Raw genomic sequence first — 56,489 nt, 5'->3', positions numbered from 1 at the left:
GCGGACGAAGCCGGAGATGCGGCTGACCAGGGTGGCCAATGCGATCGAGCCGCTGGCCCGCAGGACGCTCTCGTCGGAGTCCCGCGAGATGGCCTTCTCGGTGTCGGTCTCGACCGGGTCACTCGGATCGAACTCGGGGGCGTCGATCGTCGCGATGCGTCGGGTCTGCTCCGACGCGGAGGGGGGCGCGGCGACAGGCATCGGCGCCGATCGCGGAGGCGTGGTGGGCAGGGGTCGCGACACCGGGGGCGGGACGTAGCCGGGTGGGGTGTCGGCGAAGCGGCGCGCGTTCGGGCTCGGCGGTCGACGCGGGGGCATCTCGGCAGGCGGACGTCCGCGTCCTGCGGACCGTCGGTTGCGCAGGGTGTCGTCGGGTGCGCCCGGAACGGGCGGCAACCGGTCCGACGGTGCGCCGCCGGGGATGCCGCGGCCCGGTGTCGGTGGGATGCGTCGTGGTGCCGCACGTCCGCCGGTGGGCGGTCCGTCGGGGGTGTCGCGGCGGTGATCCGGGCCGCGGTCGTCGCTCGTCGGGTCGTCCGGGCGGTCAGTCATCGCCGGTCGATCCCGACCTCGGCGGCGCCGTGAGGTCCTGTTGGTGCAGGTAGCGGCTGTCGGCCATCAGGCGTTCGCGCTCGTCGGGCTCGGGCCGGTCGAGGTCGGCCGGATCGGGTTCGCCACGGAATCGGTGCCAGAGTCGTCGGCCGGCGAGCAGGACCAACGCGACGCCGGCGCAGATCGTGATGATGAACAGCGCTTTTCCATATGCGTTGGAATGTACTGACAAGTCGATCGGACTGCCCATCGCGACACCGCTGGATGTCACCAGGGCGATGTTCACGGTCATCGTGGCCGACGACTTCGCCTGCGTCGGCAGCTGGATCTGTCGGGTGCCCCGCGGTGGGATCTCGACGACCCCGATGTCGCCGATGTCGAGGTTCTGTGGCGCGGCGGTGTCGAGGCGTACCCGGATCGGCAGCGGGAGGTCGTTGCGCACCACCAGCAGGAGCGGGCTGCGTTCGGAGGCCAAGGTGTACCGACCGCCGGGGTCGAGGATGCTGACGGCGTCGCGCATCCGGTCGAGCGTCTTGTCCACGGCGCGGACCCGGGCGACGGCGGTGGCCACCACGGCGCGGCGGTCGGAGGTCGAGTCGACGGGCGCCGACCGCATGGCCCGGATGAGGTCCTCGTCGAGCGGCGCCACGTAGGTCCGCGGCGAGATCGCCAGGTCGCTGCGCGCGACCATCGACGCCTCGAGCTGGAAGATCAGCCCGGCCGAGCGGCTCAGCAGCATGGTGGTGTCGGCGTCGAGCGCGGTCAGTCCGAGGGTGGTGTCGAGCGGGACCCGCAGCGCGCCCGAGACCCCGGCCTGGTCGAGCTCGGAGTTCACGTCGCCGAGCGGCCGGGGTGCGGCCAACCCGGAGTCCAGCAGCAGCGACGTGGTCGAGAGGACCGCGCGGGCGTCGTCGGCCGAGGCCGACCACACCGCGGGCGGCATGATCAGCTCGCTGCGACCGACGGTCGGGTTGTCGGGTTCACCGCCGGTCCGCTGGGTCGTCGCGTCCCCGGTGGGTGAGATCGCGGCGTAGCTCAGCGCGGCGGTGGCCGCGGCCCGGCGACTCACCTGCGACTCGGTGTCGAGGTCGAACCGTTGGTCGTCGGCGGTGACGGCCGGTGTGCTGGGTGCGGCGCCCATGCCGGCGAGAGCCGTGGTGACGGCCGGGTCGTAGGTCTGCACGGCGAGGGTGGACGTGCGGTACTGGCCGTTGGCCGCGACCTGCTCGCGGGCTACCGCGGTGGAGGCGACGAGGGCGTGACCGATGTCGGAGTTGGTCAGCAGACGCGCCGCGGTGTCGTCGAGCGCCCCGCTGACCGGGACGGCGAGTCCCCGAGTGCTGGTGACGCCCAGGATGGTGTCGACGATGTCGGCGGGTGAGCGGACCGCGGTGCGGGTGAGCTCGGGATCGTTGACCCGGGCGACGGTGTCGAGATCGGCCTGCGCGAACGGCAACGCCACGACACACAGCCGCGATGCCGTCGTCCGCAGGCGCTGCAACCAGTCCTGGGCCGCGGCGGTGCCGGTGCCCTCCCGGGTCGCCGATCGCGGATCGGTGGGGTCGCGGGAGACCTCGTACCCCGACGTCATGGCCTGGACGGTGACGAGGAGGTCGGGGTCGATGGCGAGACAGGCGCTGCGCGTGAGCGGGGCGTCCGGGCTCGCGGTGGCGTCGTCGAGTGTGGTCAGCAGTCCGTTGAGTCGGCCGCCCGGCCGCAGCGAGGTCGCGAGGTCGTCGCTGACCAGGCGCACGGGTTCGTCACCGCCGCCGGTGATCCCGGGCGCGAGTTGACCCGGTGCGGCCAGTGGCCACATCAACGTGAGCTGCGCCGGGGACGACACCGTCGGCGCGACCGAACCGTCCGCACCCGACGGCTGCGTGCCGGGCGGCGCGGAGGCATCGGCGAGGGTGCTCGCCTGGGCTCGCGCCCGGTCGGGCGGCAACCCGAGCACGGTCAGCTGGGTGCGTGAGTCGTCGAGCCGTGCGGGCGTGCCGTAGTCGGGGGTTCCGTTGAGGTTCACCAGGATCGGGTAGACACCGGGGCTGTCGACACCGAGTCCGGGGGTGGCGGCGTTCCCGGTCAACGGCACGGTCAGCGAGAACGGCCGGCTCTGTCCGGGGTCGAGCTTCGTGCCCACCTGCGTGAACCGGGTGGCCGTCTCGTACTGCGCAGGGTCGCGGATCAGCGACGTCCGCAGCTCGGGACCCGACGCGACCCGCTCGCCGCGTTGCACGCGCATCACGAGATCGGTGACGGGCCGGTCGCCGACGTTGTTCAGGGTCCCCCGCACGGTCACGGTGGTGGGACTGCTGGTGGTGACCGCCGACGGACTCACCGAATCGATTGCGACGTTGACGAATTCGGCCGGTTCGGGAAACGGTGCGGCGGCCGCCGGTGCGAGCGCGCCCGGCAACGGCCCGGCGAGCATGGTCGTCAGCAGGAGCCCGAACACCCCGAGCACCGCAGCCCATCGGCGCAGATGGAGGCGCGGTCGCCCCGCGTCGCGTGGCCGTGTCGAGATCATCCGATCGAGGTCATTCGTCGCCGTCGTGGTCGGTCCGCACGCCACCGGCCGTGTCCGACGGTGTCCCCGACGGGCGCCGCGGACCCCGCCGGCGACGACGGGCGCGCACGGGCTTCGGGGCGTCGTTGCGGCGCTGATTGCGTGCCGCGGCGGCCTTCTCGTACTCGTTGGGCTCGGTGCGGGCGTTGTCGGCCTCCGACCGCGCCATCCGTTCGGGGTCGTCGGCCAGATCGGCGATGACCTCCTCGGCGGTGCGGGCCAGACGGCGTTCGTCGGAGTAGGTCAGTCGCTGCGGCAGTTCGGTGAGCGGCACCCAGGCGACCTCGGCCACCTCGTAGTCGGCGTCGGACAGCTCGCCGCCGGTCGACCGCATCAGATAGTGGTGCACGGTCTTGTGGATCCGCTTGCCCTCGCTGACGAACCAGTACTCGATCTTGCCGAGCGACGCGACGACGTTGCCCTCGATCCCGGTCTCCTCGGCGACCTCGCGCACGGCGGTCTGCTCCGCGGTCTCCCCGGTCTCGATGTGGCCCTTGGGCAGCGACCACATCATCCGGCCGCGACGGTCCACCCGTCCGATGAGCGCGGCGCAGCGTTCGCGGTCCGGGCCGTCGATGCCGGAGACGATGAGGCCGCCCGCCGACGTCTCCCGGACGGTGCGCAGGCGCGGGTTCGTCTTGGGGGTGCTGGCGTTCTTGGTGGGCGTCGCGCGCGCCCCGCTCCGCGCGCTGCGTCCGCCGTGGCCCGCGGTGCGGTTGATGGCGTTGAGATCGGACGGCTTGACCGCCACCGGCGACGCGTCGGCGCCCTCGGGACTGGCGACCGAGGCCGCGGCGTCGGGGTTGTCGGTGGTGGGCCTGCTCGGCTTGCGCCTGCGACCGCGTCGTCCGCGACGGCTGCCGGTCCGACCACCCTCGGTCGGGGTGGGACCGGAGGTGGGCGCCTGCGCGTCGGACGTGTCGGCGGGGGCGGGTGCGGCGTCACCGATTGCCGTGGCGGCTGCCGTCCCGGGCTGTACGGAGCCGGGCGCACCGCGGCGCTTCCCGCCTCGCCGATTGCCGCGCCGACGCCGCGGACGTCCCGCGACGTCGCGTTTCGGCTCGGAGGGTTCGGCTGACACCCCACGATGCTAGCCGTTGTCAACCCCCGGTTTCCTCAACCCCGGCGCGGGTCAGGGGCTCGATGTCGGGTGTGTACTGGGTAGGCTCTGACCCCGTGACAGCAACGCGGGAGGACTCCTCGGACGAGCGCCGCGACCGGTTGCTGGCCCACGCGGCGGTGACGTTGCGGCAGCTGTCGGGGGTTCTCGACCCCCTGGGAGCCCGGTTCGCCGAGCGGGGCTTCTCCCTCTATCTGGTCGGCGGATCGGTCCGCGACGCCGTCCTGAGCCGACTCGGCTCCGATCTCGACTTCACCACCGACGCCCGACCGGAGCAGGTCCAGGCGATCCTGCGTGGATGGGCCGAGCACACCTGGGACACCGGGATCGCCTACGGCACCGTCAGCGCGGTCCGCGACGGCCAACACATCGAGATCACCACGTTCCGCGCCGACACCTACGACCAGGTGTCGCGCAATCCCGAGGTGCGTTTCGGCGACACCCTCGACGAGGACCTGATCCGCCGCGACTTCACCATCAACGCGATGGCCGTCCGCATCGGCGCCGACGGCGCGCAGGAGTTCCTCGACCCGCTCGACGGGATGAAAGACCTGCTGGCAGGCATCATCGACACCCCGGCCGCCCCGGAGACGTCGTTCACCGACGACCCGCTGCGGATGCTGCGCGCGGTCCGCTTCGTCTCCCAGCTGGGCTTCGTCCCGGCACCCCGCGTCGTCGTGGCGATCACCGAGATGGTCGACGCCATCGGCCGGATCACCGTGGAGCGGGTCGCCGCGGAGCTGGACAAGCTCATCCTGGGCGACCACCCCGTCGACGGGGTCGATGCGCTGGTGGAGACCGGTCTCGCGGAACGGGTGCTGCCGGAGATCCCCGGGATGAAGCTGGCCATCGACGAACACCACCAGCACAAGGACGTCTACTGGCACTCCCTGACCGTGCTGCAGCAGGCCGTCGATCTCGAGGAGGCCGACCCGGATCTGATCCTGCGGTGGGCGGCCCTGCTGCACGACATCGGCAAACCGGCGACCCGTCGCCACGAGCCGGACGGCGGGGTCAGCTTCCACCACCACGAGGTGGTCGGGGCCAAGATGGTGCGCAAGCGCATGAAGGCACTCAAGTACCCGAAGTCGGTCGTCGAGGACGTGGCGAACCTGGTGTTCCTGCACCTGCGGTTCCACGGTTACGACGAGGGCCGGTGGACCGATTCGGCGGTCCGTCGATACGTCACCGACGCCGGCGAGCTGCTCCCCCGGCTGCACAAACTGGTCCGCGCGGACTGCACGACCCGCAACAAGCGCCGGGCGGCGCGGCTGCAGGGCAACTACGACGACCTCGAACGCAGGATCGCCGAGCTCGCGGCGCAGGAGGACCTGCAGCGGGTCCGGCCGGACCTCGACGGCAACGCGATCATGGAACTCCTCGACATCCCGGCCGGCCCGATCGTGGGTCGGGCGTGGCGTTTCCTCAAGGAACTGCGACTCGATCGCGGACCACTCGACCGGGACGAGGCGGAGGCCGCCCTCCTCGAGTGGTGGAGCCGCGAGAAGCCTTCGGGCTAAGCTGGGGTCTCGGTCCAGCAGCGGCCTCGGCGATCGCGTGTGCGAGCGCCTCTGCTGACCGATGCGTTCTCCCAGACGGGACAATCATGACGAGTTTCTCGGACCTGCCCTTCCGCTCTCCCAGGATGAGGTGAGGCGTATCTCCACCGAATCAAGCCCAGTTCGCACTTCCCCGGACGAGGACTCACTCGTCGGGGCGTTGGAGGTCTCCATGCAGTTCGCGCCGATCCGGCGACTCAACGACGGTGCACTGGCGGGGGCGGAGCTCCAGGTCCGCGGACCGTCGGGTTCCGCGCTCGGAACCGCCGAGTCGCTGCGGCGCGCGGCGCGGATGATGCAGCAGGAACGCGCACTCGACCGCCACAAGTTCACCTTCGCCGCCACCGGCACCGCCCAGATGATCGCCGACGTCCTGCCCCTGCTGGTGATGGTCGATCTCGCGTCGATCGACCAGTCCGACCTCGAGAACTCGCTCGAGCGTCTCGCGGTGTCGGTCCAACCCGACGAGATGCTCGCCGACCCGCAGCGCACCCTGGCGCGGATCGACGCGGCCCGTCGCGCCGGTCGGATCATCTGCGTCGACGGATTCGGGGTCAGTGAGTACGCCGTGACGATGCTGTCGCTGATCGAACCGGACATCATCGTCACCGGACCGGAACTGCTGACCCGGACCAGCGAGCCCGCCATGGCCCGACTCGCCCACGCACTCGCCGCGCACGTCGAACGCAGCCACGCCGTGGTCATCGCCGAGGGTGTGGACACCGAGGCACTGCGGTTGTCGGCCCAGACCATCGGCGCCACCTACGGGCTCGGCGCGCTGTACCCGCCGGTCGACGACCCGGCGGCGTTCGCCGACGAGATCGTCGTCCCGCTGCCGGACGCACCGGTGTGGTCGACTCCGGCTGCCGACACCACCACTCCGTACCTGATCGGGTCGGCCGGGCATCAGCCGCGACGCGGCACCAAGCATTTGCTGATCGAGATGAGCAAGGCCCTCGAGGCGCAGGCCGCCGCCGCGGGCGGAGCGGTGATCGTGCTCGGGACCTTCCAGCACGCGCGCAACTTCACCTCACAGACGTCGGTGCGGTGGAAACAACTCGCCGACACCGCCGGCCTCGCCGGCGTCTACGGCGTCGGCCTGGCGCCGATGATCGACGGCAACGTCATCCACGCGCCGCTCGACGAGACCGACGACATCGTCAACGAGTGGAACGTCGCGGTCCTGAGCCCGCACTTCTGTGCGCTGCTCGCCGCCCGCGACCTGCACGACGAGGGCCCGGACATGGAACGCACCTTCGACTTCGTGCAGAGCTACGAGCGGCTCACCGTCACCCAGGCGGTGCACTCCATCCTGAGCCGGTTCACCTTTGCGTGACGACCTGCCGGCCGACGATCCACATCGCAGGCCGGACGGGGCCACCGACGAGACGGTCAAGGCCGTCGGTGCGGTGACCGAAGCCCTCGAGTGGGTCGAGCGGGTTCGTGGTCATCTGTATGAGGCACACCAGATGTCGGGACACGCCGATCTGTTGTTCGGCGAGGCCGCCGACGCGTTGTCCGACGCCGGTCACACCGAGTTGGCCGAGCGGATGCGCACCGAGATCGTCGGGCTCAACACCTTTCCGGGTCGGTGGACGTTCCAGCTCGTGGAGGAGTTCGACGACGGCTACTACGCCACCGTCAAGGACTTCGAGAAACGAACGCGCACAGACCTTCTCGACGGACGTCGGCACGTCTTCGAGTCCGAGATGAAGGAATCGCGGCGTACGCACGGACGTCCGGGGCACGAAGCGCGTCCCTAGGCGAGCGTCATCGATCGGCGCTGAAGGCCTCATCTGCCGCGCGCTGGTGCAGCTCCTGCAGTTCCTCGGCCTGCCGCGCGGCCTGGTCGTTCAACTCCGCACACCGCGCGGCGCCGGAGCCGAAATCGACCCGGCCCTCCATCCCGAGTTCCCACATCGCCTTCTTGGCCAGGAGCAGCGATCGCATCGCCTCCAGGGCGGCGACCCTGCGGAATCGGCCACGGGTCACGTGCAGCACACCGGCGACGCCCCGTACGCCGGTACCGAGTCCGACCACGGCGCCGAGCCACCGCTCCCGGTGGCCGCTGAGCTCCTCGACGCGCGCACGGACGAAGGCCATCTCCTCCTCGAGCTCGGCCGGCAGGTGATCGATCGCGCCCGCGGTCCACGGGTCGTTCGCCACGAGTCGTGCCAACTGCAGGCCGCCGCTCGCCCCGATCAGATGTGTCCGCATGTACAACGCGGACGACTGTGAAGTCATGTTCATCCTTCGCACCCCTGATGTCGTCGCCGACCGGCGGGGGCTGCACCGGATGGCCCGAGTGTAGAACGCGATCGGTGGCGGGCGCGCGTCACTCCGTGGCACAGTGGACGGGTAACGACGGCCAGGTTGAGCTATCCAGCTGCGGTCAAGCCACGATCGATGAGCGTGGTTGTGATGGTGTCGCCGACCTCGATCGACACGAGCCGAGGCTCGTGTCCCTCAGTTCCGTCTCGGCGCAGAAACCCTGGCACAGTTGACAACTCGCTGTCCCCGTCACATCAGGCGCATCGTCGTGAACCAGGAAGGTGGTTGCTCGATGCGCGCAGTGACATGGCAGGGCAAACGAAAGGTCAGCGTCGACGAGGTGCCCGATCCGAGGATCGAGCAGCCCACGGACGCGATCATCAAGGTCACCTCGACCAACATCTGCGGGTCCGACCTGCACCTGTACGAGGTGTTGGGCGCGTTCATGACCCCGGGCGACATCCTCGGTCACGAGCCGATGGGCGTGGTCGAGGAGGTGGGTTCGGACACCGGCGATCTCGCGGTCGGTGACCGCGTGGTCATCCCCTTCCAGATCTCCTGTGGTTCCTGCTACATGTGCGACTCCTCCCTCTACACCCAGTGTGAGACAACGCAAGTGCGAGATCAGGGTATGGGTGCGGCGCTGTTCGGTTTCTCCTCGCTCTACGGTGCGGTGCCGGGTGGTCAAGCCGAGTACCTGCGGGTTCCCCAGGCGCAGTTCACCCACATCAAGGTTCCCGAGGGTCCGTCGGATTCCCGGTTCGTCTACCTGTCCGATGTCCTGCCCACCGCGTGGCAGGGCGTGGAGTACGCGTCGGTGCCCGACGGCGGTTCGCTCACCGTCCTGGGCCTCGGGCCGATCGGCGACATGGCCGCGCGTATCGCCCACGCACGCGGGATCCGGGTGATCGGCGTGGACCGGGTGCCCGAGCGTCTCGAACGGCTCCGTGCCCGCGGCATCGAGGTCATCGACCTCGACGCCGTGGACGACATCGGTGAGGAGATCCGCAGCCGGACCGACGGTCGGGGTACCGACTCGGTGCTCGACGCCGTCGGCATGGAGGCGCACGGGTCACCGACGGCCAAGGTGCTCCAGCAGGTCACGAGCGTCCTGCCGGACGCACTCGCACAACCGTTGCTGCAGACCGCGGGTGTCGATCGACTGAACGCGGTGCTCTCGGCCATCGACATCGTCCGTCGTGGTGGGACGATCGCGCTCACCGGTGTGTACGGCGGGACGGCAGACCCGCTCCCGTTGCTGACGATGTTCGACAAGCAGATCCAGCTGCGCATGGGGCAGGCCAACGTCAAGAAGTGGGTGCCGGACATCCTCCCCCTGCTCGGCGACGACGACCCGCTGGGCGTCGATTCCTTTGCGACACATGAGCTACCGCTCGAACAGGCACCGCACGCCTACGACATCTTCCAGAAGAAGCAGGACGGGGCGGTGAAGATCATCCTCAAGCCGTGAGCGGGGCTCACGTCACCGAAAAACGTTGAGCCGTAATGGTGCTACGGTGACGGCGACGGGTGGGGCACACCGCTCCCCCGTCGCACAGTCGAATATGAGGAGCAGACGTGGACGCGAGCTCTCCTCCGGCGGTCGTCCGCCACGACGTCATGGCCGCCATGGCCCGCGAACTCGCCGGCGAGACCTCGATCGACGAGAAGGATCTGTTGGTGGCGGCCACGGCCGGCGCGATCGAACAGATCCCCGGCGCCGAATCCTGCGCCATCACCCTGGTGTCGAAGAGCGGGATCGCGACGGTGGCCCCCACCGACCCGACGGCTGCGCTGATCGATCGACTGCAGACCAGCGCCGGTCAGGGGCCCTGCCTCCAGGCGGCAACGGAGTGGACGTCACACCTCGTTCGCGTCGAGGACTACGGATCCGAGGCACGCTGGCCGGCCTACATCGCCGCCGCAGTGCGTGACACCGACATCCGGTCGACCATGGCCTTTCAGCTGTACCGCAGCGACAGCAGCATGGGTGCACTCAACGTCCACAGCACACGGGTGGGAGCGTTCACCACCGACGCGGAGGAGATCGGCCTCGCGGTGGCCACCCATGCCGCCCTGGCACTGTTCAGCGCCCGCCGCGAGGTGCAGTTCGCGAGCGCGCTCGCCAGTCGCGACACGATCGGTCAGGCCAAGGGCATGATCATGGAACGCTTCGACATCGACGCCCTGCAGGCCTGGGAGCTGCTGCGCAAGTTGTCCCAGGACGCCAACGTCGCCGTGATCGACCTCGCCCGCCAGCTGATCGAGGCCGATCACCCCCTGCGTGCCCCGCGCTGAACTCGCTCAGACCTGGCCCAGCGCCTCGGTCGCCGGGCCCTCGATCACCTGACCGGAGGCGGTGAACCGCGACCCGTGCAGCGAACAGTCCCAGGACTTCTCGGCGTCGTTCCAGTCGAGGATCCCGTAGAGATGTGTGCAGATGGGCGAGACCGTGGAGGTCTGACCGTCGACCGTGCACCGACCGACCGGCCGGAGCCCGCGGCGGAAGACGACTCCCTCCCCCTCGCCGGGTTCGGATTTCCCGGACAGCACGACCCGGGTCCAGCCGCGCGTCATGTGCAGACCGACCTGTGCGTTGGTCTTCGCCGCGGTGGGCAGGGCGCGTAGTTCCGACGGACGCCAGGTGCGCAGCGTGTCGGCCCACGTGTCACCGGTGCCGAGCAGCTGCTCGGAGATGGCCAGTGCGGCGGCGACACCGTTGGTCATGCCCCACTTGGCGAACCCGGTGGCGACCTGGATGCGGCTCTCCCCCGGCAGCAGCGGGCCCACGTAGGGGAGTTCGTCGATGGAGCTGTAATCCTGGGCCGACCAACGGTTCTCGAGGACGGCATCGGGATAGTTGCGGCGCGTCCAGGCGAACAGCTCCTGGACGTGACTCCGCTCGGAGCCGCCCCGGGCGACCTCGTGTCCGAAGCCGCCGACCATGAGGACGCGACGCTCTGGTTCGTCGTCCGCGCCTGGACGTCGGACGTAGCGCAACGACACCGTCGGGGAGTCGGCCGCCAGATACATCCCGGCCGGCGCGCGGTCGCCGACGTCGAAGGTGCCGACATAGGAACGCTGGGCCCGCAGGCGACTGAAGAAGCCCCCGCGATCGAGGATGGGCGTGCCGGTGGCCAGCACGACGGTTCCCGCGATGATCTCGCCTCGATTGGTCCGTACCCCGACCGTCGACCGCAGTCCGGCCCACCCGACCCCGACCACGCGGGCGTCCTCCACCACGATCCCGCCCAGGCTGCGCAGTTCGGCGCTGAGCGCATGCAGCAGGGGCATGGGATCGAGCTGGGCCTGATCGGCCAGTGCGACCGCGGCGATCGTCGGGAACGGTAGTTTCGGACGTGGTGGTCATCTGCGCGTCGAGTCCGGCCTCGCGCGCCAGCCGGTGCTCGGAGCGCACGGTGTCCGCACCCGAATCGGTTGTGGCATAGGTGATCGCTGATTCACGATCGACGGACACCGACGCGGTCGCGCAGTAGTCGAGCAACCACTCCATGCCGATGCGGTTGGCCTCGACGTAGCGCCGCAGGGTGTCGGCGCCGTGTTTGTCGGCCAGGGTGGACAGCCGGCTGCCCTGCAGCAGCGACACCTTCGCGGTGGTGCTGCCGGTGGTCCCCCCACCGATGTGCCGTGCCTCGAGCACCGCGACGCGAGCCCCGGAGCGGGCCAGCAGTACGGCCGTGACCAGGCCGGTGATGCCGGCACCGACGATCACGTGGTCGAACCTCTCGCCGACGGGTAGAGGCGTTCGATGTTCGAAGCGGTCGTTCTCGAGCCACACACTGGTCATGGAGTCGTTCCTTCGAAGGCCGCGGGACGGCGGCGTCGGCGTGCGCGCCGCATGAATCTCGGGGGCGTCGCACCGGGAAGGACGTGTGGCGGGGCTGGCCGTGTCATCCCTCGTCCCAGTTGTACCCCACGTGGGCCGCGGGTACCCGGCGAACGGTGAGCACCACCGGCCGACGCTGCATCGATATGACTGTGTCGCAACGATATCCGCACGACCCTTTCGTTTCGGACGCAGAACGCGCTACTGTGATCGAGGCCGGTGAGTCCATTCCACCGCCGCGGTGCAGCATCCTCGCCGTGATCTCCCTCAATTCTTGTCGCACCACGCTCATCGCGTGGTCTCTGGTGTTCAACGCGGATGCACCCGGCGGGACATCTTCGATCCCCGCACGTGACAAGTTCGTCGTATCTCGTTGTGACACCGTGGATTCGTGCTGTCCGAGCATCGGTCCGTGTGATGTCACGACGGCCAACGAAAGCAGGCACCATGTTTCGTCACACCGATCACATGCAGTTCGACATCGCCCCCGAGAACCCGGACCCGGTCTTCGCGCGAAAGCTCCAGGAGTTGATCGGCGGCACCTTCGGAGAGATGACGGTGACCATGCAGTACTTCATGCAGGGCTGGAACTGCCGCATGAAGGGCAAGTACAAGGACCTGATCATGGACGTCGCGACCGAGGAGATCGGCCACGTCGAGATGATCGCGACGATGGTCGCCCGCCTGCTCGAGGGCGCACCGGCCACCGAGTCGACCAAGAACGCGATGGGTGATCCGGTCGTCGCGGCAGTCATGGGCGGGATGGACCCCCAGCAGGCCATCGTCTCCGGTGGCGGGGCATTGCTCGCCAACAGCAACGGTGTCCCCTGGAACGGCAGCTACATCGTCGCGAGCGGAAACCTGTTGGCGGACTTCCGCTCCAACGTCTCGCTCGAGTCCCAGGGCCGTCTACAGACTGCTCGACTGTTCCACATGACCGACGATCCGGGTGTGAAGGCCATGCTGCGGTTCAACCTCGCGCGCGACACGTATCACCAGAACCTCTGGCTGGCCGCGATCGAGGAACTCAAGGCCGACGGCATCGAGGACACCATCGTCCCCAACGACCTGTTCGACGAGGAGTTCGCCGAGCACGCGACCAGCCTGTGGCACCTCTCCGACGGCGCCGACGCGGACAAGGGCCGGTGGGCGCACGGCACCGCTCCGGACGGCATCCATCAGAACGGGTTCCTGGCCAACCCGGAACCGCTGGGCAACGTGCAGGCCGGCCCGCCGCCGGATCCCAAGCTGTACGCGACCTACGACGGTGCGATGGGTGAACCCCGCGCTGCCGCCTTCGGTACCGAGAAGGGTGTCGTCGGGAAGATCAAGGACGCGGTCGACCCCACCAGCTGACCGAATCCCCGCCGGAGCCGCGCACCACGCGGCTCCGGCGGGTCGGCCGGGGTCGATGTCGTGGGTCCTCGTGATACGAAGGCGTCGTACAAGAACGAACGAACCGACCAGGAGTTCATCGAGAGGGGACGGGCATTGCGCGCATCACGAGGCCGCGGATCACGAGACGCGGACGGTCGGCGGTGACCGGTTCGGCCGGGGGTGACTCCCCGTTGACGGTGCGTATCGGTCACGACGAGTTGGTGATCCGCCAGCGCTGGGAAGTCGTCAGCATCGTCAACGACATCCTGATCGCGATCTGGTTCATCGCAGGCAGCGTGCTGTTCTTCGGTGAATCGACCACCACAGCGGGTACGTGGTTGTTCCTCGTGGGCAGCATCGAACTGCTGATCCGCCCCATGATCCGGCTCGCCCGCCGCGTGCACCTGCAGCGACTGAACCCCTCCTCGGCGCCGTCCGAGGGCGACGAGTTCTAGCTCCCCGGGCCGTCACCGGCAGGTCCGGGCGACGTCGTCGACGAGTGACGAGGGTGTCCGACGGACTAGGGTTGGACAACGAGGGCCTGAAATCACCGGGTGACCGCGTTGCGCAGCTCACAGTCCGGAGGCCTCTCCATGGCGCCCACTCAGGCGATCCTTTTCGACATCGACGGCACGCTGGTCGATTCGGTGTACCTGCATGTCGACGCCTGGCGTCGCGCGTTCGCCGACCACGGCCTGGTCGCACCGGCCTGGGAGATCCACCGTCGTATCGGCAAGGACGGATCGCTCCTCGTCGAGGAACTCATGGACGTCGCGGGCGGCGACTCCGGGTCGTCGGACCTCGCGTCGGAGCTGTCGTCGGCGCACGACGAGCACTACGGAAGCCGTTCCGACGAACTCACCGTGCTGCCCGGGGCGCGGGATCTGGTGCGCCGTTGCAAGGACAGCGATTTCGTGGTCGTGCTGGCCACCTCCGCGCCCGAGCACGAACTCGAGATCCTGCGGTCGCTGCTCGACGTCGAGGATGCCGTGGACGCGGTGACGTCGGGAGCCGACGTGGAGACGGCCAAGCCCGATTCCACCGTCGTCGCGCTCGCACTCGAGCGCGCCGGGGTCACTGCCGAGAACGCCGTGATGATCGGCGACGCGACCTGGGATTTCGTCGCGGCCACCGACATCGGCGTCCATGGGCTCGGGGTGCGTAGCGGCGGAATCGCAGCGCAGGAGCTGCGCGCGGCGGGCGCCTCCGAGGTCTTCGCCGACGCATCCGAACTACTCGCTCGCTCAGACCTTTTCGCCCACTGATCACCTGACGACCTCGAACGTACGGGGTCGGAAAACGCATCGGCCCGACGGCCGCACCCTCCGCACAGGAGTTCCCATGAACGAACTCGACACAACAAGTCCGACGATCAACCGGTTCGTCGTGGTCATACCCGCCCACGACGAGGTCGACACCCTGCCCGGCGCGGTGGCCTCGGTGGCCGCGGCCGCCGCGGAGGTCACCGCCGACGTGGAGATCGTCGTCGTCCTCGACGCCTGTACCGACGGCACCGACGCTGCGGTCCCACCGGGTGTCGCCACGGTGGTCATCGACTCCCACAACGTCGGCTGCGCACGGTTGGCCGGATTCGCGGGACGGTCTGTGGGCGTGGACATCTGGTTCGCCACCACCGACGCCGACTCGCGGGTCCCCCGCAACTGGCTGTCGGCGCAGTCGATGGCGGCGGCCACCGGTGCCGACGCGTTCGTCGGCACCATCACCCCGGACGACTGGTCGGGATGGCCCGCCGACGCGGCCTCGTCGTTCGCCGAGACCTACACCAACCACGACGGCCACCGGCATGTCCACGGCGCGAACCTGGGGTTCCGCTCGACGGCGTACCTCGCGGCGGGTGGCTTCGCGCCGCTCGTCGAACACGAGGACGTCGACCTGGTGGCGCGGCTCGCGGCCGGCGGTGTCGCGATCGCGTGGTCGGCGCAGGCGCCGGTCTCGACGTCGACACGTCGGACCGGGCGCACACCCGGCGGATTCGCCGGCGCACTCCCGCATCTCACCGAACCGATGGCGCGATGACCGCGATCGACAACGCCCGCGACATCGCGGCGTCGACCGACACCCCGCCGCTGCCGGCTGCCGGGGCCACCCGCGAGCGGTTCGCGCTGCTCACCGAGCACACCCGCCGCGACATCTCCGTCGGCCGACTCCTCGAAGCCCACTGGGATGCCGACGCGATACTGCGCGACCTCGGTCGGGAGCCCGTGGGCGACGATCAGCTGTGGGGCGTATGGGCCGCCGAGTCCTCGACCGCAGTCCTGACCGCCACCGAGCACCCGACCGGCGCGTGGACGGTGACCGGCACCAAACCCTGGTGCTCCGGTGCCGACGGATGCACACACGCCCTCGTCACCGCCCGCACCGGCGACGGCCGTGCGATGTTCATCGTGGAGTTGGCGCAGGAGTCGATCACCGCCGCGGACGGCGACTGGCACAACTCCGGGATGGCGGCGACGGAGACCCACGCGGTCCAGTTCGCGGACACACCGGTCGAATTCGTCGCCGACGCCGATGCGTACCTGCACCGCCCCGGCTTCTGGCACGGTGCGGTGGGTGTCGCGGCGTGCTGGTTCGGCGGCGCCTCCCTGGTGGCCGACCGACTGTTCCGCCAACGCAAGTCCGACGACCTGACACTGGTACATCTCGGCGCCGTGGACACCGCGCTGTGGAACGGCGCCGCGGCACTGACCGCCGCCGCGGACGCCTTCGACGCCGCGCCCGACGACCTCGAGGGCGCCCAAGCCATCGCTCTCCGTGTCCGCGCGATCATCGAACAGGTGGCGACCGAGGTCATCGAACGGGTCGGTCGGTGCCTCGGCCCCGGACCGCTGGTCGCCGACGCGGCTCACGCCCAGGCGGTCGCCGACCTGACGGTGTATCTACGCCAGTCGCACGCCGAACACGACCTGCGCGCTCTGGGTGCCTTGTTGCATGCGCGGGACGAGGGCGGGGTCGGGGCATCGTGAGTCAGGACGGTCCACCGAGGCCCGCGTGGACATCGGCCGATCCGGGTGCCGCGCCGGCCGGGCAGTGGCGGGAATGGCTCGACTCCGTCGAGCTGCCATCGGCGCTCGACGGCGACTCGGAGCAGGTCCTGGTGGTCTCGGCGCACCCCGACGACGAGGTGCTGGGTGCGGGCGGGTTCCTCCACGACGCGGTCGCACAGGGCATCGGTGTCACCGTCCTGTGCCTGTCCGACGGCGCCGCGTCGCACCCCGGGTCGCCGACGGTGACGCCCGAGGCGCTCGCCGGCATCCGCCGCGCCGAGCTGACCACCGCGTTGAGCGCCCTCGGTGTGAACCGCACCATCCATCACGAGCTGCCCGACGGCGGGCTCGACCGCCACGGCGACGCGATCGCCGAGGCCATCGACACAGCGGTCGCCGCATACGGCGGTCACTCCCTGATCGTGTCGGTGTGGCGTGCGGACCGTCATCCCGACCACGAGGCCGTCGGTCACGCGGCGTCGGCGGTCGCGTCCCGACTCGGGATCGCGCTGCTGGAGTACCCCGTGTGGATGTGGCACTGGGCCCGCCCCGGCGACGAGGCCGTGCCGTGGGCTCGAGCCCGACGGCACCGGCTGAGTCCCGCCGCGGTCGAGGCGAAGAAGCGCGCCGTGCACGCCTTCGTCTCCCAGATCACCGACCTGTCCGACGACCCGGCCGACCGCGCCGTCCTCGAACCGCACGTGCTCGACCGACTGACCGGACCCACCGAGACGTTCTTCTCATGACCGATCGCGAACAGGAGCCGACCGTGCCCGCCGACGACCAGCGATCGAGTGTCGATCCGGAGTACTTCCGGTCGATGTACGCCGACAGCGACGACCCGTGGGGTTTCGCCGAGCGGTGGTACGAGACGCGCAAGTACGACATCACGATGTCGTTGCTGCCGGCCCCGCGGTACGAGCGAGCCCTCGAACTCGGGTCGTCGATCGGCGTCCTGAGTGCGCTGTTGGCGCAGCGCTGCGGGTCGCTGGTGTGTCTCGAACTGGACCCACGAGCCGCCGAACTGGCGCGCACCCGACTCGGTGCGGTCGCCGACCGGGTCGCGGTCCACGTCTCCGACATCGCCGACGGGATCGAACCCGACGGTGACCGGTTCGACCTGGTCGTCGCCAGTGAGGTCCTCTACTACCTCGACGACCCGCAACTGACCGCGATCACCGAGGCCCTCGACCGCCACCGGCACGCCGGTGCGACGGTCATCGCCGCGCACTGGCGACATCATGTGTCCGCCTACCCGTGGACCGGTGACGAGGTACACCAGCGACTACGGACGGTGCTCGGTCCCACTCAGGCGACGTACACCGACGACGACGTCGTGATCGACGTGTTCACCCCACCGGGGACGGACTGGGTCGGCAAGGCGGGCGGGCTCGCCTGACGCTCCCGGCGAAGACTGCGGCGTCGGGTCTACAGGCGCGACAACGCGAAGATGGTCGCGAGGCCGGCGCTCGCGAACAGCGCGAGGATCACCGCGGCGGCGGCGAGCGAGCCCAGTAGCGGTAGAGCGACGATGAACATGCAGGTCAGAAGGGCAAGAGTGACGACAACGCCACTCAGCCGGATTCCTTCGTGCGCAGGGGTGGGACCGTCGGGCGTGGCATCGGAATGGTTCAGGATTGCGTGCATGACGCTCCTCGTCTGATTCGTGCGGTCGTCGTGGTACATCTCGTGCCGACTGGCTTCGCACGCTGCTGACAGATGACGTTGTCACCTCCACGTCGCAGGGCCGCATCCGCGATGTCACGGATCAGTGACAGAACAGCCACAGAGCGGTCACGGCGCTCGTTACCGGATCGTTACCGTTGCCTCGGTCTGATTGCGATTCGGTGAGGCCGGTGGGCAAGAGCCGAAATGACTCGTACCGTCGAGGACATGGCTACTTTCACAACGCCCGGAATCTCCCCCGAGGACGCAGCTGCGGTGTCGAACACCCTGCAGGAGCGCCTGAGCGCCCTGAACGATCTGCACCTCACCCTCAAGCACATCCACTGGAACGTCGTCGGCACGAACTTCATCGGCGTGCACGAGATGATCGACCCGCAGGTCGACCTCGTCCGCGGATACGCCGACACCCTCGCCGAGCGCATCGCCACCTTCGGCGAGTCCCCTCGAGGCACCGCGAACGCGATCGAGAAGGACCGCTCGTGGGACGACTACACGCTGGGTCGCGACTCGGTCCAGGCCCACCTCGGAGCCCTCGACCTCGTCTACGTCGGCTTCATCACCTCGCACCGCGACGCCATCAAGTCGGTTGGCGAGATCGACCCGGTCACCGAGGACATCCTCATCGGTCAGACCGCTGAGCTGGAAAAGTTCCACTGGTTCGTCCGTGCGCACCTCGAGAACTACACCGGCCAGCTCTCCACCGCGGGCGCGACGTCCGAGGCGCAGGCTGCCGACCAGGCTCGCTGACCCACCCCGACCATCACCGGTCCGGCAACCGCCGGACCACCCCCCATCACAGGAGGAACACCATGGGAATCGTCGACAAGGCCAAGAACGCAGCGGAAGACGCCATCGGCAAGGCCAAGGAAGTTGTCGGGGACAAGACCGACAACAAGGACCTCGAAGCCGAGGGCAAGGGCGACCAGGGCAAGGCCGGCGTGAAGAAGGTCGGCGAGAACATCAAGGACACGTTCAAGTAATTCTGTAGTCCTCACAAGCGTGGGCGGTGCGACCGAGAGGTCCGCACCGCCCACGTTGTCGTTTACGAGGTGTTTGCTCGAATGTGGTTGTCGCGGGTGCAGGGTTGCCCCGCAACCGAATTCACAGGGCGGTCACAGAAAGTCGTTGCCGGGCAATCGGTGTGGATAGTTGTCCACAAGCCCCCTGTGGAGATTGGGGATAACTGGCCTGTGTCACATCCGTGACGTGACCTCGCGGGACGGCGGAACCAGGAAATCGATGGCGGCGGGGAGCACGTCGACCGTCACCGGTGTCGTGCCCATGAGGTCGCCGTCCGCCGATGCGGGTGCGGGATCGTCCGCCTCGATGACGATGTGGCGGCCGCGCATCGTGTGTACCTCGGGTCGGGACACATGGGTCCCCCGATAGATCGTCGGGAACAGCCGCAGCAGTCGCCGACGCGGCGCGTACTCGACCAGCGTCACGTCGAGCAGCCCGTCGTCGATGACCGCGTCCGGGCAGATGCGCATCCCCCCGCCGTAGCTCGGGGTGTTGCCCACCGACGCCATCACCAGATCCATCTCCCGGGTCTCACCGTCGACGGTGACGCGGAAGTGTCGAGGGGCCAGCGCCATGATCTCCGCGACGGCGGCCAGGGCGTAGCGCGACTGTCCGCGGGGGTGTCGCATACCGACGGCGCGCTTGGTCACCGCCGCGTCGAGGCCGATCGCCGCCACCGTGCCGAACACGAACTCCCCGGCCGTGCTGGTGATCAACCCCAGGTCAACGCGCCGCGAGTGGCCCGTGACGATGATGTCGACGGCGGCCTCGGGGTCGTCGGTGGGGATGTCCAGGGCGCGGGCGTGGTCGTTGCCGGTGCCCGCCGGGATCAGTCCGACCCGGGTGCCGGTCCCGCGCGCCGCGTCGAGAACCGGGCCGATCGTCCCGTCCCCGCCGATGACGACGACCGCATCCGCGTCGGACCGGACCGCCTCGATGGCCGCGATCCGGGCGTCGGATGCGTCGACGCCCATGCGGGTCACGACCTCGACCCCGCGCCGCCGCAGCGCGTCGACCGCGGCGGTCGCGGTGGCTCGGCCCGCCCCGTTGCGGGAGTTCGGGTTCACGAGCGCGATGACCGACCGCACGGGGCTGCTCATGGGATGAGCTTGCCGGGATTGAGGATCCCGGCCGGATCGAGGGCCTGCTTCACCGCGCGCAGGATCTCGACGCCCACCGACCCGATCTCCGCGTCGAGCCGTCCGCGGTGGTCGACTCCGACCGCGTGGTGGTGGGTGATGGTGGCCCCGCTCGCGACGATGGCGTCGTTGGCCGCGGACTTGGCCGCCGCCCACTGCTCGATCGGGTCGATCTCGGACGACATCTTGTAGACGACGGTGAAGTACAGCGACGCACCGGTGGGATAGGTGTGCGAGATGTGGCACAGGACCAGGGCCTGCGACCCGGACGCGGCCAGGGCGTCGGTGAGTGCGCTGGTCACGGCGGTGCGCAGGTCAGGGATCCGCGCCCAGCTGGTCGCCGTCTCCAACGTCTCGCAGCCGGCGCCGACCGCGAGCAGGGAGTCGCGCAGGTAGGGCGCGGAGAACCGCCCGTGTTCCCAGGCGTCGGCCGCTTCGGACCCCAGGGAGGTCCCGCCGGCCGCGGCCAGCACGTCGGCTGTCAGCTCACGGCGCGCGGCGCACGCGGCCGCGTCGCCCTCGTACCGCGTGATGGCCAGGGTGCCGCCGGGCGCCGTGCCGTCGGCGATGGCTCCCGGCTTCGCGAGGTTGACGCCGGTCTCCGCCTCGTCGGACAGACGCAGCACCGTGGGGCCCAGTCCGGGGCCGCGCTGTGCGACCGCACGCAGGGCGTGCGCCCCGGTCACGAAGTCGGGGAAGTGCCAGGCCTCGTTGATCGCGGCGGTCGGGGTGCGGTGCACCCGCAGCGCCACCGCGGTGACGATCCCGAGGGTGCCCTCCGAGCCGAGGATCAGCTGTCGCAGATCCGGACCGGCCGCGGACTTCGCGACGGTGCCGAGCGTCAGGGTGCCGCGCGGGGTGATGGTGGTGAGCCCCACGACCATGTCGTCGAAACGGCCGTAGCCCGCCGAGTCCTGGCCCGAGGACCGGGTGACGGCGAAGCCGCCGATCGTCGCGAACTGGTGGCTCTGCGGGAAGTGCCCCAGCGAGAAGCCCCGCTCGCCGAGCAATTCCTCGGCGCGTGGGCCGGTCAGACCGGCGCCCATCACCGCGACACCGGAGACCTCGTCGAGGTCGACGAGCCGGTCGAACCGGCGCAGATCGAGCGAGATGACCGCGCGCAGTCCCCCGTCGACGGGGTCGAGACCGCCGACCACGCTGGTGCCGCCGCCGAACGCGACCACCGCCACGTGGTGCTCGGAGCACCAGCGCAGCAGCGTCGCGACCTCGTCGTCGGTGCCGGGGAGCACCACGGCATCCGGGGCATCCTGCTCGCGTGCCGTCCGACGCAGCAGATCCGGGGTGCTCTTGCCGCCCGCACGCAGCAGACGGTCGGCGTGCGCGTCGGAGACGTACGCGTCCCCGACCACGGCGCGCAGGTCGTCGAGATCGGCAGCGGTGAGCCGGCCGGGCGACAACGCGACGTCGTCGGCCGCGACCGCCGGACGCGGATGACCGGTGACGCCCAACGCGCTGCGCAACAGATCGGTGATGTTCTGCGACAGCGGTGTCGCCGACTCGGCCGCACCCCACGCGTTCCACTGCATCGGCGGTCGGGGGAAACCGTTGTCGTCGGAACGTGCGGATGTGGTCGGTTGCTCCGACGACGGCGCTGTCATGCGTTACAGTTTTACACAACATGTCAACCAGTAACGATGTCCTCGACGCCGCCCGCACCTGCCTCCTGCGCAGCGACGGTCGCAAGATCACGCTCGCCGAGGTCGCGCGCGAGGCCGGGGTCAGCAGGCCGACGGTCTACCGCCGCTGGCCCGAGGTGTCGTCGGTCATCCGCGACCTGCTCACACGCGAGATGGCGCAGATCATCACCGAACACCGTGTGCACATCGACACCGCCGCCCGCGCGGCCGCCGAGGCGCTCAGTGTGAACGCGCGGTCCTCGGTCGACGTCCTCGACCGGGGTGCGCCCGCGGGTCTGCTGCCCGACACCACCCGCCGCGCGGTGCTCGACGCCCTCATCGACACCACCGTCGGGGTGGCCGTCGCCGTCGGTGAGGACGCCGTCTTCGAGAGCCTGGGCCGGATGCAGCCCGAGGTCATCGCGCCGTACATCTTCACCCGGCTCGGAACCAGCCAGCGCGGTGTCCTCACCGTGCTGACCGAGGCGATCGTGGCCGCCCAGTCGTTCGAGGCGATCCGGCCCGGACAGCCCGAACATCTCGCCGCGATGGTCCTGCTCATCGCGCAGTCGGCCATCCAGTCGCGGGCCATGATGGCGCCGATCCTCGGTGGCGCGTGGCCCGGCGAGCTGCGCATCGCCCTGACCGGCTATCTCGGCCCCACCGACACCGACCACCCACGGACGCACGGAGATCTGCCATGAGAACTCAACTGCTGTCGTACAGCCCAGACCTCAGCCCGCAGCGGGCGGTCGACGATCGCGCGGCGTTGAAGAACCCGCAGACATCGTGGGATGTACTCGTCATCGGCGGCGGCATCACCGGTGTCGGGGTCGCACTCGACGCCGCGTCCCGCGGACTGAGGGTCGCGCTGGTGGAATCGCGCGACCTCGCCTTCGGGACCAGCCGCTACAGCAGCAAGCTGGTGCACGGCGGTCTGCGGTACCTCGCCTCCGGGCATCTGGGCATCGCGTGGGAGAGCGCGGTCGAACGCCACCACCTGATGACCGCCATCGCGCCGCACCTGGTGTCGCCGATGGCTCAGGTCGTCCCCGCCTACGGTGCCCCCGCCGGCGTCGGACGGCTCGCATCGGTGCGCGCGAGCGCCGACGGGTTCCTCGGATCGGCCATCGTCGGCGCAGGCTTCGCGATCGGTGACCTGTTGCGTCGCGGCGCCCGCACGCCGGTCGGCGTCCTCGGCCGCCCCGAGCACGTGTCCTCCGCAGAGGTCATCGCCGCATGCCCGCAGGTCGCCCCGACCGGCCTACACGGTGGCTGGCGGTCCTTCGACGGCCAGCTCATCGACGACGCCCGTCTGGTGGTCGCGGTGGCGCGGACCGCGGCGTCGCACGGCGCGGCGATCTGCACGCGCATCCGGGCCGACGACGTGACCGGCAGCGGTGCGCAGCTCACCGACGTCGACTCCGGCGAGAGCTTCCGGGTGCAGGCGCGGACGGTCATCAACGCCACCGGCGTGTGGGCCGGGACCGTCGACGACTCGATCCACATCCGACCCAGCCGCGGCACCCATCTCGTGTTCGACGCCGCGACGTTCGGCAACCCGACCGCCGCATTGACCGTTCCGGTTCCCGGGCACCGCAGCCGCTTCGTGTTCGCGATGCCCCAGCAACTCGGGCGGGTCTACGTCGGTTTGTCCGACGAGGACGCCCCGGGGCCCATCCCGGACGAGTCGGTGCCGTCGGAGAACGAGATCGACTACATCCTCGACACCCTGAACACCGCGCTGGCCACCCCGGTCTCGCGTGCGGACGTCATCGGAACGTACTCGGGGTTGCGACCGCTGATCGAGGCCGACGGTGACACCGCGGACCTGTCCCGCGAGCACGCCGTCGGGATCAACGCGACCGGCCTGATCAGCGTCGTCGGCGGCAAGCTGACCACCTATCGCAAGATGGCCGCCGACGCGGTCGACGCGGCCGTGACGAAGGGCAATCTCGACGCGTATCCCTGTGTCACCGAGTCGATCCCCGTCATCGGTGCGCACGGCCCGCGCGATTCCAGGCTGCCTGCGTCGTTGCTCGCCCGATACGGCGGTGAGGCCCGGCGCGTCGTCGACATGGCGACCGTGTCGTCCCCGCTCGCCCCCATCGCCCGCGACATCGACGTCACCCGCGCCGAGATCGAGTTCGCCGTCACCTGTGAGGGCGCGACCGACGTCGACGACATCCTGCACCGACGCACCCGCATCGGTCTGGTCGAGGCCGACGCCGCCCGCTGCCGGCCCGCGATCACCCACATCCTCGACCAGCTCGGCGCCGCCCACAGCGCCTGACGAGCATCCGGCCGATCCACCGGGGGCACGCGTCCCCGCGGTTTACGCTGGTCTGATGACGACGTCGTCGGCCTCCGGTCCGAACAGCAGCACACAGACCACCCCTGGCGGACCCGAGGTCAGCCCGGAGGAACTCGACGAGATCCTCGCGACCACCGAGGAGTTCGTCCGCACCAAGGTGATCCCGCGCGAACAGGAGATCGCCGACGGCGACGAGATCCCGGCCGACCTGCGCCAGGCGTCGAAGGACCTCGGGTTGTTCGGTTTCGCGATCCCGCAGGAGTGGGGCGGTCTCGGCCTCGACCTCGCCCAGGAGGTCCGGCTCGCCGAGGTCCTCGGCTACACCAGCCTCGCGCTGCGGTCGATGTTCGGCACCAACAACGGCATCGCCGGGCAGGTGCTCGTGCAGTTCGGCACCGACGAACAGAAGAAGACGTGGCTCGAGCGCATCGCCTCGGGTGAGGTCGTCGCCTCGTTCGCGCTCACCGAGAGCGGCGCGGGCTCGAACCCGGCCGGTCTGCGCACGAAAGCCGTTGCCGACGGCGATGACTGGATCATCACCGGGGACAAGCGGTACATCACCAACGCCCCCACGGCTGACCTGTTCGTGGTGTTCGCCCGCTACCGTCCGGCCGACGAGTCCGGCCCGGGCATCGCGGTGTTCCTCGTCCCTGCCGACGCCGACGGCGTGACCGTGGGACCTAAGGACAAGAAGATGGGCCAGGAGGGGTCGCTGACCGCCGAGGTCTACTTCGACTCGGTCCGGGTGTCGGCCGCGGCGCTCGTCGGCGGCGAAGCCGACCTCGGCTACCGGGCGGCGATGACGATCCTGGCGCGCGGTCGCATCCACATCGCCGCGGTCTCGGTCGGCCAGGCCCAACGCGCGCTCGACGAGTCGGTGGACTCCGCCGCCATCAGCACCCAGGGCGGCAAGCCCATCGGCGACAACCAGCTGATCCAGGGAATGATCGCCGACATGGCGACGCAGGTGATGGCCGGTCGCGCCCTGGTCCGCGAGGCCGCCCGCGCCTGGGTCGACGAGACCGACCGCCGGATCTCACCGTCGGTGGCGAAGCTGTTCTGCACCGAGATGCTCGGCAAGGTCGCCGACTCGGCGGTCCAGGTCCACGGCGGCGCCGGCTACATGCGCGGCGTCGCGGTCGAGCGGATCTACCGGGACGCGCGGTTGCTCCGCCTCTACGAGGGCACCAGCGAGATCCAGCGGCTGATCATCGGCGGCGGGCTGGTCAAGCAGGCGAAGAAGCGCCTGAGCTGATTTCGGCCCGCGCTCGTCGCGCAACTACCCTGAACCGGACATGACGAGACTCCTGGCGTTCGGTACGTTCCTGGCCCTGGTCGGCCTGGTGTTGCATCTGCGGTACGTCCGGGGGACGCGGATGCCGCGTCCGTACTCCCGAGTCATCGACGTGATCCTGGTGGTCTTCTGGGTGCTGGCGCTGATCGGCATCGGCTCGGGGGAACTGTTCGACCCGGCGTGGGCGCGCGTACCCGCGTTCATCGGATTGTCCTGGCTCGCAGTGGTTCTCTATCTCGTCCTCGGTACCGCGCTGGTCGGTCTGGTGACCCTGGGTATCCGGGTGGTGATGGCGGTCCGGCACCGCGACTCCGGCGACGTCCGGCTGCGGGTCCACCGGTTCGGCTCGGCGTTCGTCGCGATCGTCTCGGTGGTCGCGGTCGGTTACGGACTGTTCGAGGCCGCGTCCCCTCGTGTCACGCGGACGACGGTGTCGTTGGACCGGCTGCCCGAGCAGTTCGACGGGACCCGGGTGGCGTTGGTCTCCGACCTGCACGTCGGTCCCGCCCGTGGACGCGGGTTCGTGCAGAAGGTGGTCGACGACGTCAACGCGCAGTCCCCCGATCTCGTCATCCTCGATGGTGACCTGACCGACGGGACCGTGGAACTCGTCGGCTCCGCCCTCGAGCCGCTGCGCGAGTTGTTCGCACCCCTGGGGGTTTTCGCGGTGAGCGGCAACCACGAGTTCTACGCAGGCGACGGCGGGAAGTGGCTCGACCGGTGGGATTCCCTCGGCGTCCGGGTGTTGCGCAACGAACGCGCCGCGGTCACCCGGTCCGGCGCCACCATCGACGTCGCGGGCATCAACGACGCCACCGCCCCGAAGCCCTACGAGCCCGACCTCGACGCCGCTCTCGCCGGCCGCGACCCGAACCGCTTCGTGCTGCTGCTCGCCCATCAACCGTTGCAGGCCTTCGACGCATCGGACGCCGGTGTCGATCTGCAGGTGTCCGGGCACACCCACGCCGGTCAGATCTGGCCGCTGCGGTACCTGGTCCCGCTTCAGCAACCGACCGTCGAGGGTCTCGACCGGGTCGGGTCGACCACGATCTACACGACCCGCGGTGCCGGTGCGTGGGGGCCGCCGGTCCGGGTCGGCGCACCACCCGAGATCGCGATGTTGGAACTGTCCTCGCGCTGACCGCGATCGGACGTCCAGCCGTCCGAGGACATCGACCGGGGTCGTACAGGGGATGCTGATCCGATGGCCTTCGTGACGACGTTCGGGTTCGCCCTGCTGGCGGCGGTGCTGCTGTCCAATCTCTCGGCGCGAAGTCCGCTGTCGACCTCCGGCATCTTCTTGTTCGCCGGGCTGCTCGCGGGGCCGCTGGTCCTCGATGCCGAACGACTGGGCAACGACACGGTTCGCGAGGTGGCGTCGGTGACGCTGTTCGCCGTTCTGTTCGCGGACGGACAACGGGCCCCGCTCTCCCGATTGCGGCACGAGTGGGCCGATCCGACACGCGCGCTGCTCATCGGGATGCCACTGACCTTCGGCGTCGTCGCCGTTCTGGCGCACCTCGTCGTCGGTCTGGACTGGACGACGTCGATGTTGATCGGCGCGATCCTGGCACCGACCGACCCGGTGTTCGCCGCGGCACTCGTCGGCCGTGACGACGTACCCGCTCGCCTCCGCAGCCTTCTCAACATCGAGAGCGGACTCAATGACGGTCTGGCCCTCCCGGTCGTGCTGATCCTCATCGGCACGTTGGGTGGGCGGGTCGACGAGAGCACCTCGCTGGGGGCGGTGTTGATCGAGGTCGTCCTGGGCCTCGTTCTCGGTGTCGCGGCGCCGATCGTCGGTGCGCTGCTGGTGCGCCTGCCGGTGCTCGGCGTCACCACGCGTGCCCAGGCTGCCGGTCCTCTCGCCGTGGCGATCCTCCTGTTCGTTCTCACCGACACGGTGGGGGCCAACCCCTACATCGCCGCCTTCACCGCCGGGATCACCCTGGCGAGCGTGAGCCCACGTGCCTCGGAGTCATTCGCCCCGGTGGGTGAACTCACCAGCGAGTTGGCCAAGAACGCCGCCCTGCTCGCATTCGGCGCGCTGGTGACGCCCGCCCTGCTCGGTGACGTCGGGATCAGCGGGTGGATCTTCGCCGTTCTCGTCCTCGTGATCGGACGACCGATACCGGTGTTGATCTCCTTGGTCGGCAGCCACCGGCTCGCCCGTAACGAGCGGTTGTCGGCGGCGTGGTTCGGTCCGAAGGGCTTCGCGAGTGTGGTCTACGGCCTGCTGGTGTTGACGTCCGGCATCGACTCCGCCGAGAAGGTCTTCGCCCTCGTCGCGGGCACGGTGATCGTGTCGATTGCGTTGCACAGCGCAACGGACACACCGGTTGCGGCAATGCTGCACGAGGAACCGACGGAGGAACCGATCACCGGCGCCCGCTGAGGTTCGTCGTCATCATGCATCGGTGATCGCCCCACGGGCAGCTGCGATCTCACCGCAGCAGAAGTCGACGGTGACCGGATCACCGGCGGAAGCGCGCTCGGCGGCCTCGATGAGTGCGAGGTGACGCAGCACAGCTTCGCGGACATCTGGCTCGACGGCGGCGACGCCGATGCGTCGGGCCAGCAGGATGGCGGCGGTCATCGCCACCGGTGCCGCGAGCGCATAGATGCGGACGGCATCGAAGATGTCGTCGATCAGTTCCGTCACCGGCACACGGGTGACGATGAGCCGCACGGTGTCGTCACCGTCGGTGCGTCCGAGCCAGGGTGTCGGACGCCGGACCATCGGCACCATCCCGGTGGCCAGCTCACTGAACGCGTTGTGCGCGGTGTACGGGTCGTTCGTGCTTGGCGACAACGCACGAACCGCCATCTCCACGAGCTGCTGGACGGCGAACTGGACGTCGTGCATCGGGGTGCGCGTGTTGCCGAGATCGATTGCCCTGCAGACGGCGGCACGTATCTCGTCGTCCTCCGCCCCCGGCGTCACCCGCACCAGGGGCTCCCCGGCGACGACGTGGTCACCCGGTCGGACCAGGACCTCGATGAGACACGAATGCCGTTCGGCCACGGCCAGGAGCGCGTGCTCGTCGATGTCGATGACGAACCCGGACGTCTCGGCGAGAACGCGCTCGTGCTCGGCGGCGGGGAACGTCGCGGGGCGCGAGTTGTCCGGCCGCTGCTGCGGATAAAGACTGTCGACGACGTCGACCAGTTCGGATCGGACACGAGCCGAGAGGGTGGAGACCTGGATGGACCCGGCGATGTGATTGATGAAGTACACGAGCACCGCGACATCGACCACGGCGAGTATGACCGCCACGTTCACCGCGATGTCGGGAACGAACTGCCCGCCGGTGATGGACTGGTCCTGGATGGATCGCAGCACCATCAGCGAATACAGAAAGGTCGCCCCGAAGATCCCGAGGACGAACTGGTTGCCACGGTCGTTCATGAAGTTCCGTACGAGGCGCGGGCCGTAGGTCGAACTCGCGGTCGCCAGAACCGAGACGGTGATGGAGAACGACGTGGACGCCACCGCGAGCATCGAGCCACCGATGGCACCGAGGATGTCGCGGCTTCCGCTGGCACCCACCCGGTACAGCAGCGAACCCCAGATCCCCAGATCGGCGTCGCCGATCGCACGGTCGGCCGTGATCAGTATCTGCGCCAGTATCAACGCGCCGATCCCGAGGGACATCGGCAGGAACCAGAACGCGTCGGTGAGTCTCGACAGTTTGTTGCGCACGGTCCCGCCCCCACTCTCGCGCCCCGCAGCGCCCGATCGGCCCGCGCGCTCCGGAGCAACGGTAGTGGCGACGGCGACACGACCGTCGATCCACCCTCGCCGGGCTGCGGATGTCGGTGCTGACGTCGACGGCTGATGGACCCGTCACGACTGTTGCATCGGCGCACCGATACGTTCGGATGATGAGTCACGGCCATCGCACAATCGGCAAACCCGTTGCTCTGTCCGATTTGTCGACAATCGCATGACGGCGCTCCCGATGTCGCCGACCCGCTGGATTCGAACGAGTCGGACCGCACTCGTTCCGCTGGCGGTCGCCATCGGACTGGGAACCGGCCTGGGAGCCGTCGCTTTCCGGTGGCTGATCACCTCGATCACCTGGCTGTTCACCGGGACCGATGACTTCTCCGACGCCGGTCGGGTGGGCAGTTCGCATTTTCCCGGTCTCGGGATCTGGTTTCTCCTCGTCGCGCCCATGATCGCCGGCGCGATCTATGGACCGCTGGTCTACCGCTTCGCGCCCGAGGCGAAGGGGCACGGCGTCCCCGAGGTGATGTACGCGGTCGCGCAGCGCGGCGGTCGGATCGCTCCCCGGGTGGCGTTGGTCAAGGCGTTGGCCTCGGCGCTGTGCATCGGTGGTGGCGGGTCGGTGGGCCGAGAGGGGCCGATCGTCCAGATCGGATCGGCGCTCGGCTCCACCCTCGGCCAGTGGACCCGTGTCGACGCCGGTCGTCTCAAGGTGTTGGTGGCCTGCGGCGCTGCGGGTGGCATCTCGGCGACGTTCAACGCCCCGCTGGCCGGGCCGTTCTTCGCCCTTGAGCTCATCCTGCGCGACTTCGCCGCCGAGTCGTTCGGCGCGGTGGTGCTCTCCAGCGTCACCGCGAGCCTGCTCGCCCGCGCGATCATCGGCGACGACCCGTTCCTGTCGTTGCCGGTGTTCACCGTGCACAACCCGGCTGAGTACGCGTTGTACCTCGTCCTGGGCGTGGTCGTCGGCACCGTCGGGGTGCTGTTCTCCAAGGTGCTCTACCTCGTCGAGGACATCTGCGACTGGGCGTGGCGGTGGCCCGACTGGGCGCGGCCGGCCGTCGGTGGGCTGTTGCTCGGCGCGGTGCTGCTGGCGGTACCGCAGATGTACGGAGTCGGCTACCCGATCCTGCAGAACGCGGTCGAGGGCAAGTACGTCATCGGGTTCCTGCTGTTGCTCCTCGTTGCCAAGATGATCGCCACGAGCCTCACCATCGGTATCGGCGGATCCGGCGGCGTGTTCGCTCCGACGTTGTTCATCGGGGCCATGGCGGGCAGCGCTTTCGGCGCCATCGGACACGACCTCGCCCCGGGCATCGTGGTCAGCGCGGGTGCGTACGGGTTGATCGCGATGGGGGCCGCTCTGGGCGGGGCGACGCGCGCACCCATCACCGCGGTGATCATCCTGTTCGAACTCACCGGGGAGTACAGCATCATCCTGCCGCTCATGCTCGCGGTGGCGATGGCGGCCGGGACCAGCCAACTCATCTCGAAGGACACCATCTATACGCGAAAGCTGTTGCGCCGCGGCATCGACATCGACAAACCGGTGGAGCCGGACCCCTTTGGCGGCCAGACCGTCGGCCGCGCGGTCGGACCGGCCCCGGAACCGATGGCGGGTGACACCGAGCTGTCCGCCGCGACCGGTCTGCTCGCCGAGTCGCAGTGGCCCATGTTGCCGGTGGTCGACCCGACGAGCGGTCGCTACCGCGGCTGCGTGAGCGCACGAGGAGTCGCGGAGGCCCTCCAGGTTCCCGCCGCGCACTCGATATCGGTGGACCAGATCGCCGAGTTACCAGCTGCTCTAACGGTGCTCAGTACCGTCGACGAAGCGCTCGAGGCCATGGCCGACCACGCGGGCACCGGTGTGCCGGTGCTCGACGACGACCACGAGCGGGTCGTCGGGTGGATCACCCACCGCGACCTGTTGACGACCCTGCGTCAGGGCGAGAGCGCCTGAGCGGTCTCGGACCCCGTCACGTCCAGGGAACGGTGGCCTGCAGGACTGCCTCGGTGAGCGCGCCGGTCCGCAGCCCGGTCACCGTCTGATACTCCGGGTCGGCCACCATCTCGCTGAACGCACTGCGAGACGGGTACCGCACCAACAGGACTGCGTCCCAGTCCTGCCCCTCCTCGGCGACCAGCGGCGTCGAGCCGTCACCCGCGTACAGCACTTCGCCGCCGTACCGGGGGAGGAAGGTCTCGTTCAACGCCGCCGCGTACTGGGCGTAGGCCTCGCGTCCGCCCTCGGCGAAGCGGAGCAGGTTGAGCATCACCACCGGTCCGCCCGGGTCGTCTGCGAGGTAACGCTTGAGATCTCGTCCGCGTGGGTCGATCGCCATGCCGCCAGTATGGACGACGGGGTCGGTCGATCGGGGCTACCCGGCGAAACCTCAGTAACCCATCCCGCGCAGTTCGGTGGCGAGCTGGTCGAGGTGTCCGCGTCGGAGGTCGAGGTGTGGGCTGATCCGCAACACCGACTGCTCGGTGTACAGCGGGGCGCGCCACGATTCGGCGCAGGTGACCAGGATGCCGATGGAGCGCAACCGATCTCGTGCGGCGACGACGTCCGACGGGCCCCACCCCGGCGGCGGGGCGAGGGTCGCGATCGCCGACTGCTCGCCGACCGGTTCCATGAGTTCCCAGCTGCCGACGCCGAACAGACGCTCGCGGGTGTACTTGCCGATGGCCGCGAGCTCCCGGTGGATCTTCTCGACGCCGAAGCTCTGCAGCTCCTGCACCGCGACACCCAGGCCGATGCGCCCGGCGATGAACGCCTCGGAGCTCTCGATCTCCACCGGCCGCAGCGAGTCCGACCGCGTGGCGAGGAAGCCGACACCACGCGGGCCCGCGACCCACTTGCGGCTCGTCCCGTAGACCACGTCGGCGCCGGTCACACAGTTGACCTGTCCGAGCGCCTGCGCGGCGTCGACGACGACCGGGACGCCCGCGTCGTGCGCGAGCTCGACGATCTTGGCGACGGGCTGGACGATCCCGCTGTGCGAACCGATGTGGCAGACGTGGATGAAGTCGGGCTGCTCGAACTGCAGCATGTTCTGCAGCGCGTCGGTGTCCACGCGGCCGTAACCGTCGGTCGACGGCATGGTGTGCACCGCGTAACCGCGTCGTTCGAACTGGTCGAGGTTCGGGCCGTACTCGTTGGGCGCGACCCACACCGTCGCCGAGACCGGCATGTTCCAGTAGGTGAGCAGGGCGCGCAGGGCGGCCAATGCGCTCTCGCGGAAGGCGAGTTCGTCGGCGGTGTGTCCGACGAGGGCGGCGATGTCGCGCCGCGTGCGGGCGAGGAGCTCGGAGCTCTGTTCCTGGGCGACGTAGCCGCCGCGCTCGGATTCCCGCCACAGGTGCGCGGTCACCGCCTCGATGACCTTGTTCGACGACCGCGACGCCGCGGCGGAATCGAGGTGGACGATGCTCGGCTCGACTCGGGCGCGGTGCCAGAGTTCGCCCAGTTCGCTGATGTACATGGGGACCTTTCGCTGACGAACGCGGTTGCCACGCTACGCACCGTGTGAACGGGACGGAACTCCACACCGCTGGAGTGCGTCCAAGCCATCATGGACTTCCACATCCTCGTACTGGGCCCCGCCGAGCAGGACGGTCCCGGGGATCCCGCCATCGCCGAACATCCTGAGCCAGGGTCGGGCGGACGATCGTCGATCACCTACGGCTTCGGCTCCGGAGTCGGCGAGATGTCCTCCTGGACCTCGGTCGCCGACCTCGACCTGTCCGGCGACGGAGTCCCCGATTCCGTCCGGCTGGATTTCGACGGTGACGGGTCCGCCGACGACGCGATGTGGGACTCCGACGGCGACGGCCGCGCCGACCTGGCGGTCCTCGACACCGACGACGACGGCCACCCCGACGCCTACTACTCCGACACCGGGCGCGGCCTGTGGGATCACCGGGTGACCGACCCGGCCGCCGCGGTACCGCACGCGGACCCCGCGCCGGTGCCGGGCGCGCAATCCGGGCGCGCCTCCGGCTCGAACGCCGACACCGAAGCCGACACCACCGCCGGTCGGCCCGATCACCGCGACATCGACGTCGACGGAAACGGCCGGTCGGAGGTCGGTCTGGTGTTCACCGGGGCGGATCCGTCGCCGGCGCGGGTCCTCATCGACCTCGACGGGGACGGGGAGTTCGACGCAGCACTCGTCGACGACGACGCCGACGGACACGCCGACCTGTGGACGACGCGGGGTCAGGTCAGGTTCGAGGAGGGTTCGGCGCGGGACTGATCCGCGGCGACGTCGCCGAAACAGTCCTTGATGCAATGACGTTCGGCGGCGAACGTCCGGCGCTGCGAGTAGATGCCCAGCACCAGGCCCAGCGCCACGAGATAGATGACCGCACCGGCGATGGGGAGCCCGGGGCTGTGGCCGTTCTCGGCGATGGCGAGCGCGGCGACGGTCACCGCGCCGACGTAGGCGATGTTGAAGATGGCGTCCTGGAAGGAGAAGACCTGTCCGCGGACGGCGTCGTCGGTGTCCATCTGCATGGCGGCGTCTCCGCAGAGCTTGCACATCTGCCCGATGCATCCCAGCACCACCGCGGCTGCGCAGATCACGATGCCGTTGAACGTCAACAGGGTGGTCTCCGCGACGATCCCGATGCCCAGCGCGATCAGCAGCGTGTTGCGCCGGCCGGTCCGCGCCACCGACCACGGCGTCAGCAGCGCCGCGAGGAACATGCCCACGGCCGTCATCGACGCGACCAGTCCGATCCCGGCGAGCCCGCCGCCGAGGGCGGAGTGCCGCGTGAGGACCAGCAACATGAGGGTGTTGAGGCCGAACACGACCCGGTGCGCGCCGATCGCGGTCAGTGACCCCGACACCCCACGGGCCCGGGCGACGGCGCGCCCGCCGTGCAGCAGGCCCACCGCCACCGCGCGCATCGCCGGACCGCGCGGGTGTTCCGCGGTGACGTCGGCGCCCTCGGTGTCGGGGTGGTCCGGGCCGAGCGCCAGGTGGGCGAATCCGACGGCGATGCCCGCTCCGATCAGCGCGATCACAACTGCGCCCATCGTCGTCAGCGCACTGCCGATGTTGTCGGCGCCGAAGATCTGGCGCAGGCCCAGCGCGATGCCGGCGCCCACCGCCAGCGCTCCCGCGCCGATCGTGGTGAAGAACGCGTTCATCCCGACGAGGATCTCGCGCGGTGCGACGTGCGGCAGTCCCGCCGACAATCCGGATGCGACGAATCTGCTGGCGCCGGTCACGAGCAGGGCGGTGACCAACACGACGGTGTCGGGGGCGCCGATCGCGATCGACAGAGCCACGATGGTCACGAGGACCGCCCGCGCCACGTTCGCCCAGATCAGCACGGTGCGGCGGTCCCAGTGGTCGAGCAGCGCACCGGCGAACGGGCCGATCACCGAGTAGGGCAGGAGCAGCACCGCGAGCCCACCGGCGACGGCGAGCGGGTCGGCGTGGCGCTCGGGGTTGAACAGGATGGCACCGCCCAGCGCGGCCTGGAACAGGCCGTCGGTGACCTGACTGGACAGGCGGATCGCGAGCAGACGCGACAGCCCGGGGCGGTCACGGAACGCTCGCAGGAATCGCACTTGTCCGAGAGTACAAACCCGCGGGGCGTCGTGCCTGGGCATGGGCTGTGAGATTCCTGCGCGCGGGTGCGGTGCACCCACTGCCGGACGGCCTGTCACGGCGCACCGGGCGTGCCATGATGAACGGGTGGCCAGGCCAGACGACCCCGAGGACTTCTCCTCGGACGATTTCTCTGCCGGGGACGTCTCCGGCGGGGGCTCCCCGTCCGACGGACCGCGTGGTCGCGGAACGGGTTTCAACCCGACGTGGGACACCGTGGAGGCCGGCCGGATCCGTGCGGGCAGTGTGCTCATCGCCGCCACGACGCTGACCGAACCCACGTTCCGTCGCACCGTCATCTACATCGTCGAGCACAACGACGCGGGCAGCCTGGGTGTCGTCATCAACCGGATGAGCCAGACCGCGGTGCACAACCTCCTCCCCCAGTGGACCGATCTGACGGCCGCCCCGCGGGCGGTGTTCATCGGCGGTCCGGTCAAGCAGGACTCGGCGCTGTGCCTCGGTGTGGTCAAGCCCGGGGTCGACGTCGAGGCCGTCACCGGACTCCGGCCGGTCGACGGCCGGGTGGTCCTGGTCGATCTCGACGCCGACCCGGAGGACCTCGAGCGGACCCTGGACGGCATCCGGATCTTCGCCGGTTACTCCGGCTGGGGCATCGGACAACTCGACGACGAACTCCGTCGCGACTCGTGGCTCATCGCCTCAGCGTTGCCGCGCGACCTGCTGGCCGCCGCTACCGACGACGTCTTCGCCGACGTCCTGCGTCGCCAGCCGTGGCCGCTGCCGTTGTTGGCGACCCATCCCATCGACGTCGATCGCAACTGAGTCGATGCGTGTCCTGATCGTCGGTGCCGGCGCGGTGGGCGGGTTCTTCGGCGCGAGCCTGATCGAGGCGAACCGCGACGTGACGTTCCTCGTCCGACCGGCGCGGGCCGAGCAGCTCGCCCGGGACGGGTTAGTCGTCCGCGACGCCGGGCGGGAGTCGGCGACACCGGTCGCGACGATCACGGCGGGGCAGATCACGGCAGGGCAGGTCTCCGGGGCGTTCGACCTCGTCATCCTCTCGGTGAAGGAGCAGGCGCTCGACGCCGCGATCACCGACGTCGCCCCGGCCGTCGGGCCGCAGACGTGTGTACTGCCGCTGCTCAACGGCATGCGGCACCTCGACCGCCTCACCGATGCCTTCGGGTCGGCGGTGCTCGGTGGCGTGGCGGTGGTGGCGAGTCAGCTCGGGGCCGACGGCGCCGTGGACCTGCTCGGCCCGGATCGGTTCATGCGCTATGGCGAGCTGTCGGGCGAGATGACCGATCGGATCGCCGAGGTCGACCGGACCCTGGCCGGCGCGGGTTTCGACACCGTCTGTTCGGACCGCATCGTCACCGACATGTGGGACAAGTGGATCTTCCTCGCCTCGGCAGCTGCCCTCACGACGATGGTGCGCGCGAACGTCGGCGAGGTGACCGCCACCGAGTTCGGTCCCACGGTTGCGGGAGCACTGATCGACGAATGTGTCTCGGTGGCAATCGCATCGGGGATCACGGTCGCGTCGGCGGTGGTCGCGAATGCACGATCCCGGCTGATCGCCGAGGGCTCGCCGTTCACCGCCTCGCTGTACCGCGACATGAGCGCTGGCCGTGATGTCGAGTCCGACAGCGTCGTCACCGACCTGGTTCGCCGTGCCGACCGGCTGGCGGTGTCGGTGCCGTTGCTGACCGCGGCGTCGGTCACCCTGTCGCTCTACCGGCGTCGGCGGTGAGCCGACCGCGGAGGGCTCAGACGCTCGAATCCGACGAGAGTCCCGCCGCGACAGCGATGATCACCACCAGGATGTAGAGGACGATCAGCACCGCGATGATGATCAGCGAGATCACACCGAGCCGCTTGACCGATTTCGACGCGGCCTCCGCCTCGGCGTACCGCCCCTGAGCCCAGAGCGGGTAGACCGAGAACGCGCGGCTGACCGCGACGAACGCCAACGGCCAGAAGAAGATAATCGCCGCGACCGCCCAACCACCGTTGGCCGACGGCGGAGCCGGGGTGAACTGTTGCGGCTGTGCGTAGGCGCCGCCGTACTGCGGCTGTGATGCCGCATACGGGTTCTGCGCGTAGGGATCTCCGGTGAAGGATTCGGTGGCGTAGGGGTCGGGCTGCTTCGGGTCGGACTGGGTCATCGCGTCTCCTCGACAGATGAGAGATCGCCCGTCGCGATCGCCCGTGTTCTGAGCAGGCTAACCGCAGTCACCGTCTTCGCGGGGTCGTACGTCCTTGAAGTGGAACAGCTTCTCGGCGAACGTCTCCCCCGGTGCCGCCGCCACGGGCCCGCGCGACCGGGTGATCGCGCCGTCCGGCCCGGCCTCCGACCAGGTGACCTTCGCCCGGGGGTGCGCCCGCAGATACCGGTCCAGCTCGAACCGGGTCAGCTCGGTGCCCGAACTCGTCCGGGCGGCCAACGCGGGATCGTCGGTCGCGACCACGGTGACCAGACGATCCTGGAACCCGAAGATGCGCACCGACTCCGGGATGAACAGGTGGTTCCACGCGCCCTGCTCGGTGCGCAGGTTGCTGAACATCGTGAAGGTGCTCTCTGATCTCAGTCCCAGGTACGGACAGGCGGCGTTCGCGAGCAGCATCGCGACCGCGACGATCAGGATCGGGTGGCCGAGACGCCGCCCCGATCGCGGGCGGGCGTACTCGGGGGTGCCGCCGCGACGTCGTCCGAGCACGAACGCGACGCCGGCGAGACCGACCATGACGACGATGGCGAGTCGGGCGACGCCGCCGAGCCCATCGGACCACGACCACGGGTCACGGCCGAGCACCCGCGCGGCGCCGAACCACAGACCCACCCCGACGGCGAACAGGAGCACCGATGCGGTCGGGGTCGTCACGGTCCGGGTCACCGATCGCAGTCGTCGGTGTCGGAGCAGGACGGTGTGCAGACGTGAGACGGTGTGTGTCGGCAGGAACGCGACGTAGAGCGCGAGGGCCACCGCGGAGAACGGGACGTTGCCCGCGAGCGCGAGCACCACGTGGAACGCGCACCCGAGAGCCAAGCCGATCACGCGCGTCCGGGGCACCGCGAGCAGGATCGGCAGCGCGATCTCCACCGCGACGGTCGCCCAGATCGACGGCGTGATCCGCCAGGTCCCGCTCAGCAGAGTGGGGTCGAACCAGATGATCTTCTGCGACATCGGGCCGGCGCAGCTGGTCTGCGGGTCGAGGAAGTCGGTGTTGAGTTTCGACAGCGCCGCGGCCGCGTAGACGATGATCAGCTGCACGCGCAGGAACGGTGCGATGGTGTCGAACAACTCGCCGGGTGCGGGTAGGCGTCGGTTCCTTGCGAGGGTCCACCCCAGCAGGGCGAGTACGGCCACACCGGTCACGAACACGACGAGCGTGTGGTCGCCGACGTAGGGCAGGTCGTGGCCCACCGCGACGACCTCGGCGGCCAGCATGAGCGCGAAGCGTCCGACCGACGTCGGTCGGACCAGCAACCACAGCGCGGCGAGGATGGCCACGGCGTGCAGGGAGTCGGTCTCGAGGCCGTCCCACCACAGTTGGTGCAGGATCAGCGACACCGCCAGCAGCGTCGAGAACAGACCGAACAGCCACCGACTGCTCAGGTCGCGGATTCGGGGATCGGCCGTGGCGCCCGTCAGGGGCGATCCAGATAAAAGCGTGCGGTCTCGGTCGCGATGGCCGAGACGGCACCGGCGAGATCGGTGTCGACACCGGACTCTGAGGCCAGGGCCGCGGTCAACTCGTCACCGCGGATGTCGCGCTCACGCAACAGCTCCCACGCTTGTGTGACGAGCCGAACCGAGGTCGGGTGGTCGAGCTCAGGGCGGTTGGAACGCAATGCCGTTGCCGCCCAATCCGGGTCGAACGTGCCGCGGGGCGGGCCGAAGACACGCTCGCCCGATGAGTAGCTCTGCGGGTCTCCGGATGCCGTCACATCCACCAGTGTGCCAGCGTGGAGGGCATGGATCGCGAGTATCGCTTCGAGGTGGTGACACTGCTGGTGTCGCCGGGGCACGCCTACTTCGGACGCGCCAAGGACGGCCCGGCCGACAACGTGCCGACAACACTCCCCGACCACGTCGACATCGTCGCCGACAAGGGCATCCGCGGCGACCGGTTCTTCGGGGTGCGGGCACACACCGAGGCCGCGGTGACCTTCCTGGCGCTCGAGGCCTGGGAGGCCGCCACCGACGGCGCCGACCCGGTGGTCGCCCGTCGCAACGTCGCCGTCCGCGGACTCGAACTCGATCCCCTGCGCGGCGAGGAGTTCGAGATCGACACCGGCGACGGGCCGATCCGGTTCCGTGGCGGTCGCCCCGCCCATCCGTGCTCGTGGATGGACACGATGGCCGGCGAGGGGGCCCGCAAGGCGCTCATCGGACGCGGCGGTCTGCGGGCGCAGCCGCTTAGCGACGGTGTCCTGCGACTCGGCAGCGCGATCATCCGCTGTTCGGTGGATCTCGATCCGGCGCGTGCGGCCGACCAGATCCGCCGCGCGCAACCCATCGCCGACGGGAGATGATGATCGCGTGACCGCTCCCGAGCCGCGCCCGCCCCTGCCCCCGTTCACGATGGACACCGCGATCGCGAAGGTGCAGGCCGCCGAGGACGCGTGGAACACCCGGGATCCGGAGAAGGTCAGTCTCGCGTACACGCCGGACTCGGTCTGGCGGAACCGCGACACCTTCCTCACCGGACGACGCGCGATCGTGGAGTTCCTGACCGCGAAATGGGAACGCGAACTCGACTACGTCCTGCGCAAGAGCCTCTGGGGATTCCGGGAGAACCGCATGGCCGTGCGCTTCCAGTACGAGTGGCACGACGCCGACGGCGCGTGGTTCCGCAGCTACGGCAACGAGCTGTGGGAGTTCGACGAGTACGGACTCATGCGACGTCGCGAGGCGAGCATCAACGACACCCCGATCGCCGAATCCGAGCGTCGGTACTTCGGGGTCCGCCCCGACGACCAACGCGGGCCCGGGCACGACATCGTCCTCGACTGATCGGCCACTAGTCTGAGCATCGACCCCGGGAGTGATGTGCACGACGCCGAACCGACACGCAGCGCAGGCCGATTCAACCATCGGTGGAAAGCTGCTCTGCTCGTGGCGATCGTGGTCGCCATGGTTGTCGTCGCCGTGACCGTCGACATCCCCGACCCCCAGCCGCTGCGTGATCGTGTGGACGGCGCCGGCGCGTGGGGCCTACTCGTGTTCGTGCTGGTCTACATCGCGGTGTCGCTGACGCCGTTCCCCGCCAGTGCCCTCACCATCGCGAGCGGATTGCTGTTCGGACTGATCGAGGGCGCGACCGTCGTCATGGTCGGCGCGACGATCGGTGCGTGGCTCGGTTTCCGACTCGCGCGGTGGCTCGGACGCGACGGCGTGGCCCGACTCGGATGGGAGCGCATCGCGTCGATCGACGCGATCCTGCAGCGCCGCGGTCTGATCGCGATGGTCCTCATCCGACTGATCCCGTTCCCGTTCGCGGTGGTCAACTACGCGGCCGGCCTGAGCGCGATCCGCGGCCGCGACTACCTCCTCGGAACGGTCGTGGGCATCCTGCCGTCGGCGATCGGGTACACCGCGGTCGGCGCGTACGGGACGTCGCCGCTGTCGTGGCCGTTCGTCGGCGCACTGGCCGCGGTCATCGTCATCACGTTGGTGTCCGGGTTCGCCGCCCGCCGACTCCGTCACGGTGGACGCGCCGACGAGGAACTACCGGCCGTCGACGACGTCGTGGGTCGCTGACCGGGCTCAGTGCTTACCGCGGATCCGCGCGAGGAGTCCGGGCCTGCGGACCAGGTCCGTCCGACCGGGCAGCTGTCGCTCCATCGCCGCGACGACCTGTTTGATGGACGGGTTGACCATGGCCTCGGTCCCGATGAACACGGTGGGGACGGTCTCGTCGCCGCCGGTCACCTGCCTCACCCGTTCGGCCGCCGACGGATCCGACCAGATGTCGAACTCGGTGGTGGTGATCCCCCGCAGTCGGATCTGGCTACGCAACTTCATGCAGAACGGGCACCCCGGACGCCACGCGACCTCGACACCATCGACGAACGCTTGTGTACTCATGCGATCAGTTCTACGCGGTGTGCTTGTGTGGACACATGGCCTCCGCTGACATCAACTTCTACTTCGACCCCGTCTGCCCGTTCGCCTGGATGACCAGCAAGTGGGTCCGCATGGTGCAGCGGGAGCGTGACTACACCGTCGAGTGGCGGTTCATCTCGTTGCGACTCCTCAACTCCCACATCGACTACGCCGCGCACTTCCCGCCGGAGTACGAGGCGGGTCACACCGCGGGACTGCGACTCCTGCGGGTGGCCGCATCCGTGCGCGACCAGTACGGCCGCGACGGCGTCACCGCCCTCTATGCCGCGCTCGGGGAGAAGATCTTCGACTCCGAGCCCGTCCCCGACGAGCCCGAGGCGCACGAACGCCGGGGTACCGCGGACTTCGTCGCGCCGATCCTCGACGAGCTGGGTATGGCCTCGACGCACCTCGCGGCACTCGACGACGACACGTGGGACGCCGTCATCCAGGCCGAGACCGACGAGGCGCTCGGACTCACCGGCAAGGACGTCGGGACGCCGATCATCCATTTCCGGCCGCCCGAGGGGGTCGCGTTCTTCGGGCCCGTGATCAGCCGCCTCCCCCGCGTGGAGGAGGCGGCCGAACTCTGGGATCACGTCGTCGGGCTCGCGCAGTTCCCCGGCTTCGCCGAACTCAAGCGCAGTCTGCGCGAGCGGCCCCAGCTCCGCGCACTCGGCGTGAGCGAGGAGGACGCAGGCCTCACCGAGGACTGGCACGGGGGTTCGCGCCGCCAGAAGCGGTAGGCGAGACCCCGGCGTCGTCGATCGCGGTCAGCTCAGGGCATCGACCGCGGCGATGATGTCGGACGTCTCGGTGCGGGTCGTGTAGTTCGGGTGCACGTCGATGAACGAGATCGTCCCGGCGGCGTCGAGCACGACGACGGTCGGGAACGGCAGATCGGCGGTGCCGTCGGCGTTGTGCTCGGTGACGTCGAGACCCAGCTGCTTCTGCGCGGCGATGGCATCGGGGTTGTTCGGCGCGATGATGCCGAGGTTGCCTGCGAGGGTGTTGCCCGGGTCGGACAGGACCGTGAAGGTCAGGTCGTTGGACTCCTGCGCGCTGAGCGAGCCGTCGGGCTTCTGCGGGCTGATGGCGATCAGGGTCGCGCCGCGTTCGGTCAGCGCGGGCACCAGCTCACGCTGGTAGGCACCCAGCGCGACATTGCAGTACGGGCACCATGCGCCGCGGTAGAACACCAGGACGGCGGGACGTCCACCGAGCTCGCTGTGCAGACGGGTGGTGGCGCCCTGCGCGGTGGTGAGGTCGACGTCGGCGACCGCGGTACCGACCGCCGCCACGCCGGCGGGGGTGCCCGTCGAGTCGAGGCCGTCCCGGTCGGCGGCGAACGCCGCGCTGACCTCGGCGGGTAGTTGGGTGAGCGAACCCTCGAGGGTCGCGGTCAGCTGCTGGGTCATCGAATCCTGCGAGGTGGTCATCGTCAGTCCTTCACTGGAGTTGTTCCCGGGGCGCGTCGCCTCGGTGACGCCAGCCTGCCGACAGAAAACTGGACTGTCCAATCCAGAAAACCTAGGCTGGTGCGATGACGGTCGAAGCACATCGCACGAACACCGGGAGACCACTCACCGCAAGGGGTCGCGAGACCAGGGCGCGCATCGTGAGTGCAGCGGCGGAGCTGATGCTCGACACCGGTGTGGCGGGTACGACCATGGAGGACGTGCGTGCCCGCGCCGGGGTGAGCAGCTCGCAGATCTATCACTACTTCTCCGACAAGGACGCATTGGTGCACGCGGTCATCGCGCACCAGGACGACACGATCGTCGGTGCGCACGAGGCGATGTTCGCCGAACTCGACTCGATCGACGGGCTGCAGCGGTGGTGCGCGTGGATCGTCGAGTTCCAGCGCCTCGGCGGGTGTTCGGGTGGATGTCCACTGGGATCGCTGGGCGTGCAGGTCGCCGAGGTCGACCCGGGTGCGCGCGCCGGCGTCGCCCAGGCGCTGTCGCGGTGGGAGCGCGCGATCCGACGTGGCTACGAGTCGATGCGCACCGGCGGTGTCCTGCGCGAGGACGTCGATACCGAGTCGTTGGCCAGGTCGACGCTCGCATCCCTGCAGGGCGGCCTGCTGTTGGCCCAGATCCACCGCGACACCGCCCCGTTGGAGGCCGCGCTCGACGGGGTCATCGCGCACGCTCGGCTACTCGCGACCCCCGATCGACCTAGCCGAACCCTTGCTGTTGACCAGCTGGTCAATTAGTGTTGACCGCATGGTCAACGAAGTTCGCGCTCGTCCGCTCGGCCGCTTGTGCCGCCTCGTCGGAATCTATGTCGCGGTGGTCGCGGCGACGATCTTCGCCCTGGCCGTTCTCAGCGCGGCCGCGCCGTCGCAGGCGCCCACCGAGGCGTGGGTACACGCTGTGATCGTGGCGGTCTTCGCGGTTCTTCTCCCGCTTCGGCTACGGGCGGCGGAGCGCGGGAGTGTGCGCGCCGCGCGGGCCGTCGGGATCATCGCGGCGGTCCTGCTCGTGGTCAACGTCGTCCAAGCCCTCATCCCGGACCTCTACCCGGTGTGGATGCGTGTGGAGATGATCGGCATCGCGGTCGTGATGGTCGGTGTGATCGCTGTCGTCGTCGGCGACCGAACGTGACCGACGCGCCCGTCCGCCGTCGGCTCAGCCCCGACCAACGCCGAGACCAGCTCGTCGCGGCCACCGTCGACGTCCTCGCCGATGTCGGGTACCAGGCGACCACCGCCGAGGAGATCGCGTCCCGAGCCGGGGTGTCGAAAGGGCTTCTCTGGCATTACTTCACCGATCTCGACGATCTGTTCGACACGACGGCACGGCAGACTCTCCTCGTCCTGCGGTCAGCTGTCGCGGCGACCCTGGACCTGTCGGAGCCCGCACCGCGGGTCATCCGCGCCGCGATACACGGCGCTGCCGGCCTGCGTCTCACCCACGGCGCGCAACGCCGCGCCATCGCGGAGATCGTCGTTAACCTGCGGACGCCCGCCGGCGACCTGCGCTTCGGCCTCGACGACTACGACGAGACGTACGCGCGACAGGCCGAGATATTCGCCCGCGGTCAGTCCGAGGGTGACTTCGACGCGGGCCTGGATCCGTTGCTCATGGCAGTCACCTACCAGGGCGCGGTGGACAGCATGCTCGGCTACCTCGACGCACACCCCGCCACCGACGGGCACCGTCACGCCGACCAGGTCGCCGACATGCTCCTGCGTGGTATCGGGAAATCCGCCTGAACGCCTGTTGCCGTGGTGGCTACGTGGTGGCCGGGGCGATCTCCGGTTCGTCGACCGGCTAGCGACTGAGCCGCCCCGCCCACTGCGACTACGAGGTGGTGGCCGGGGCAATCTCCGGTTCGTCGACCGGCTCGCGAGACAGCCGCCCCGCCCACCAGGCACACATCATCAGTTGTATCTGGTGGAAGACCAACAGCGGCAACACGATCAGGCCCACGTTGCTTCCCGAGAACAGCACCGCGGCCATCGGCAATCCGGTGGCCAAGCTCTTCTTCGTCCCGCAGAATTGGATCGCGATGGTGTCGGCGCGCCTGAAATGCAGGCGTCGGCCGACGAATCCGGTGAGCCACAGCAGCGCCCCCACGAGCACGATCGACCCGGCGATCAGCACCAGCACCTGCCACCACTGCACCGTCGACCAGATGTGCTCGCGCATGCCCTCGCTGAACGCCGAGTAGACCACCAGCACGATCGATCCGCGATCGACCAGCTTCGTGGGTTTGGCGTGCCGTGTCAGCCACCCACCGATGAGCGGCCGGGCGAGCTGTCCGACGATGAACGGCACGAGGATCTCGAGCACGATCGTGAGGATCGACGTCCACGAGATCGTGATGCCCCCGGTGCTGGAGATCAGCGCCACCACGAGCAGCGGCGTCAGTATCACGCCGAGCAGGTTCGACGCCGACGCGCTGACGATCGCACCGGCGACGTTGCCCCGGGCGATCGACGTGAACGCGATGGACGACTGCACCGTCGACGGCACCAGACACAGGAACAGCACACCGGTGTAGACGTCGTCGCCGAGGACATGCGGTGCGATCGGCTTCAGCGCGAGACCGATCAGCGGGAACAGCGCGAAGGTGAAGGCCAGGATCGTCAGGTGCAGACGCCAGTGCCGCAGCCCCTCGAGCGCCTCGCGTGGGTGCATGCGGGCGCCGTAGAGGAAGAACAGCAGGGCGATGGCGGCCACCACGACCCACGACGTGATGCCGGCGAACTCCCCGCGGGCGGGGAGCAACGTCGCGACGCCCACCGTGGCCAGGATGGCCAGGATGAAGCCGTCGATGTGGAGCCGTTTGAGCACGCGACCCTCGCGGTGTCTACGAGACGCTGGTGGACGACGCGCCGGGAGCCGCGCACGCCCCCGACAGGGCGCAGCTGCCGCAGCCTCCGCCGGTGCCGCAGCTGTCGGACTCGTCCCAGTCCGGCACGCGCGCCGCGGCGCGCAGACCGAAGGAGCTGGCCGCTCCCAGGATGACCAGCGCAGCGACCAGACCGACCAGCGCGAACGCCAGTCCGACGCCTCCTGCGGAGCCGATCCCGATGACCCCGGCCAGCGCGAGGATGACCGCGCCGCCCACGAGTCCCGGCCCGGCGACGACGTGCGCGACGGCGAACGTCTCGTCCGAGCGCAGCGTCACGGGTGTACGGATCCCGACGAAACGATTGCGGGGCAGGCGCCGCATCAGTCCGAGCACACCGGTCACGCCGAAGGCGACAGCCAGCACGAAGTCGGCGACAGAGATACCGACGGCAACAGAATTCACTCCACGATGATACGAGCGACACCGCCAACCGTCACTGTCAGGGGACGCTTTACGCTGGTCAGGTGACTGAGTACCGCTACACCGCCCAGCTGGCCGGCGAGATCGAAGAGCGCTGGCAGCGGAACTGGAACGACAACCGGAGCTTCGAGGCCCCCAATCCGGTGGGCCCGCTGGCCGGTGATCTCTCCACGTTCGCCGGCGGTGCGGGCAGCGGAAAGCTGTTCATCCAGGACATGTTCCCGTACCCGTCGGGCGCCGGCCTGCACGTCGGTCACCCCCTCGGCTTCATCGCCAGCGACGTCTACGCGCGCTTCCATCGCATGGACGGCGCCAATGTCCTGCACACCATGGGCTTCGACTCGTTCGGCCTGCCCGCCGAGCAGTACGCCGTGCAGACCGGTACCCACCCCCGCACCACCACCGAGGCGAACATCGAGCGCTACCTCGCGCAGATCCGTCGTCTCGGGCTCGGGCACGACGAGCGTCGCCGGGTGGCGACGACGGACCTGGAGTTCTACCGCTGGACGCAGTGGATCTTCCTGCAGATCTACAACGCCTTCTACGACACCGACCTGGGTCGCGCCCGGCGGATCGACGAGCTGATCGCCGAATTCGATTCCGGTGCGCGCACCCCGGCCGACGGCGCGGTCTGGGCCGATCTCGACGCGGACGGACGCTCCGCGGTCATCGACGGATACCGCCTGGTCTACCAGTCGGATTCGATGGTGAACTGGTGTCCGGGGCTGGGCACGGTGTTGGCCAACGAGGAGGTCACCGCCGACGGTCGCAGCGACCGCGGCAACTTCCCCGTCTTCCGGAAGCGACTGCGGCAGTGGATGATGCGGATCACCGCGTACTCCGACCGCCTCATCGACGACCTCGACCTGCTGGACTGGCCGGACAAGGTCAAGGCCATGCAGCAGAACTGGATCGGCCGGTCCCGGGGCGCTCAGGTCGCCTTTGCGGTCCCCGGGTCCGACTCCGCGATCGAGGTCTTCACCACACGACCCGACACCCTGTTCGGCGCGACCTACATGGTGCTGGCCCCCGAGCATCCGCTGGTCGACGCACTGACCGCGGACTCGTGGCCTGCCGGTGTCGACGAGCGGTGGACCGGTGGCGTCGCCGACCCGGCCGCCGCGATCGCGCAGTACCGCGCGGGTATCGCCGCGAAGTCCGATCTCGAGCGCCAGGAGAACAAGGAGAAGACCGGTGTCTTCACCGGCGGCTATGCCGTCAACCCGGTCGACGGACGCGAGATCCCGGTGTTCATCGCCGATTACGTGCTGATCGGGTACGGCACCGGAGCCATCATGGCCGTCCCGGCGCACGATCCGCGCGACCACGAGTTCGCCACCGCGTTCGGTCTGCCCATCATCGAGGTGATCGGATCGGAGCAGGGCGCGGTCGAGGCCGCCTTCACCGGTGACGGTCCCATCGTCAACTCGGGCTTCCTCGACGGCCTGCGGGTCGACGCGGCGAAGACGGCCATGATCGAGTGGCTGGAGACCGAGGGCGCAGGCACCGGCACGGTCCAGTACAAGCTGCGCGATTGGCTCTTCGCCCGCCAGCGCTACTGGGGCGAACCCTTTCCCATCGTCTACGACGCTGCGGGAGAACCGCATCCGATCCCCGAGGCCGATCTCCCGGTGGCGCTGCCCGAGGTCGCCGACTTCGCGCCGGTGTCGTTCGACCCCGACGACGCCGACAGCGTTCCCTCTCCCCCGCTGGCCAAGGCCACCGATTGGGTCAACGTCGACCTCGACCTGGGTGATGGTCTGCAGCACTACACCCGCGACACCAACGTCATGCCGCAGTGGGCGGGCAGCTCGTGGTACCAGCTGCGCTACATCGACCCCACGAACTCGGAGGAGTTCTGCGCCAAGGAGAACGAGGCGTACTGGATGGGACCGCAGACCGACGTCCACGGGCCGGACGACCCGGGCGGGCTCGATCTGTACGTCGGCGGCGTCGAGCATGCCGTGCTGCACCTGCTCTACTCCCGGTTCTGGCACAAGGTGCTCTTCGACCTGGGTTACGTCACGTCGAAGGAGCCCTACCGAAAGCTGTACAACCAGGGCATGATCCAGGCGTTCGCCTACACCGACGCTCGCGGGGTCTACGTGCCCGCGGAGGAGGTCGAGGAGCGCGACGGTGGGTTCTTCTACGAGGGGCAACCGGTCAACCGCGAGTACGGCAAGATGGGCAAGTCGCTCAAGAACTCCGTTGCGCCCGACGACATCTGCCGTGATTACGGCGCCGACACGCTGCGTGTGTACGAGCTGTCGATGGGTCCGCTGGACCAGTCCCGCCCCTGGGCCACCAAGGACGTGGTCGGTGCGCAGCGGTTCCTGCAGCGGGTGTGGCGTCTGGTGATCGACGAGGAGACCGGCGAGGTCCGCGTCACCGAGGACGCACCCAGCGAGTCGGCGAACAAGTTGCTGCACAAGACGATCGCCGGTGTCCGTGACGACTACGCCGCGCTGCGCGACAACACCGCGGTGGCCAAGTTGATCGAACTGACCAACCACCTGACCAAGGAGTACGCGAAGGGCGCACCGCGCGACGTGGTCGAGCCTCTGCTGCTGATGCTGGCGCCGGTCGCACCGCACATCGCCGAGGAACTGTGGGGACGGCTTGGCCACGGCGCGCCGTTGGCGCACGGCCCGTTCCCGATCGCCGACGCGGCGTTGCTGGTCGAGGACACCGTCGAGATCCCGATTCAGGTGAAGGGCAAGGTGCGCAGCCGGATCACCGTGGCCGCGGATGCCGACGAGGCGTCGGTCACGGCCATCGCCCTTGCTGACGAGAAGGTTGCGGCGCTGCTCGACGGCGAACCCCGCAAGGTCATCTACGTGCCCGGGAAGATGATCAACATTGTTCTGTGATCAGCTGACACCGGGATAGGTTCAGGCCTTAAATCACCTGAAGTGGCCTTTGGGCGCCGCTCTGTCCTCGGTGACATCGTCCTCCATGCGCAGAGGCACGCATGGCCGCGAGGGCAATTCGGTCTATTACCTTGCTATTTCACTTGGCCCAGTGGGGCCTTAGCAGTTGGCTTATCGACGGGTCCGCCGTTGATGTTCTGCAGCTCGATGTGCAGGTTCAGTCAACTTCGCTGAGCTGAACAAGGTCAAACCACTTAGCAGGAAGCCAATCGCCGGAGTCTCCTGCAAAGTAGTCCCGGAGTAGAGACGTCGATCGGCTAGGTTCTTCGGGAGCACCCAACGGCAGGGGTTCGACTCGACGCCAACCTCTCGCCGAGGCGGCCTTGACGGAGTTCAGGTAGGCGGACCCGTCCATTTGTCCAAGCGTCTTAGCGCGCATGAGCAAAGCTGCGAGCGATACCTGCCACGTCTTCTTGAGGCTGAACAGCGTTTCCCAGTCGGACCAGGTCGGTAATTGCGCGCGGATCTCGGCCTCCGGCATCAAGAACTCGGCTGCAAACAAGTGTGCCTGTGTCTCGACTTCCTTTGTGCCCCAAATTTCTTGGCCGTGCATCACAAGATGGCCAAGTTCATGTGCCGCATCGAACCTTGAGCGCGCGCGATCATTCTTGTCGCTACCGAGGACTACAACCGGCCGGTCTGCGAAGGGCAGCGAGAACGCGTCCACGTTCGCGGTCGACAACGAGAGCCGCAGAACTACGATTCCGTGCTCTTCCAGCAGCTCAACTACATTCGCAATCGGCCCAGATGAAACTTTCCACGCCTGCCGGACCATCTTTGCGGCGGCGATCGGTGTGTCTGTGTCGGTGAGGCTCTCCACCGGGATAGCAGGGAGCGCAAGATCCATCAGGACCGATGAGCTGCCTTCGGCCGCCAGATCATGGGCAATCTGAGCGACCGCACGAGCGTGGCGGCGGTCCGTCACAGACGTTCGGCGTAAAGATCGAAAGAATCCTTCATGTGTCTCGGCTACGGGACGGAAGAAGAACTCAGGAGGTGTCTCAAGGGCTTTGCTGAGTGCCGAGATCGTTTCGGCACTGGGGCTAGACGCGCCGGATTCAAGCTGACTGACGGACGCCGCGGAGATGCCGCACTGCCCCTTAAGCTCCGTTTGCGTCATGCGCTTCAATTCCCGCGCTAGCCGGAGCCGGCTGGGCTGGAACCGTCCGTTTGCTGGCAATTCTGTCAAAGTCACGCTCCTGAATGTCCACCTGCGAAAACCAGTCTGCCCTCTGACGCACGTTCCGACACCGGTGGTGCCTTTGCGCTGAATCACACGACGAACGCGACGCCGAATAAGGTGGTGTAATCTTCACTCAGGCGCAACCTCGCGTCGCCCGGCACGGGAACAGGATGGAAATGGCAAAGAACACTGGCAAAGGTTCGCGCAAGGGCGCAGTGACTAGTCGAACGCAAGTGAAGACACCAGGCGGCTGGACCAAGCGCGACAGCTCAAATGGCCAATTTCTGGATCGCAAGAGCGATTCGGCACCTTTCAAGGGCGTCACCAAAGAGAAGTAAGCGGCGCTGCTCCCGAGACCGGTATGGAGATCAAGCCATGGGAATGCACTACGAAGAGCTTGACGCTCTGACAAGAGAGTTCATGATTGCGGCCTTTGAGGAGGAGGAGTCCTCAGGCAACCCATACCGTGGTCGTCAGCTGTCTTCGCTTGGTCGGCAGAGGTGGCCTGATGCGATGCGGCGAGCGATAACTGCGGGAGACGATGATTCGCTCATGCACGAGATTTCCAAGCCGGAACTTTGGCTTGCGGTGTCGAATAACCGTCGAGTGAACTTGCGTAACGCTGCAAGCCAGTTAGCAGTCAGCGAATTCAACACCTGGTATGTGAGAGGGCTGACTGCGCGTCTAATCTCCGAAGGCGTTGACACATGTGAGGTTTACCGTGCAGCGCCGCCGCGCTACAGCATTGCAGCGTGTGCTTCACATGAAGGCGTCGAGTTCTCTTGTCTCGAGCTGTTCGGCAGCCATCGCTCGCGGTACTGGCCGATCGAAGACGCAAGCGCATTTGCGATCCCGTTTCAACCTGGATGTCACCACAGCGTTAGGCGGCTCGGTGCTCGCTAGACGTGATGTCCAGGAAGGTTGTCCCGCCTCGCGACGGTGAGGTGATGAACGTCGCTGGCATCCGTACCTCCTGTCCGTCACCGCACCGGCGGTCAGTTGAAGCGCTCGGCCAACCACTGCCCGATGTCGGCGGCGGCCAGGCTCGCGCCGGTGGGGGCGCCGTCGCTGATCGGCCCGCCGAAATGCGTTCCGGCCACCTGCGTTCGGGTGACATCGGTGGCACCGATGGCCTCGGTCATCGCGGTCGCGTCGTCGGGGAAGCACGCCTGATCGCCACTGAGTTCGACGAACAGCGACGGCACCGTGACGGCCGGGGCGCACCGGAGGAAGTCGGCGTTCGTCGACAGCCCCGACCACGTGGACAGCCAGGCGTCCGGCGTGCTGAACCGTCCGAAGCCGACCAACCCGGAGTTGGTGAGGTCCGGTCGCCGGCCGAACAGCGATCCGTAGGGTCGGTCGTTGGGACTCAGCGACAGATCGGTGAACCGCAGGTCGGCGTCGGTGCGATACACGGTGAGGATTCGCGGGACCAGCGCGGCGCGACGGTCTCTCGCGTCCCCGCTGTCCTTGTGTCGACGTCGTGCGGTCGCAGCCTCGGCCACCCGTTCGCGGGCGATCTGGTCGAGACGTTCGACCCGCGCCCGCTGCGCCGCCCGGTATCGCCGGACGAAATCGTCCGTGTACTGCGAACTGTGCGGGGGCTCGGCGAAGCCGTTGGCCGGGCCGAACGGATCGAGGGACGGGTCCACCGACAGCGGGTCGGACTCGTCGACCACCGAGGGATCGATGAGCCGGAGCAGCAGCGCACCCTGCCCCGGGTGGGGCGCCATGAACACCGCCCCGTCGGGTGCGGGCATGTCGGCCGACGCGAGATCGATCGGTCGACCGGCCGGTGTCCGACGCAGGCGGTGTTCCGGGGGCAGCCCGGACTGCTGATGGTAGAACGCGAACAGAGTCCCGCCGCCGGAGTGGCCCAGTGTCACAACATGATCGAAGTCGGCGTCGCGGAGGAACACCTGACCCGCCGCTGCGTCGAGCAGTGCCTGCTCGTGGACCAGCGCGATGTCGTTGTTGGGGGAGCGCGTGCCCTGTGTCCACACCCCGAACCCGCGGGCCAGCAACTCCGGAACCAGGACGTGGTGCGTCAGATCCTGGCGGGGGTGCATCAACGCGACGACGGTCCGTGCGCCGGGGACTGTCCGCAGGACGCCCGCGACCTTCGCGCCATCTGACGTCGTCAACTCGTGGACCGAGGTGACGGTGTTCGCCGGGGCCTGCGCCGCGTCGATGTACCGGCCCGCGCCGAGGCGGGTGACGGTCACGACCCCACGACGCGCATCGCGTCTTTGTCCCACTGCGTGATCCGGCTCTCGTGAAGGCCGGCGACGCTGCTGTACCAGACCGCGTGCCGACACCCGGTCGCGCGACGGTCGATGACGATGTCGGTGTCGGAGACGATCCGGAAGTAGGGCCCGACGTGATCGACCACGACCGAGGGGTCCTTGTCCGCGACCGCCGCGAGGTCGTGGTTCTCCGGGATGTCGAGAACGTACAGGGTGGTCACCGCGCCACCACCTCCTCGTCGGACGGGACCCACTGCGCGGCACGCTCGACGATGAGTTCGGCCTTGCGCGCGAGCAGGTTCGCCATGCTGGGATCCGGGCCGCGCACGACGTCGACCAGGGCGTCGATGGTCAGCTCCGCGTCGAGGTCTTCCTGCGGCGTAACCGGTCGCATCGCCCTGGTGATCTCGATCATGTAGCCGTTGGGGTCGTGGGTGTAGATCGACTCGATGGTCTCGTGCTGAATCTGCATCTCGACCGGCCAGTTGCTGCTGTCGAGTCGGCGGCGGTACTCGAGCAGGTCGTCCTCGTCGTCGACGTGGATGGCGAGGTGTCGGGACCGGATGAAGAAGATCGGGACGTCATCGGCGAAGCGCGAGTAGGCGTCACCCTGCGGTCCGCCCTCGAACGGCTCGAGTCCGAAGTAGTAGAAGAACGCCAGCCGGTCGTCGTTGCCGATGTCGAAGAAGAAGTGGATGAAGTCGGGATGCTTCTCCGGCCCCCAGCCGGCCGCGCAGATCGAGTGCACGACCGGGAAGCCGAGGACGTCCCGGTAGAACTCGACGGTCCCGGCCGGGTCGAACGTGGGGTAGGCGACGTGGTCGACGCCTCGGACCTTGTGATTCAGATCAGACATGCTGTTCTCCTTGAGTTCTCAGATCGCGGCGGGTGCGGAGGCGTCGGCGCGCAGGAGCGAGCCGGCCCCGGCCAGATCGACCGGGAGGTCCAGTGCGCGCAGAAGGCTGTATGCACCCGCGGTGGCAGCCGAGAGGACGGGGACACCGAACTCGTCCTCGGCGGCCTGCACGAGGGGCAACGACGGCATCTGCACGCAGGCCGAGATGACGAGCGCGTCGACACCGGTGAGATCGAGTGAGCGCGCGGCCTCCATCACGCGCGATCCCGCTATGGCACCGACCTCGGCGTTGTCGGACACCTCCAGCGCGCGCCAGTCGGTGACGGCGATGTCCTCGGCCTCGATGTACTCGACGACCTTCTGGGCGAGCGGGCGCATGTAGGGGGTGACCAGTGCGACACGGCGGGCGCCGAGAGCCCGGAGGCCCTCGACCAGCGCGCCGGCGCTCGAACGCACCGCGGCGTCGGACCCGCCGGTCGCGAGTTGCTCGGCGATCAACCCCTCGACCCGCTGGTGTTCACCGGGGCCCGCTGCCATCAACGCGACGAGACAGGCGTAGAGCATCGCGTCCACGCCGGCGTCGCCGAGTTCGAGGATGCACCGCTCCCGCTGGGAGTTCATGGCGCGGAGCTGCTCGGGAGAGACCGCCGTCATCCGCATGCGGCTCGAGTGGAAGGAGAACGAGGCGTCGGGGTGCCGGGCCAGCAGTGCAGGCATCTCTGTCTCGACCGTCACATTGGAACTCGGTACGACGAGTCCGATGCGGTGGGTGGTCATGGGCTGGGCCTTCCGGTGGACAACGATGTCGATGTAGTTCGACACTGACGATGATTATTCGACGCACGCGACGATCCGTCAAGGCCCGTCCACCAGCAGCGCGACGCAGAATGGCGATGCCAACAGTCGCGACCCTTGGTGATGGCTCTCACAATTGGTCCTTGACAGGTCATCACTCGCGTCGAATACTCAACGCAGACGTAAGCAGGCTCGGGAGTCGTCCCGGCGTCGCCGGCGTCTTCGACTCGTATCCGAAAGGGAGCACACCGGCATGACCTATGTGATCGGAGTGGACGTCGGCGGGACGTTCACAGACGCAGTACTCGACGACAGTTCCGGCACCGTGGTCGCCGCCAAGGCCCCGTCGACGCCCCCGGACTACTCCCAGGGGGTCATCGATGTCCTGGTGGCGCTGGCCGAACAGTTGGGGCGCCCGGTGGAGGAGATGCTGGCCGACACCCATCACATCGCGCACGGCACGACGTCGTCGCTGAACGCGCTCGTCATGGGCAACGTCCCGCCGGTCGGCTTCCTCACGACCAAGGGTCATCGCGACTCGATCTACATCATGAACGTGGAGGGCCGCTACCTCGGCGGATCACCCGAGCAACTGCAGAACGTCATGGGGCAGAGCAAGTCCCACGGCCTGGTCCCCAAGCGGCACGCGCTGGAGGTGACCGAACGGATCGATCGTGACGGCAACATCGTCGTCGCGCTCGACGAGGACTCCGCGCGAGAGGCCATCCGGTCGCTGGTGGCCGACGGGGTGTCGGGGATCGCGGTCTCGCTGCTGTGGTCGTTCCGCAACCCGGTCCACGAGGAGCGGATCCGCGAACTCGTGCGTGAGATCGACCCGGACATGTTCGTCTCGCTGTCCAGCGAGGTGAGCCCCCGAATCCGGGAGTTCGCCCGCAACGCCACGACCATCATGAGCACGCAGATCGGTCCGGGCCTGCGCGACTACCTCGGATCGTTGGAGTCGAAGCTGCGAGATCTGAAGCTGGCCGGACCGCTGCTGGTGATGCAGAGCAACGGTGGCGCGGTCGCCGCGGCCGAGGCACCGAAGAACGCGATCAGCACGGTCGGGTCGGTGCTGACCGGCGGCGTCGTCGGCGCAGTCTCCCTCGGTCGGCAACTGGGCCACCGCAACGTCATCGCCACCGACGTCGGCGGCACGACCTTCCTCGTCGGACTGGTCGTCGACGGCGAGCCGGTCCGTGCGTCGAGCACGATCATCAACCACCACCCGATCAACGTCCCCACCCTCGAGGTGCACGCGATCGGCTCCGGCGGCGGCGCCATCGCCTGGGTCGATCCGGGCGGCAACCTGCAGATCGGACCACACAGCGCGCAGGCGGTCCCCGGGCCGGCCTGCTACGGGCAGGGCGGCACCGAGCCCACCAACACCGACGCCAACCTCGTCCTCGGCATCCTGCCCGAGCGAGGCCTGCTGGGAGGCCGCAAGCCACTCGACAAGAACCTCGCCCGCGAGGCGATCCGCCGTCGGATCGCCGAGCCGCTGGGCCTGTCGATCGAGGACGCCGCGGCCGCCATCTACGCGGTGCAGAACGCCCAGACCGGTGACCTGCTGCGCAAGACCGTGGTCGAGGCCGGACACGATCCGCGTGAGTTCGTGCTCTACGCCTTCGGTGGCGCGGGTCCCGCGCACTGTGCGGGGTACGCCGCCGAGGTCGGGGTGAAAGAGGTGGTCGTCCCGCTCGGTCAGGTTGCGTCCGCGTTCTCCGCCTACGGTCTGGCCTCGTCGAACATCGTTCTCGCCGCTGAACTCTCGGACCCGGCGGCCATGCCGCTCGATCCGGCGAGGGCCGAACAGAACTTCGCCGGACTGGAGAAGCGTGTCCGTGCGGCCCTGAGTCGGCAGGGGCTGTCGTTCACCAGCATCGAGGTAGAGCGTGAGATCGACATGCGCTACACGATGCAGCTCGCCGAGGTGGCGACCTCGCTCCCCGAGGGCGCTCTCGACTCGACCAGCGTCGCGCACGCCTCCGATCTGTTCGAGCAGCGCTACGCCGATCTCTACGGCAAGGACAGCGGTTTCCGTGAGGCCGGCATCCAGGCCATCACCTACCGCGTCCGCGCGACCGGCGTGCTGCCGTTCTCGCCGACCCTGCCCGAGGTGAAGTCGGCGGACTCGCCGGACGCCTCCGCGGCCCGCATCGGAAGTCGCAAGGTCTGTCTCGACGGCCGCGTCGGTTTCGTCGACAGCGACATCTACGACTACAGCAAACTCGCCGCCGGCCACGTCCTGACCGGACCGGCCATCGTCGAGGTCCCCACCACGACGGTCGTCGTCCCCCACGGCACCACCGGCACAGTCGACCGTCTCGGCAACCTCTCCATCGTCGCCCAGTAGGAGCGCCCTCATGACCTCACCGATCCCCGGCTCCGAAGTCTTCTCGAGCCGTCCCGTCGACCCCGACGCCCTCGCCCGCTCACTGCCGCCGAGCCTGCAGATCCACACGGTGACCCAGCAGCAGATCGACGACCTCGACCCACTCACCTACGAGGTGATCCGCCACCGCCTGTGGTCGGTGACCGACGAGATGGGCGAAGCCCTCAAGCGGATGTCGGGGTCGCCGATCGTCACCGACGCCAACGACTTCGACTTCGCCGTGAGCGACGAACTGGGCCAGGAGGTCCAGGTCGGTCTCTACAACACGATGCTCGTCGGCGCCGTCGACCTCGCCATCTACTGGACGCTGCAGAACCGCGCCACCAATCCCGGCATCGAGGAGGGCGACATGTTCCTCTGCAACGATCCCTGGGTCGGGGGTGGTCTGCACCAGAGCGACGTCATCGTCTACCAACCGATCTTCCACGAGGGCAAGCTGTTCAGCTGGACCAGCGCCATCTGCCACGAGCCGGATCTCGGT

Annotated in this window: 57 protein-coding genes and 1 pseudogene (2 of these 58 only partly in view); 33 read left to right on the top strand and 25 right to left on the bottom strand. The window is 68.8% G+C overall.

Annotated elements, in window-relative coordinates:
• The 3 genes from murJ to LX13_RS09635 form a co-directional block, all read right to left on the bottom strand.
• On the bottom strand, window positions 1-201 hold the 5' end (the start) of the coding sequence (gene murJ, locus LX13_RS09645) for a murein biosynthesis integral membrane protein MurJ (protein ID WP_372499900.1). It extends 3,651 nt beyond the left edge of the window; the window shows 201 of its 3,852 coding nt (coding positions 1-201); the start codon lies at window positions 199-201; its stop codon lies off the left edge, out of view.
• A gap of 343 nt (window positions 202-544) precedes the next feature.
• Window positions 545-3,079, bottom strand: coding sequence for a DUF6049 family protein (locus LX13_RS09640; RefSeq protein ID WP_253661120.1), 2,535 nt, complete (start codon window positions 3,077-3,079; stop codon window positions 545-547).
• A gap of 10 nt (window positions 3,080-3,089) precedes the next feature.
• Window positions 3,090-4,199: an NUDIX hydrolase gene (locus tag LX13_RS09635; RefSeq protein ID WP_253661119.1), complete on the bottom strand. Its 1,110-nt coding sequence runs from the start codon at window positions 4,197-4,199 to the stop codon at window positions 3,090-3,092.
• Between the two features lie 95 nt (window positions 4,200-4,294).
• On the opposite strand from LX13_RS09635, the gene LX13_RS09630 reads away from it, so the two are divergent.
• From LX13_RS09630 to LX13_RS09620, 3 genes are all read left to right on the top strand, one after another.
• Window positions 4,295-5,758, top strand: a complete 1,464-nt coding sequence (locus LX13_RS09630; protein ID WP_253661118.1) for a CCA tRNA nucleotidyltransferase — start codon at window positions 4,295-4,297, stop codon at window positions 5,756-5,758.
• A gap of 211 nt (window positions 5,759-5,969) precedes the next feature.
• On the top strand, window positions 5,970-7,133 hold the full coding sequence (locus LX13_RS09625) for a DICT sensory domain-containing protein (protein WP_253661117.1): 1,164 nt from the start codon (window positions 5,970-5,972) through the stop codon (window positions 7,131-7,133).
• Window positions 7,126-7,560, top strand: a complete 435-nt coding sequence (locus tag LX13_RS09620; protein WP_253661116.1) for a hypothetical protein — start codon at window positions 7,126-7,128, stop codon at window positions 7,558-7,560. Before LX13_RS09625 ends, LX13_RS09620 begins: the two co-directional genes overlap by 8 nt.
• Window positions 7,561-7,567: 7 nt before the next feature.
• On the opposite strand, the gene LX13_RS09615 is transcribed toward LX13_RS09620, so the two are convergent.
• Entirely contained in the window at window positions 7,568-8,041 is a 474-nt protein-coding gene (locus LX13_RS09615; RefSeq protein ID WP_253661115.1) for a hypothetical protein, read from the bottom strand.
• 319 nt (window positions 8,042-8,360) lie between these two features.
• On the opposite strand from LX13_RS09615, the gene LX13_RS09610 reads away from it, so the two are divergent.
• Window positions 8,361-9,539, top strand: a complete 1,179-nt coding sequence (locus LX13_RS09610) for a zinc-dependent alcohol dehydrogenase (protein ID WP_253661114.1) — start codon at window positions 8,361-8,363, stop codon at window positions 9,537-9,539.
• Between the two features lie 107 nt (window positions 9,540-9,646).
• The gene (locus LX13_RS09605) at window positions 9,647-10,366 is read left to right on the top strand and encodes a GAF and ANTAR domain-containing protein (protein ID WP_253661113.1); all 720 of its coding nucleotides are present in this window, start codon (window positions 9,647-9,649) and stop codon (window positions 10,364-10,366) included.
• Between the two features lie 6 nt (window positions 10,367-10,372).
• Here LX13_RS09605 and LX13_RS09600 read toward each other — a convergent pair whose 3' ends face one another.
• Window positions 10,373-11,362 carry an FAD-dependent oxidoreductase gene (locus tag LX13_RS09600; protein ID WP_308214724.1) on the bottom strand — a complete coding sequence of 330 codons (990 nt, stop codon included), beginning with the start codon at window positions 11,360-11,362 and terminating at the stop codon, window positions 10,373-10,375.
• Between the two features lie 121 nt (window positions 11,363-11,483).
• Window positions 11,484-11,876 (bottom strand): annotated as a pseudogene (locus LX13_RS23430) (FAD-dependent oxidoreductase); the annotation flags it as partial.
• 486 nt (window positions 11,877-12,362) lie between these two features.
• Here LX13_RS23430 and LX13_RS09595 point away from each other — a divergent pair.
• The 7 genes from LX13_RS09595 to LX13_RS09565 all read left to right on the top strand — a co-directional run bounded on the left by LX13_RS09595 (window position 12,363) and on the right by LX13_RS09565 (window position 17,696).
• Entirely contained in the window at window positions 12,363-13,271 is a 909-nt protein-coding gene (locus LX13_RS09595) for a manganese catalase (RefSeq protein WP_253661112.1), read from the top strand.
• Between the two features lie 182 nt (window positions 13,272-13,453).
• Entirely contained in the window at window positions 13,454-13,747 is a 294-nt protein-coding gene (locus LX13_RS09590; RefSeq protein WP_253661111.1) for a YrhK family protein, read from the top strand.
• Between the two features lie 138 nt (window positions 13,748-13,885).
• The gene (locus LX13_RS09585; RefSeq protein WP_253661110.1) at window positions 13,886-14,557 is read left to right on the top strand and encodes an HAD family hydrolase; all 672 of its coding nucleotides are present in this window, start codon (window positions 13,886-13,888) and stop codon (window positions 14,555-14,557) included.
• A 76-nt stretch (window positions 14,558-14,633) separates the two neighbouring features.
• Window positions 14,634-15,329, top strand: a complete 696-nt coding sequence (locus LX13_RS09580; protein WP_253661109.1) for a glycosyltransferase family 2 protein — start codon at window positions 14,634-14,636, stop codon at window positions 15,327-15,329.
• The gene (locus tag LX13_RS09575) at window positions 15,326-16,276 is read left to right on the top strand and encodes an acyl-CoA dehydrogenase family protein (RefSeq protein WP_253661108.1); all 951 of its coding nucleotides are present in this window, start codon (window positions 15,326-15,328) and stop codon (window positions 16,274-16,276) included. The genes LX13_RS09580 and LX13_RS09575 overlap by 4 nt, the downstream gene beginning before the upstream one ends.
• Window positions 16,273-17,043 (top strand): PIG-L deacetylase family protein, encoded by a 771-nt coding sequence (locus tag LX13_RS09570; RefSeq protein WP_253661107.1) that lies wholly within the window; start codon window positions 16,273-16,275, stop codon window positions 17,041-17,043. The genes LX13_RS09575 and LX13_RS09570 overlap by 4 nt, the downstream gene beginning before the upstream one ends.
• Window positions 17,040-17,696, top strand: a complete 657-nt coding sequence (locus LX13_RS09565; protein WP_253661106.1) for a class I SAM-dependent DNA methyltransferase — start codon at window positions 17,040-17,042, stop codon at window positions 17,694-17,696. The genes LX13_RS09570 and LX13_RS09565 overlap by 4 nt, the downstream gene beginning before the upstream one ends.
• Window positions 17,697-17,725: 29 nt before the next feature.
• Here LX13_RS09565 and LX13_RS09560 read toward each other — a convergent pair whose 3' ends face one another.
• Window positions 17,726-17,944, bottom strand: a complete 219-nt coding sequence (locus LX13_RS09560) for a hypothetical protein (RefSeq protein ID WP_253661105.1) — start codon at window positions 17,942-17,944, stop codon at window positions 17,726-17,728.
• Between the two features lie 246 nt (window positions 17,945-18,190).
• On the opposite strand from LX13_RS09560, the gene LX13_RS09555 reads away from it, so the two are divergent.
• Complete coding sequence (locus LX13_RS09555) at window positions 18,191-18,730, top strand: Dps family protein (RefSeq protein ID WP_253661104.1); 540 nt, start codon at window positions 18,191-18,193, stop codon at window positions 18,728-18,730.
• A 62-nt stretch (window positions 18,731-18,792) separates the two neighbouring features.
• A complete protein-coding gene (locus tag LX13_RS09550; RefSeq protein ID WP_253661103.1) occupies window positions 18,793-18,963 on the top strand; it encodes a CsbD family protein in 171 nt (56 codons plus the stop codon).
• A 213-nt stretch (window positions 18,964-19,176) separates the two neighbouring features.
• Here the strand turns inward: LX13_RS09550 and LX13_RS09545 are convergent, their stop codons facing one another.
• On the bottom strand, window positions 19,177-20,103 hold the full coding sequence (locus tag LX13_RS09545) for a diacylglycerol kinase (protein WP_253661102.1): 927 nt from the start codon (window positions 20,101-20,103) through the stop codon (window positions 19,177-19,179).
• Entirely contained in the window at window positions 20,100-21,689 is a 1,590-nt protein-coding gene (locus tag LX13_RS09540; RefSeq protein WP_253661797.1) for an FAD-binding oxidoreductase, read from the bottom strand. The genes LX13_RS09545 and LX13_RS09540 overlap by 4 nt, the downstream gene beginning before the upstream one ends.
• Before the next feature lie 92 nt (window positions 21,690-21,781).
• Between LX13_RS09540 and LX13_RS09535 the strand changes: the two genes are divergently transcribed.
• The 5 genes from LX13_RS09535 to LX13_RS09515 all read left to right on the top strand — a co-directional run bounded on the left by LX13_RS09535 (window position 21,782) and on the right by LX13_RS09515 (window position 27,782).
• Window positions 21,782-22,483, top strand: a complete 702-nt coding sequence (locus LX13_RS09535; RefSeq protein ID WP_253661101.1) for a TetR/AcrR family transcriptional regulator — start codon at window positions 21,782-21,784, stop codon at window positions 22,481-22,483.
• Entirely contained in the window at window positions 22,480-24,072 is a 1,593-nt protein-coding gene (locus LX13_RS09530; RefSeq protein WP_253661100.1) for a glycerol-3-phosphate dehydrogenase/oxidase, read from the top strand. Before LX13_RS09535 ends, LX13_RS09530 begins: the two co-directional genes overlap by 4 nt.
• A 55-nt stretch (window positions 24,073-24,127) precedes the next feature.
• Entirely contained in the window at window positions 24,128-25,348 is a 1,221-nt protein-coding gene (locus LX13_RS09525; RefSeq protein ID WP_253661099.1) for an acyl-CoA dehydrogenase family protein, read from the top strand.
• A 40-nt stretch (window positions 25,349-25,388) separates the two neighbouring features.
• Window positions 25,389-26,528 carry a metallophosphoesterase gene (locus LX13_RS09520; protein WP_253661098.1) on the top strand — a complete coding sequence of 380 codons (1,140 nt, stop codon included), beginning with the start codon at window positions 25,389-25,391 and terminating at the stop codon, window positions 26,526-26,528.
• 63 nt (window positions 26,529-26,591) lie between these two features.
• The gene (locus LX13_RS09515) at window positions 26,592-27,782 is read left to right on the top strand and encodes a cation:proton antiporter (RefSeq protein ID WP_253661097.1); all 1,191 of its coding nucleotides are present in this window, start codon (window positions 26,592-26,594) and stop codon (window positions 27,780-27,782) included.
• A 12-nt stretch (window positions 27,783-27,794) separates the two neighbouring features.
• Here the strand turns inward: LX13_RS09515 and LX13_RS09510 are convergent, their stop codons facing one another.
• Window positions 27,795-29,090 carry a DUF2254 domain-containing protein gene (locus tag LX13_RS09510; protein WP_253661096.1) on the bottom strand — a complete coding sequence of 432 codons (1,296 nt, stop codon included), beginning with the start codon at window positions 29,088-29,090 and terminating at the stop codon, window positions 27,795-27,797.
• Window positions 29,091-29,334: 244 nt separating this feature from the next.
• Here LX13_RS09510 and LX13_RS09505 point away from each other — a divergent pair, with 244 nt between their 5' ends.
• A complete protein-coding gene (locus tag LX13_RS09505) occupies window positions 29,335-31,077 on the top strand; it encodes a chloride channel protein (protein WP_253661095.1) in 1,743 nt (580 codons plus the stop codon).
• A 16-nt stretch (window positions 31,078-31,093) separates the two neighbouring features.
• Here the strand turns inward: LX13_RS09505 and LX13_RS09500 are convergent, their stop codons facing one another.
• Both LX13_RS09500 and LX13_RS09495 read right to left on the bottom strand, forming a co-directional pair.
• Window positions 31,094-31,459, bottom strand: a complete 366-nt coding sequence (locus tag LX13_RS09500; RefSeq protein ID WP_253661094.1) for a DUF1330 domain-containing protein — start codon at window positions 31,457-31,459, stop codon at window positions 31,094-31,096.
• 51 nt (window positions 31,460-31,510) lie between these two features.
• Window positions 31,511-32,602 (bottom strand): aminotransferase class V-fold PLP-dependent enzyme, encoded by a 1,092-nt coding sequence (locus LX13_RS09495; protein WP_253661093.1) that lies wholly within the window; start codon window positions 32,600-32,602, stop codon window positions 31,511-31,513.
• A gap of 90 nt (window positions 32,603-32,692) precedes the next feature.
• Here LX13_RS09495 and LX13_RS09490 point away from each other — a divergent pair, with 90 nt between their 5' ends.
• On the top strand, window positions 32,693-33,376 hold the full coding sequence (locus tag LX13_RS09490) for a hypothetical protein (RefSeq protein ID WP_253661092.1): 684 nt from the start codon (window positions 32,693-32,695) through the stop codon (window positions 33,374-33,376).
• Here LX13_RS09490 and LX13_RS09485 read toward each other — a convergent pair.
• Window positions 33,340-34,743, bottom strand: a complete 1,404-nt coding sequence (locus LX13_RS09485; RefSeq protein ID WP_372499864.1) for an MFS transporter — start codon at window positions 34,741-34,743, stop codon at window positions 33,340-33,342. The genes LX13_RS09490 and LX13_RS09485 overlap by 37 nt on opposite strands.
• 85 nt (window positions 34,744-34,828) lie before the next feature.
• On the opposite strand from LX13_RS09485, the gene LX13_RS09480 reads away from it, so the two are divergent.
• Together LX13_RS09480 and LX13_RS09475 are read left to right on the top strand one after the other, a co-directional pair.
• Window positions 34,829-35,527, top strand: a complete 699-nt coding sequence (locus LX13_RS09480; protein WP_372499863.1) for a YqgE/AlgH family protein — start codon at window positions 34,829-34,831, stop codon at window positions 35,525-35,527.
• A gap of 4 nt (window positions 35,528-35,531) precedes the next feature.
• Window positions 35,532-36,458 carry a 2-dehydropantoate 2-reductase gene (locus LX13_RS09475; RefSeq protein ID WP_253661090.1) on the top strand — a complete coding sequence of 309 codons (927 nt, stop codon included), beginning with the start codon at window positions 35,532-35,534 and terminating at the stop codon, window positions 36,456-36,458.
• Window positions 36,459-36,474: 16 nt separating this feature from the next.
• On the opposite strand, the gene LX13_RS09470 is transcribed toward LX13_RS09475, so the two are convergent.
• The 3 genes from LX13_RS09470 to LX13_RS09460 form a co-directional block, all read right to left on the bottom strand.
• A complete protein-coding gene (locus tag LX13_RS09470; protein ID WP_253661089.1) occupies window positions 36,475-36,873 on the bottom strand; it encodes a CD225/dispanin family protein in 399 nt (132 codons plus the stop codon).
• A gap of 57 nt (window positions 36,874-36,930) precedes the next feature.
• Window positions 36,931-38,280: an HTTM domain-containing protein gene (locus LX13_RS09465; protein ID WP_253661088.1), complete on the bottom strand. Its 1,350-nt coding sequence runs from the start codon at window positions 38,278-38,280 to the stop codon at window positions 36,931-36,933.
• Window positions 38,281-38,357: 77 nt separating this feature from the next.
• Window positions 38,358-38,657 carry a hypothetical protein gene (locus LX13_RS09460; protein WP_253661087.1) on the bottom strand — a complete coding sequence of 100 codons (300 nt, stop codon included), beginning with the start codon at window positions 38,655-38,657 and terminating at the stop codon, window positions 38,358-38,360.
• Window positions 38,658-38,684: 27 nt separating this feature from the next.
• Between LX13_RS09460 and LX13_RS09455 the strand changes: the two genes are divergently transcribed.
• The 3 genes from LX13_RS09455 to LX13_RS09445 all read left to right on the top strand — a co-directional run bounded on the left by LX13_RS09455 (window position 38,685) and on the right by LX13_RS09445 (window position 40,473).
• A complete protein-coding gene (locus LX13_RS09455; protein ID WP_253661086.1) occupies window positions 38,685-39,245 on the top strand; it encodes a molybdenum cofactor biosysynthesis protein in 561 nt (186 codons plus the stop codon).
• A 49-nt stretch (window positions 39,246-39,294) separates the two neighbouring features.
• The gene (locus LX13_RS09450) at window positions 39,295-39,726 is read left to right on the top strand and encodes a nuclear transport factor 2 family protein (protein ID WP_253661795.1); all 432 of its coding nucleotides are present in this window, start codon (window positions 39,295-39,297) and stop codon (window positions 39,724-39,726) included.
• Between the two features lie 102 nt (window positions 39,727-39,828).
• On the top strand, window positions 39,829-40,473 hold the full coding sequence (locus tag LX13_RS09445; protein ID WP_253661085.1) for a TVP38/TMEM64 family protein: 645 nt from the start codon (window positions 39,829-39,831) through the stop codon (window positions 40,471-40,473).
• 6 nt (window positions 40,474-40,479) lie between these two features.
• On the opposite strand, the gene LX13_RS09440 is transcribed toward LX13_RS09445, so the two are convergent.
• Complete coding sequence (locus tag LX13_RS09440; protein ID WP_253661084.1) at window positions 40,480-40,800, bottom strand: glutaredoxin domain-containing protein; 321 nt, start codon at window positions 40,798-40,800, stop codon at window positions 40,480-40,482.
• Between the two features lie 35 nt (window positions 40,801-40,835).
• On the opposite strand from LX13_RS09440, the gene LX13_RS09435 reads away from it, so the two are divergent.
• A complete protein-coding gene (locus LX13_RS09435; RefSeq protein ID WP_253661083.1) occupies window positions 40,836-41,564 on the top strand; it encodes a mycothiol-dependent nitroreductase Rv2466c family protein in 729 nt (242 codons plus the stop codon).
• A 27-nt stretch (window positions 41,565-41,591) separates the two neighbouring features.
• Here the strand turns inward: LX13_RS09435 and LX13_RS09430 are convergent, their stop codons facing one another.
• A complete protein-coding gene (locus LX13_RS09430) occupies window positions 41,592-42,257 on the bottom strand; it encodes a peroxiredoxin-like family protein (RefSeq protein WP_253661082.1) in 666 nt (221 codons plus the stop codon).
• A gap of 179 nt (window positions 42,258-42,436) precedes the next feature.
• Here LX13_RS09430 and LX13_RS09425 point away from each other — a divergent pair, with 179 nt between their 5' ends.
• Genes LX13_RS09425 through LX13_RS09415 form a run of 3 tightly spaced genes read left to right on the top strand, consistent with a single transcriptional unit; the run spans window position 42,437 to window position 44,038 of the window.
• Window positions 42,437-43,036 carry a TetR/AcrR family transcriptional regulator gene (locus LX13_RS09425; RefSeq protein ID WP_253661081.1) on the top strand — a complete coding sequence of 200 codons (600 nt, stop codon included), beginning with the start codon at window positions 42,437-42,439 and terminating at the stop codon, window positions 43,034-43,036.
• Window positions 43,037-43,046: 10 nt separating this feature from the next.
• Entirely contained in the window at window positions 43,047-43,427 is a 381-nt protein-coding gene (locus tag LX13_RS09420) for a hypothetical protein (protein ID WP_253661080.1), read from the top strand.
• Complete coding sequence (locus LX13_RS09415) at window positions 43,424-44,038, top strand: TetR family transcriptional regulator (RefSeq protein WP_253661079.1); 615 nt, start codon at window positions 43,424-43,426, stop codon at window positions 44,036-44,038. Before LX13_RS09420 ends, LX13_RS09415 begins: the two co-directional genes overlap by 4 nt.
• Window positions 44,039-44,126: 88 nt before the next feature.
• Here LX13_RS09415 and LX13_RS09410 read toward each other — a convergent pair whose 3' ends face one another.
• Both LX13_RS09410 and LX13_RS09405 read right to left on the bottom strand, forming a co-directional pair.
• Window positions 44,127-45,122 (bottom strand): bile acid:sodium symporter family protein, encoded by a 996-nt coding sequence (locus LX13_RS09410; RefSeq protein WP_253661078.1) that lies wholly within the window; start codon window positions 45,120-45,122, stop codon window positions 44,127-44,129.
• 16 nt (window positions 45,123-45,138) lie between these two features.
• Entirely contained in the window at window positions 45,139-45,585 is a 447-nt protein-coding gene (locus LX13_RS09405) for an SdpI family protein (protein ID WP_253661077.1), read from the bottom strand.
• A gap of 62 nt (window positions 45,586-45,647) precedes the next feature.
• Between LX13_RS09405 and leuS the strand changes: the two genes are divergently transcribed.
• Window positions 45,648-48,473, top strand: a complete 2,826-nt coding sequence (gene leuS / locus LX13_RS09400) for a leucine--tRNA ligase (RefSeq protein WP_253661076.1) — start codon at window positions 45,648-45,650, stop codon at window positions 48,471-48,473.
• Window positions 48,474-48,690: 217 nt separating this feature from the next.
• On the opposite strand, the gene LX13_RS09395 is transcribed toward leuS, so the two are convergent.
• From LX13_RS09395 to LX13_RS09375, 5 genes are all read right to left on the bottom strand, one after another.
• On the bottom strand, window positions 48,691-49,728 hold the full coding sequence (locus LX13_RS09395; RefSeq protein ID WP_253661075.1) for a helix-turn-helix domain-containing protein: 1,038 nt from the start codon (window positions 49,726-49,728) through the stop codon (window positions 48,691-48,693).
• 983 nt (window positions 49,729-50,711) lie between these two features.
• Window positions 50,712-51,941: an alpha/beta hydrolase gene (locus LX13_RS09390; RefSeq protein WP_253661074.1), complete on the bottom strand. Its 1,230-nt coding sequence runs from the start codon at window positions 51,939-51,941 to the stop codon at window positions 50,712-50,714.
• Entirely contained in the window at window positions 51,938-52,183 is a 246-nt protein-coding gene (locus LX13_RS09385) for a hypothetical protein (protein ID WP_253661073.1), read from the bottom strand. Before LX13_RS09385 ends, LX13_RS09390 begins: the two co-directional genes overlap by 4 nt.
• Window positions 52,180-52,818, bottom strand: coding sequence for a VOC family protein (locus LX13_RS09380; protein WP_253661072.1), 639 nt, complete (start codon window positions 52,816-52,818; stop codon window positions 52,180-52,182). Before LX13_RS09380 ends, LX13_RS09385 begins: the two co-directional genes overlap by 4 nt.
• A gap of 18 nt (window positions 52,819-52,836) precedes the next feature.
• A complete protein-coding gene (locus LX13_RS09375; RefSeq protein ID WP_253661071.1) occupies window positions 52,837-53,595 on the bottom strand; it encodes a maleate cis-trans isomerase family protein in 759 nt (252 codons plus the stop codon).
• A gap of 271 nt (window positions 53,596-53,866) precedes the next feature.
• On the opposite strand from LX13_RS09375, the gene LX13_RS09370 reads away from it, so the two are divergent.
• Window positions 53,867-55,969, top strand: a complete 2,103-nt coding sequence (locus tag LX13_RS09370; protein WP_253661070.1) for a hydantoinase/oxoprolinase family protein — start codon at window positions 53,867-53,869, stop codon at window positions 55,967-55,969.
• Window positions 55,970-55,979: 10 nt separating this feature from the next.
• On the top strand, window positions 55,980-56,489 hold the 5' portion of the coding sequence (locus tag LX13_RS09365; protein ID WP_253661069.1) for a hydantoinase B/oxoprolinase family protein. 1,812 nt of this gene lie beyond the right edge of the window; the window shows 510 of its 2,322 coding nt (coding positions 1-510); it begins with the start codon at window positions 55,980-55,982; its stop codon lies beyond the right edge, outside the window.

The sequence above is a fragment of the Williamsia maris genome (assembly GCF_024171815.1).
In the GTDB taxonomy this organism is placed as follows: domain Bacteria; phylum Actinomycetota; class Actinomycetes; order Mycobacteriales; family Mycobacteriaceae; genus Williamsia_A; species Williamsia_A maris.
The sequence above is the reverse complement of the archived record's forward strand: the minus strand, read 5'-3'. Positions and strand labels throughout refer to the sequence as shown.

What these genes read in the sequence shown, in the direction of transcription:
- LX13_RS09435 (WP_253661083.1), top strand. Translation starts at nt 40,836, where the DNA reads ATGGCCTCCGCTGACATCAACTTCTACTTCGACCCCGTCTGCCCGTTC.
- LX13_RS09375 (WP_253661071.1), bottom strand. Translation starts at nt 53,595, where the DNA reads ATGACCACCCACCGCATCGGACTCGTCGTACCGAGTTCCAATGTGACG.
- LX13_RS09370 (WP_253661070.1), top strand. Translation starts at nt 53,867, where the DNA reads ATGACCTATGTGATCGGAGTGGACGTCGGCGGGACGTTCACAGACGCA.
- LX13_RS09625 (WP_253661117.1), top strand. Translation starts at nt 5,970, where the DNA reads ATGCAGTTCGCGCCGATCCGGCGACTCAACGACGGTGCACTGGCGGGG.
- LX13_RS09520 (WP_253661098.1), top strand. Translation starts at nt 25,389, where the DNA reads ATGACGAGACTCCTGGCGTTCGGTACGTTCCTGGCCCTGGTCGGCCTG.
- LX13_RS09380 (WP_253661072.1), bottom strand. Translation starts at nt 52,818, where the DNA reads ATGTCTGATCTGAATCACAAGGTCCGAGGCGTCGACCACGTCGCCTAC.
- LX13_RS09600 (WP_308214724.1), bottom strand. Translation starts at nt 11,362, where the DNA reads ATGCCCCTGCTGCATGCGCTCAGCGCCGAACTGCGCAGCCTGGGCGGG.
- LX13_RS09615 (WP_253661115.1), bottom strand. Translation starts at nt 8,041, where the DNA reads ATGACTTCACAGTCGTCCGCGTTGTACATGCGGACACATCTGATCGGG.
- LX13_RS09470 (WP_253661089.1), bottom strand. Translation starts at nt 36,873, where the DNA reads ATGACCCAGTCCGACCCGAAGCAGCCCGACCCCTACGCCACCGAATCC.
- LX13_RS09420 (WP_253661080.1), top strand. Translation starts at nt 43,047, where the DNA reads ATGGTCAACGAAGTTCGCGCTCGTCCGCTCGGCCGCTTGTGCCGCCTC.
- LX13_RS09505 (WP_253661095.1), top strand. Translation starts at nt 29,335, where the DNA reads ATGACGGCGCTCCCGATGTCGCCGACCCGCTGGATTCGAACGAGTCGG.
- LX13_RS09530 (WP_253661100.1), top strand. Translation starts at nt 22,480, where the DNA reads ATGAGAACTCAACTGCTGTCGTACAGCCCAGACCTCAGCCCGCAGCGG.
- LX13_RS09560 (WP_253661105.1), bottom strand. Translation starts at nt 17,944, where the DNA reads ATGCACGCAATCCTGAACCATTCCGATGCCACGCCCGACGGTCCCACC.
- LX13_RS09555 (WP_253661104.1), top strand. Translation starts at nt 18,191, where the DNA reads ATGGCTACTTTCACAACGCCCGGAATCTCCCCCGAGGACGCAGCTGCG.
- LX13_RS09475 (WP_253661090.1), top strand. Translation starts at nt 35,532, where the DNA reads ATGCGTGTCCTGATCGTCGGTGCCGGCGCGGTGGGCGGGTTCTTCGGC.
- LX13_RS09455 (WP_253661086.1), top strand. Translation starts at nt 38,685, where the DNA reads ATGGATCGCGAGTATCGCTTCGAGGTGGTGACACTGCTGGTGTCGCCG.
- LX13_RS09595 (WP_253661112.1), top strand. Translation starts at nt 12,363, where the DNA reads ATGTTTCGTCACACCGATCACATGCAGTTCGACATCGCCCCCGAGAAC.
- LX13_RS09490 (WP_253661092.1), top strand. Translation starts at nt 32,693, where the DNA reads ATGGACTTCCACATCCTCGTACTGGGCCCCGCCGAGCAGGACGGTCCC.
- LX13_RS09545 (WP_253661102.1), bottom strand. Translation starts at nt 20,103, where the DNA reads ATGAGCAGCCCCGTGCGGTCGGTCATCGCGCTCGTGAACCCGAACTCC.
- LX13_RS09540 (WP_253661797.1), bottom strand. Translation starts at nt 21,689, where the DNA reads ATGCAGTGGAACGCGTGGGGTGCGGCCGAGTCGGCGACACCGCTGTCG.
- LX13_RS09575 (WP_253661108.1), top strand. Translation starts at nt 15,326, where the DNA reads ATGACCGCGATCGACAACGCCCGCGACATCGCGGCGTCGACCGACACC.
- LX13_RS09440 (WP_253661084.1), bottom strand. Translation starts at nt 40,800, where the DNA reads ATGAGTACACAAGCGTTCGTCGATGGTGTCGAGGTCGCGTGGCGTCCG.
- LX13_RS09525 (WP_253661099.1), top strand. Translation starts at nt 24,128, where the DNA reads ATGACGACGTCGTCGGCCTCCGGTCCGAACAGCAGCACACAGACCACC.
- LX13_RS09430 (WP_253661082.1), bottom strand. Translation starts at nt 42,257, where the DNA reads ATGACCACCTCGCAGGATTCGATGACCCAGCAGCTGACCGCGACCCTC.
- LX13_RS09535 (WP_253661101.1), top strand. Translation starts at nt 21,782, where the DNA reads ATGTCAACCAGTAACGATGTCCTCGACGCCGCCCGCACCTGCCTCCTG.
- LX13_RS09585 (WP_253661110.1), top strand. Translation starts at nt 13,886, where the DNA reads ATGGCGCCCACTCAGGCGATCCTTTTCGACATCGACGGCACGCTGGTC.
- LX13_RS09485 (WP_372499864.1), bottom strand. Translation starts at nt 34,743, where the DNA reads ATGCCCAGGCACGACGCCCCGCGGGTTTGTACTCTCGGACAAGTGCGA.
- LX13_RS09565 (WP_253661106.1), top strand. Translation starts at nt 17,040, where the DNA reads ATGACCGATCGCGAACAGGAGCCGACCGTGCCCGCCGACGACCAGCGA.
- LX13_RS09500 (WP_253661094.1), bottom strand. Translation starts at nt 31,459, where the DNA reads ATGGCGATCGACCCACGCGGACGAGATCTCAAGCGTTACCTCGCAGAC.
- LX13_RS09515 (WP_253661097.1), top strand. Translation starts at nt 26,592, where the DNA reads ATGGCCTTCGTGACGACGTTCGGGTTCGCCCTGCTGGCGGCGGTGCTG.
- LX13_RS09450 (WP_253661795.1), top strand. Translation starts at nt 39,295, where the DNA reads ATGGACACCGCGATCGCGAAGGTGCAGGCCGCCGAGGACGCGTGGAAC.
- LX13_RS09495 (WP_253661093.1), bottom strand. Translation starts at nt 32,602, where the DNA reads ATGTACATCAGCGAACTGGGCGAACTCTGGCACCGCGCCCGAGTCGAG.
- LX13_RS09580 (WP_253661109.1), top strand. Translation starts at nt 14,634, where the DNA reads ATGAACGAACTCGACACAACAAGTCCGACGATCAACCGGTTCGTCGTG.
- LX13_RS09550 (WP_253661103.1), top strand. Translation starts at nt 18,793, where the DNA reads ATGGGAATCGTCGACAAGGCCAAGAACGCAGCGGAAGACGCCATCGGC.
- LX13_RS09610 (WP_253661114.1), top strand. Translation starts at nt 8,361, where the DNA reads ATGCGCGCAGTGACATGGCAGGGCAAACGAAAGGTCAGCGTCGACGAG.
- LX13_RS09640 (WP_253661120.1), bottom strand. Translation starts at nt 3,079, where the DNA reads ATGATCTCGACACGGCCACGCGACGCGGGGCGACCGCGCCTCCATCTG.